The organism is Flaviramulus basaltis (genome assembly GCF_900114265.1).
Lineage (GTDB): Bacteria > Bacteroidota > Bacteroidia > Flavobacteriales > Flavobacteriaceae > Flaviramulus > Flaviramulus basaltis.
This window is the reverse complement of sequence record NZ_FPKV01000002.1, coordinates 1,268,776-1,309,675: the sequence shown is the minus strand read 5'-3', so window position 1 is coordinate 1,309,675 and position 40,900 is coordinate 1,268,776. Positions and strand designations below refer to the sequence as shown.

Annotated in this window: 29 protein-coding genes and 1 tRNA gene (1 of these 30 cut by a window edge); 28 read left to right on the top strand and 2 right to left on the bottom strand. The window is 32.2% G+C overall.

Annotated elements, in window-relative coordinates; genetic code table 11:
• Positions 1 to 161: 161 nt before the first annotated feature.
• The gene (xerA, locus tag BT151_RS12320) at positions 162 to 1,289 is read right to left on the bottom strand and encodes a site-specific tyrosine recombinase/integron integrase (RefSeq protein WP_072402577.1); all 1,128 of its coding nucleotides are present in this window, start codon (positions 1,287 to 1,289) and stop codon (positions 162 to 164) included.
• Positions 1,290 to 1,551: 262 nt separating this feature from the next.
• On the opposite strand from xerA, the gene BT151_RS18950 reads away from it, so the two are divergent.
• From BT151_RS18950 to BT151_RS12210, 22 genes are all read left to right on the top strand, one after another.
• Entirely contained in the window at positions 1,552 to 1,761 is a 210-nt protein-coding gene (locus BT151_RS18950) for a hypothetical protein (protein WP_317041234.1), read from the top strand.
• A gap of 177 nt (positions 1,762 to 1,938) precedes the next feature.
• Positions 1,939 to 2,496: an RNA polymerase sigma factor gene (locus BT151_RS12310; protein WP_072402573.1), complete on the top strand. Its 558-nt coding sequence runs from the start codon at positions 1,939 to 1,941 to the stop codon at positions 2,494 to 2,496.
• A gap of 126 nt (positions 2,497 to 2,622) precedes the next feature.
• Positions 2,623 to 3,753, top strand: coding sequence for a FecR family protein (locus BT151_RS12305; RefSeq protein WP_072402571.1), 1,131 nt, complete (start codon positions 2,623 to 2,625; stop codon positions 3,751 to 3,753).
• A 158-nt stretch (positions 3,754 to 3,911) separates the two neighbouring features.
• Complete coding sequence (locus tag BT151_RS12300) at positions 3,912 to 7,307, top strand: SusC/RagA family TonB-linked outer membrane protein (protein ID WP_171946633.1); 3,396 nt, start codon at positions 3,912 to 3,914, stop codon at positions 7,305 to 7,307.
• An 18-nt stretch (positions 7,308 to 7,325) separates the two neighbouring features.
• Positions 7,326 to 8,831, top strand: a complete 1,506-nt coding sequence (locus BT151_RS12295; protein ID WP_084647941.1) for a RagB/SusD family nutrient uptake outer membrane protein — start codon at positions 7,326 to 7,328, stop codon at positions 8,829 to 8,831.
• A gap of 67 nt (positions 8,832 to 8,898) precedes the next feature.
• Complete coding sequence (locus BT151_RS12290) at positions 8,899 to 9,561, top strand: MORN repeat-containing protein (protein WP_072402565.1); 663 nt, start codon at positions 8,899 to 8,901, stop codon at positions 9,559 to 9,561.
• Positions 9,562 to 9,666: 105 nt separating this feature from the next.
• On the top strand, positions 9,667 to 10,866 hold the full coding sequence (locus BT151_RS12285; RefSeq protein ID WP_171946632.1) for a TlpA disulfide reductase family protein: 1,200 nt from the start codon (positions 9,667 to 9,669) through the stop codon (positions 10,864 to 10,866).
• A 20-nt stretch (positions 10,867 to 10,886) separates the two neighbouring features.
• The gene (locus tag BT151_RS12280; RefSeq protein ID WP_084647939.1) at positions 10,887 to 12,080 is read left to right on the top strand and encodes a TlpA disulfide reductase family protein; all 1,194 of its coding nucleotides are present in this window, start codon (positions 10,887 to 10,889) and stop codon (positions 12,078 to 12,080) included.
• Between the two features lie 3 nt (positions 12,081 to 12,083).
• Positions 12,084 to 13,457, top strand: coding sequence for a TlpA family protein disulfide reductase (locus BT151_RS12275; RefSeq protein ID WP_072402560.1), 1,374 nt, complete (start codon positions 12,084 to 12,086; stop codon positions 13,455 to 13,457).
• 88 nt (positions 13,458 to 13,545) lie between these two features.
• Complete coding sequence (locus tag BT151_RS12270) at positions 13,546 to 15,522, top strand: protein-disulfide reductase DsbD family protein (RefSeq protein WP_072402558.1); 1,977 nt, start codon at positions 13,546 to 13,548, stop codon at positions 15,520 to 15,522.
• A gap of 99 nt (positions 15,523 to 15,621) precedes the next feature.
• Positions 15,622 to 17,130 carry an aminotransferase class V-fold PLP-dependent enzyme gene (locus tag BT151_RS12265; RefSeq protein WP_072402556.1) on the top strand — a complete coding sequence of 503 codons (1,509 nt, stop codon included), beginning with the start codon at positions 15,622 to 15,624 and terminating at the stop codon, positions 17,128 to 17,130.
• A 162-nt stretch (positions 17,131 to 17,292) separates the two neighbouring features.
• Positions 17,293 to 17,706 carry an HYC_CC_PP family protein gene (locus BT151_RS12260; protein WP_072402554.1) on the top strand — a complete coding sequence of 138 codons (414 nt, stop codon included), beginning with the start codon at positions 17,293 to 17,295 and terminating at the stop codon, positions 17,704 to 17,706.
• Between the two features lie 108 nt (positions 17,707 to 17,814).
• On the top strand, positions 17,815 to 21,516 hold the full coding sequence (locus BT151_RS12255; RefSeq protein ID WP_072402552.1) for an efflux RND transporter permease subunit: 3,702 nt from the start codon (positions 17,815 to 17,817) through the stop codon (positions 21,514 to 21,516).
• Positions 21,513 to 22,730 carry a TolC family protein gene (locus BT151_RS12250; protein WP_072402550.1) on the top strand — a complete coding sequence of 406 codons (1,218 nt, stop codon included), beginning with the start codon at positions 21,513 to 21,515 and terminating at the stop codon, positions 22,728 to 22,730. The genes BT151_RS12255 and BT151_RS12250 overlap by 4 nt, the downstream gene beginning before the upstream one ends.
• 2 nt (positions 22,731 to 22,732) lie before the next feature.
• The gene (locus BT151_RS12245) at positions 22,733 to 25,234 is read left to right on the top strand and encodes a heavy metal translocating P-type ATPase (protein ID WP_072402548.1); all 2,502 of its coding nucleotides are present in this window, start codon (positions 22,733 to 22,735) and stop codon (positions 25,232 to 25,234) included.
• Between the two features lie 4 nt (positions 25,235 to 25,238).
• A complete protein-coding gene (locus tag BT151_RS12240) occupies positions 25,239 to 27,011 on the top strand; it encodes an efflux RND transporter periplasmic adaptor subunit (RefSeq protein ID WP_072402546.1) in 1,773 nt (590 codons plus the stop codon).
• A gap of 19 nt (positions 27,012 to 27,030) precedes the next feature.
• Positions 27,031 to 27,465: a heavy-metal-associated domain-containing protein gene (locus BT151_RS12235; protein ID WP_072402544.1), complete on the top strand. Its 435-nt coding sequence runs from the start codon at positions 27,031 to 27,033 to the stop codon at positions 27,463 to 27,465.
• Between the two features lie 116 nt (positions 27,466 to 27,581).
• Complete coding sequence (locus BT151_RS12230; protein ID WP_072402543.1) at positions 27,582 to 27,893, top strand: DUF6660 family protein; 312 nt, start codon at positions 27,582 to 27,584, stop codon at positions 27,891 to 27,893.
• A 124-nt stretch (positions 27,894 to 28,017) separates the two neighbouring features.
• Positions 28,018 to 32,352: a CusA/CzcA family heavy metal efflux RND transporter gene (locus BT151_RS12225; protein ID WP_072402541.1), complete on the top strand. Its 4,335-nt coding sequence runs from the start codon at positions 28,018 to 28,020 to the stop codon at positions 32,350 to 32,352.
• A gap of 4 nt (positions 32,353 to 32,356) precedes the next feature.
• On the top strand, positions 32,357 to 33,562 hold the full coding sequence (locus BT151_RS12220; protein ID WP_072402657.1) for an efflux RND transporter periplasmic adaptor subunit: 1,206 nt from the start codon (positions 32,357 to 32,359) through the stop codon (positions 33,560 to 33,562).
• Between the two features lie 2 nt (positions 33,563 to 33,564).
• On the top strand, positions 33,565 to 33,978 hold the full coding sequence (locus BT151_RS12215; RefSeq protein WP_072402539.1) for a Fur family transcriptional regulator: 414 nt from the start codon (positions 33,565 to 33,567) through the stop codon (positions 33,976 to 33,978).
• Positions 33,979 to 34,035: 57 nt separating this feature from the next.
• On the top strand, positions 34,036 to 35,988 hold the full coding sequence (locus BT151_RS12210) for a heavy metal translocating P-type ATPase (RefSeq protein WP_072402538.1): 1,953 nt from the start codon (positions 34,036 to 34,038) through the stop codon (positions 35,986 to 35,988).
• Positions 35,989 to 36,175: 187 nt separating this feature from the next.
• Here BT151_RS12210 and BT151_RS12205 read toward each other — a convergent pair.
• Positions 36,176 to 36,248, bottom strand: a tRNA-Phe gene (locus BT151_RS12205).
• A 181-nt stretch (positions 36,249 to 36,429) separates the two neighbouring features.
• Between BT151_RS12205 and BT151_RS12200 the strand changes: the two genes are divergently transcribed.
• From BT151_RS12200 to BT151_RS12175, 6 genes are all read left to right on the top strand, one after another.
• Positions 36,430 to 37,161, top strand: a complete 732-nt coding sequence (locus BT151_RS12200) for a type III pantothenate kinase (protein WP_072402537.1) — start codon at positions 36,430 to 36,432, stop codon at positions 37,159 to 37,161.
• Positions 37,158 to 38,471 (top strand): BamG family beta-barrel-assembly machinery protein, encoded by a 1,314-nt coding sequence (locus BT151_RS12195; protein ID WP_072402535.1) that lies wholly within the window; start codon positions 37,158 to 37,160, stop codon positions 38,469 to 38,471. Before BT151_RS12200 ends, BT151_RS12195 begins: the two co-directional genes overlap by 4 nt.
• A gap of 18 nt (positions 38,472 to 38,489) precedes the next feature.
• Complete coding sequence (locus tag BT151_RS12190) at positions 38,490 to 39,872, top strand: tetratricopeptide repeat protein (RefSeq protein ID WP_072402534.1); 1,383 nt, start codon at positions 38,490 to 38,492, stop codon at positions 39,870 to 39,872.
• Complete coding sequence (gene lptC, locus BT151_RS12185; RefSeq protein WP_072402532.1) at positions 39,872 to 40,426, top strand: LPS export ABC transporter periplasmic protein LptC; 555 nt, start codon at positions 39,872 to 39,874, stop codon at positions 40,424 to 40,426. The genes BT151_RS12190 and lptC overlap by 1 nt, the downstream gene beginning before the upstream one ends.
• A gap of 132 nt (positions 40,427 to 40,558) precedes the next feature.
• Positions 40,559 to 40,753, top strand: coding sequence for a hypothetical protein (locus BT151_RS12180; protein WP_072402530.1), 195 nt, complete (start codon positions 40,559 to 40,561; stop codon positions 40,751 to 40,753).
• Positions 40,754 to 40,900, top strand: the 5' portion of a protein-coding gene (locus BT151_RS12175) for a hemolysin family protein (RefSeq protein ID WP_072402529.1). The gene runs 1,143 nt beyond the window's last position; only the first 147 of its 1,290 coding nucleotides appear in the window; it begins with the start codon at positions 40,754 to 40,756; its stop codon lies off the right edge, out of view.

Sequence of the window (40,900 nt, the reverse complement as noted above, 5' to 3'; positions counted from 1 at the left end):
TTCATTTCTTCTGTCATCCAAGAAAGTCCACTAAAAGAATCTTTTTTCATAGTTCAAGTTTTTCGTTTTATTTCTTTCGCCAGCTTACCTACAACAATTGGATATAGACAATTGTCTATATCCTTCCAAAAGATACAATTGTTTATATCCACATTATAAAACTAAGATAGTAAATCTTTTATTTCCATAAACGATCTATTTGCAACATGTGTGTAAATTTCTGTCGTTTTGGTAGAACTATGCCCCAGTAAAAGTTGAATATGCCTAATATCCGTTCCGTTTTCAAGTAGGTGGGTGGCAAAACTATGTCTTAGCATATGAGGAGTTACTTTTTTATGTATACCAGCTTTTTTTGCAGCTTTAGAAATAATATTCAAAACACTGGTAACACTATATATTGAACCTTTTTGCCCTTCAAAAAGATATTTTTCAGGACGATATTCTTTGTAATATGTTTGCAAATCCTTTAGAATGCTTGGGCTTAAAACGGAAATACGATCTTTATTTCCTTTTGCATTCTTAATAATTACAACCATTCTTTTACTGTCTATATCGGTAACTTTAAGATTAAGAAGCTCCGATCTTCTTAGTCCAGATGAGTAAAGAAGCCCAACAATACATTTATGCTTAATGTTATTAGTGTGGTTTATGATTTTTACAATTTCTTCCTTGGATAGAACCTCTGGCAATTGTTTTACTTTTCGGGGTCTTTCAACAGAATAAAACCGATTAGGCATGCCGTGGACAATTTCATAAAAGAATTTTATGCTATTGATTGATAAGTTAACATAGGAATTTGATTTTCCTTCTTGAATAAGTTTTTGCAAATATTTTCTAACATCAATCTCATTCAAATTTATGGGGTCAATGTCATGGTAATGATTTATGAAAGATTCAAAACAAGCCACATAGTTTCTTACGGTGTTGTCGGAATACCTTTTTAATTCTAACTTTAGAAGGTATTCTTCAGGACAAGGTTTAAACCCTTCTTTTGGTTTCCTGTTTCTATAACGTTCTAAATTAAGTACGGGATTATCTTCATTTATCACTTTTTCTGTAAAGAAATAGTTGCCATTTATCCACGCAACCCCATGGAACGTTTTAAATAATAGTTCTAAATTGCTTTTATTATTTGGAACATAGAACATCCCGAATTCTTTGCTCCAAGAAACATTTGGAAGTGTATCTACGAGCGCTTGCATTACCTTGTTTGTGGTAAATTGAAGTCCAATGCATTTTTTTTGCTCAACAAGTAAATGTTTCAAGGTTATACTTTTTTGCAGTCCCATGGGTTTTTATTGACTAAATTAAAGTATATAAATGATTTAGTCGTATCTTATTCGAATAGGATACGCATAAAATTCACTTAATATTAGCATTATGATGTTTTACAAAGATTGTTTGTATTGCAATAAAGAATTAAAGGGTAGAAAAGACAAGAAATTTTGTGACCCACAATGTAAAAGTGCATACCAATATCAACAGTCACAAGAACTACCTGAACGCTTTTACAATAGGGTAGACAACCAGTTGAAATTAAACAGAAGGTTATTGAAGAATTTCAATAAGGCTGGAAAAGCAACTGTCAGGGCAGAGCAACTTATTGCCGAGGGCTTTAATCCTAATTTTTTCACGCATTACTGGAAAAATACAAAAGGCGATGTTTACCTATTTATATACGAATACGGGTTTTTGAAGAGAACAGAGAACAATAGTGAAAAGTACGTTTTGATTCAATGGCAAGATTATATGGATAAATAGTTTTATATAATTCTAAAATGTATTAAGGAGATAGGGCCAAAGAAAAGAAGCCAATGTAACTTACATAAAAAATAATTAATTTAATATTAAAAAAACACTTAAATGTTTTCTCTATATTAAATTTTAGTAAACTTCTTTTTATAGATTTGTTAAACCTTTAAATTCTCTCACTGCTTAATGAATCTTATAATTGAGGAAATAAGTAAAAAAAACCAAATAGTCTTTAAAACTTTTTTTGATAAACATTATAAAGAGCTAGTTGTTTATGCTAATGGTTATCTTTTTGACAAAGACGCTAGCGAGGATATAATTCAAGAAATTTTTATATATATATGGGAGCATGCCAATAAATTAAACATTAAAACTTCTCTAAAAGGCTATCTATATGCAATGGTTAGAAATAGATGTTTAAATTATTTAAAGTCAATAAAGATTACCGATAATTTCGAACTTTTAGATTTTAATATCAATTTAATTACAGAGCACGTTTTTAATTCCACATCAGAAGAGGATAAAACCATAGTATATCATCAAATATTAAAAATTGTAGATACGCTTCCAGAAAAAATGCAACAAGTAGTAAAACTTAAATTTTTACATAATTATAAATACTCTGAGATAGCAAGCGAGCTAGGAATATCTATAAATACAGTTAAAACACAGCTAAAAAGAGCTAAATCAAGAATTACAGAATTAGTAACAACTTTGCTGATTTTACTTCAAATAAACCAGTAACACAATTATTTTGTTGATTAATTGTCACGATTTTTTAATTTTTATTAAAAAATAAATATTTTTTTGTCACCCATTATTATCATTTCACTGTCTTAATTTTAAAGTATAGTAAAATAAGACAACTAAATGGAGTTCAAATTAATTATTAAAAAGCTTAATAATACACTTTCAGAAGAAGAAGCCACTATTTTTTCTGAATGGTACAATGAGTCCAACCTGCATAAAAATTATTTTAATAAGGTTAAGGAAAATTATCATAACGATTCTTTCTTAATCGATATTGAAAAAGGTTGGAAATCAATTGAAAAGCAAATAAAACCAGTTTCTGTTAAGAAAACAGGCTATTTAAAGTATGCTGTTGCAGCATCTATTATTTTATTAGTTTCTATAACATTCTTATTTAATAAGAATAAGATTGAAGAAATTAATAATCCCATTATTGTAAATAGTACTATTGAAATTGGGACAGATAAAGCAACACTTACCTTAGAAGATGGTACAACCATAGCTTTAGAACAAGGAAAGCATTTTATTTCTGATAATTTAGAAAGTGATGGTGAGGAGTTAATTTATAAATCACCAAACAGTAACAAAAAAGTTGAAATAGCATACAATTATTTAACCATACCTAGAGGAGGACAATATCATATAAAATTATCTGATGGTACAGAAGTTTGGTTAAATTCTGAATCTCAAATAAAATATCCTATAACTTTTATACAAGGAGAAACCAGACAAGTAGAATTAGTTTATGGTGAAGCTTATTTTGATGTTTCACCAAGTACAAATCATAATGGTTCAAAATTTAAAGTGCTTACAGGACCACAGGAAATAGAAGTTTTAGGAACTGAGTTTAATATTAGTGCCTATAAAGATGAAGACGCTATTTATACCGCATTAGTAGAAGGAAAGGTAGCAGTCGTAAATGGAAATGCTCATACTATTTTAAGTCCAGAGCAACAGTCAATAATTAATAAAAATATATCTGGAATAAATGTGGTTAAGGCAGATGTTTATTCAGTTACATCTTGGAGAAAAGGTATTTTTAGTTTTGACAATATGCCCTTAGAAAAAATAATGAAAGTATTATCGAGATGGTACGATGTTGATGTTGTTTTTGCCGATTCTGAAATTAAAGATATAAACTTTAATGGTGTATTAAGAAAAAATCAAAATATAGAAGAAATTTTAAATGCAATTAAAAATGTAAATAATATCGCCTATGTAATAAACAATAACACTGTAGTTTTTAAATAGTAAAAGAAAAGGGAATTGAGGCTCGAATATCTCACCAAACAAACCTCTTTTTCCCCTTAAACATTAATTAATCAAATATTAACTAACACAACAAATTTATGGAAATTAAATTAACCAATGTTTTTTCCCTAAAAAGAAAAAACGTGCTAAACATTATTATGAGAACATTTATATTCTTGTTTTGCTCAACCGTTTTTAGCTTTACTTCGGGAGAGATTTTTTCTCAAAATGTAAAAGTTCAAATTGATTCTGATAAAACAATAACAATCGATGAGGTCTTTAGTATTATTAAACAACAGACAGATTACAATTTTATTTATAAGTCTGACATGTTTAAAGACTATCCAAAAATAAATGTAAAAAAGGGGATTATTCGTGCTAATAAATTACTTGAGAAAAGCCTTTCAAATGGTGATTTTAAAGTAAATATATCTACTGATAATACTATAATAATTAGTCAAAATATTTATCTTGAAAATGCACAAGAAATTGATATTACAGGTCAAGTTGTTGATGCAAATGGTATGCCATTACCCGGAGTTACAGTATATGTAACCAATAGAAAGCCAGATGGAAAAAGTATTAATAAAGATTTTTTAATAAGAGGAACAGCTACAGATATTAATGGAGATTTTTCTATTAAAGCAGAAGTTGGATATTATCTTGTGGCAACAGGTTTGGGTTATGATTTTTATACTGAACTAATATCAGAAAACAAAACGGTATTTAACATAATACTTAAAGAAAAGTTTAGTGCTTTAGAAGAGGTTATGGTTGTAGGATACGGTACAACAAAAAAGAAAGATCTTACAGGTTCTGTGGGTTCAGTAAAAGCTTCAGAAATAGAACAAATAAAAACCCAAACTATAGATCAGGCTTTAGTAGGTAAAATACCAGGTGTATATGTTAGTGCTTTGAGTGGTGCTCCAGGAGCAGGAGCTATTGTCCACATTAGAGGTTTAAGCGCTTTACGTGGTGACAACCAACCATTATATGTAGTAGATGGTGTGCCAATAACTATTAATCCTATTTTTGACTCAACTGGTTTAGGGACTTTTGGGGAGCGTGAAAATCCTTTATTGGCCATTAACCCTAATGATGTTGAACGCGTGGATGTATTAAAGGATGCTTCTGCTGCAGCTATTTATGGATCAAGGGCAGCTAATGGTGTTATTATTATTACTACCAAACGTGGAAAAAGAAACCAAAAACCAAGATTTAATTTTTCTTGGAATTCAACCTTCCAAAATCCTACCAATACTTGGGATGTTTTAAATGTTGATCAATATAAAGCATTTACTACAGAAAGTGCACAGGCAAGAATTGATGCTGGCTCAGGTACCGCAAGAGATACAGAAATCGTGAACGGGACATTTTTTGGTAATGCCGATACCGATTGGCAAGATGAGATTACCAATAACAACGCATTATGGAATAATTATCGTTTCAATGTAACAGGTGGGACAGATAATGTAAATTATTTAGTGTCTGCAAATGTTACCGATCAAGAAGGTATTATGTTAGGTAGTAAATTAAAACGCTATAATTTCTCTACCAATATTGATGCAGATGTAACTGAGTATTTAAAATTAGGAGCTTCTATCAATTATAACCATTCAGTAAATAAAAGTTCAGCAGTACAAGGCTTACTACAAGGTTTTTTTAGACCCGATTTAGGTGTTTTTGAAGATAATGGAGAATATACTACAGAACCTGCGCCTTTTGGACCAAATCCAAGAGTTAGAAACCCAGTAGGAGGAAATGCCTTAGTAAAAAATAAAACCATTAGTCAGAATTTATTTGGTTCAGTATATGGGGAAATAAATATTATCAAAGGCTTGAAATTTAAATCTATGTTGAGTGTTGCTACCAATAACGATAAAACAACAAATTTCAATCCATCGTTCTCTTTTGGTGCATCAACAAATCCAAATGATGGATCTCCAGAAGCTAATTTAAATCTTCAATCAAATGTAGGTTACAGCACCTCATTTAGCAATACTTTGAGTTATAATGCAGATTTCGATGGTGGTCATCGTATAGATGCAGTTGCTGGGGTATCTTGGGATCAATCAAAACTAGATTTAGAAGCGCAAGGATATGCTGGATTCCCTGATGACTTTATTTTAACTGATATTGGGTCGTCTAATCGTACAACATCACCCGAAAGTGAATCCGTAGAGAGTGCATTAAATTCACTATTTGGGCGTGTTAATTACAACTATAAAGATCGTTATTTAGCAACTGTTACAGCAAGACGTGATGGGTCTACTAAGTTTGGTAGCAATAATCAATACGGGTTTTTTCCTTCGGGTGCCCTAGCGTGGAATATGCATAACGAAGACTTTTTTAATAGTAATTTAATAAGTCAATTAAAATTAAGAGCCTCTTTAGGTCGAGTGGGGTCAGATAACTTAGCCTCTTTTTCATACTTGGCGTATCTTTCTTCTTTATCTAATGGTGCCTCTATATATGCAGGTGTTAACGGCATTGCTATTAATGGTTTGCCTAATGCAGATATTAAATGGGAAGAAACAGACCAATTAGATCTTGGTCTAGAATTTGGAATGTTTAATAATAGATTGAATGGTGAGATTGTATATTTTGAAAAGAACACTAATGGAATTATATTATTTACACCATTGCCTTCAGAAACAGGCTTTCAAAGCTATAACTCAAATGTAGCAGATGTAAGTAACAAAGGTTGGGAAATTACAATTGGAGGCGATGTTCTTCGAAGCGAAAACTTTAACTGGAACTCTTCATTTAATATTTCTTTTGTTAAAAATAATGTAGATAACCTTTACGATGGTACAGTACTTGGCACTGGTAATGTGTCTTCGATTCAAGAAGGACAACCTATTGGTGTTATTAATGGTTACGATGTGGTTAGCATAGCACAAAACCAAGGAGAAATAGATGTCTTAAATGCAGCAGCACCAGACGGAAATTATTATTCTAGTTTAAACCAACCAGGAGATTACATATTTAGGGATATAAATGGAGATGGTGAAATTACTATAGATGATAGAACTCCTTTAGGAGATATAAACCCAGACTATTTTGGCGGTTGGAACAATACTATGACTTATAAAAACTGGGATTTTTCCTTTAATTTTCAGTTTGTGCAAGGTAATGAAAAGGAAGTGTCTGTTGCACAATTTTTGCAAAATGCAGATCCTGAAACCAATACAACTACAATAATATATGATGCTTGGTCTCCAGAGAATCCTAACGCAAAGTATGGGCGTTTAGGTATGACAGGAGAAGCAGCAGCGGTTTCAAAATATGTTGGCGATGGCTCGTATATACGTTTGCGATCTACAGCTTTAGGTTTTAACTTTCCATCAGATTGGTTAGGCAAAACAGGAATAACTAATGCCAAATTAAGTTTAACGGCAAATAATTTGTTTACCATAACCAATTATATAGGGCTAGATCCAGAGTCTGTAAGCCAACCTCGAGGAGGAACCACTGTTGATTTAGCGCGTGACGAAGCGTATGCATATCCATTAGCTAAAACATTTACTATTGGATTAAACGTAACTTTTTAATATAAAAAATTGTATAAAATGAAAACAATAAATAAAATTTACTACGTCGCGTTTTTCACTTTAATGTGTTTAACCTCGTGCGAACTAACAAGAGATTTAGACGAATTTGATCCTTTATACTCTTTACCAGCCGAAACCGCAATTTCAGATGAATCATCAGCCGAAATCGCTCTAGCTGGAATGTATTCCATTTTACATCAAAACGATGCAGAAGGCAATCCAAATCATTCTATTTTACCTAGTACCTTAAGTGGTGTTAATGCAGGAGGTTATTTTGTGTTTTTATCTGCGGAAGATAATGCCATGATAGCAAACAACCCACCACCAGATGGGCCAGCGTTAACAAGAATTTACACTGGGCAATATGTATTAGTAAATAGAGCTAATTGGATTATAAATGGTGTTGAGAAGTTAACCGATGATGATTTTATAAATAATAATCGCCGTTTGGAAATTATTGGTGAAGCGAAAGCTATGCGTGCATTAGGGCATTTCCATTTGTTACGTTTATTTGGGGAGTTTTATGATACAAGTTCATCATATGGTGTTAACGTTCGTTTAGAACCTGCAACAGATGATGTAGCGCAACCAAGAGTTTCTGTTCAAGAAACTTATGATGTTATTTTAAATGATTTGGATGATGCCATTGCTTCAGCTCCATATCTGAGAGCAAAATATTTTGCCAACAAAATTTTTGTTAAAGGTTTAAAAGCAAAAGTGTTATTATATATGGGTGATTATGCACAAGCAGCTACTGTTGCAAAAGATGTGATTGATAATTCTGGACCTAATTTTGCTCTAACAGATACCTTTGAAGAATTATTTGATCATTCTGGTGTTGCAACATTAAGTAATACAGAGGCACTTTTTGATGTGTATTCTGACGCTAATCAAAGTGAGGGATTAGGACTTGGTAATTTTTGGTCTATTTTCACATCTGTATCCAATTGGTTTTACGATTTGCCAAATACAGGAACAATGACAGTTAATGGTCAAGTTATTAATTACGATACAGCGAGAATCCCTTTTATGCAAACAGGAGCTTATGCTATTCCTGGACTAGGTAATGGAAATATGAAATTTTTACAACGTTCTGGCCTGCAATTTGAAACTCAATATTGGTTGCGCATGGCAGAGGTGTATTTAATATATGCTGAAGCAGATGCACGTAGTGCTAATGGTGTTTCTACAGATGCTCTTGAAGCATTAAATGCCATAAGAATCAGAGCTGGAGCTACCACCACTGGAAATGATGGTTTTGAAACGTATCCTGCTTCTATAACTTTAGATCAATTTTTACAAGCTGTACGCATAGAGAAATTAGTAGAATTAGCATCAGAGCAAGGTGAAGATTGGTTCGATCTTATTCGCTATGATTATGCTGATGGCTTTGGAACGGGCTTTCAAGTATCCGATCAAAAACCTACAGCAATCAATTCAGAAAAATTTATCATGCCAATCCCTGTAGCTTCTATAGAAGCTGGTGGAGGTGTTATAATACAAAATCCTGGTTACCCTAATTAATAGCTAGAGCCCTTTACTATATACTAAAGGGCTTTTAATTTTTTTTCTTCATTATAAATTCACAATTATGAAAAAATATCTATTTGTAAGTGTATTGCTATTAAGTGTTTCATTACTTTTTGCACAAGACTGTAAAGTATTACTTAAAACAATTAATCAATCTTATAAAGGAGATTGCAAAAAAGGAAAGGCTAATGGTGAAGGTACTGCAAAAGGAACAGATACTTATGTTGGGACTTTTAAAAAGGGATTACCACATGGAACAGGGACTTATAGTTGGAGTAATGGAGATATTTACAATGGTTCATGGGAAAAAGGGAAAAAGAATGGAAAAGGTAATTTAATTAAACCAGATGCAACTGTGATAAGTGGATATTGGAAAAATGATGATTATATAGGTTTATATGAAGACCCATTTAAGAAATTAGATAAATCATTAAATGTTTCGTCTTATACTATAAAAAGTAATGAAGGTAAGAACAATGTGGTTCGTTTCTATATTAAAGAAGACCAGAAACAGATAAGAAATCCAGATGCTAATGTAGTAGTGCATCATGGTAATTATACAACTGTTACTAATACTAGTAATTATGTAGAATTACAAAATGTAAATTTCCCGTTTAAGGCCAAAGTCTATTTTGGTACAAACTTTATAGAGTTTGAAATATTTAATGCTGGTATGTGGGATGTGAGAACAGATATCACCAGAATTAAGGGATTAGGTAATTAAAATGACTTCTTTTAATTTTTAAGTTTTTTTAATAAATAATAACATATTTAAAATAACAACTAAAGATCTAAATCTTTTAAAGTAAATAAACTAATGTACAAAATCATGAAACAATTAATAGTAATTGCTCTAGTCTTATTCATTGTAAGTTGCGAGCAAACAGAAAAACCATTAGAAGCCAATAAATTCCGATTAAACGGAACCGTTATTAATATGGATAATGGCAATTTGTTTTTAATCAGTTATGACGATGCAAGAAATATTAAAACTGACACTTTAAAGATTGTTGATGGTGCTTTTTCTTTTGAAAGCGATATCACTACAGTGCTTTTAAATGGTATGATTGGTAAAAGTACCGATATTCGAAATCAAGAACCTAGATTTCAACTCTTTTTAGAACCCACCATTATGGAGGTTAATCTAGATGCTAATAATATAACAAAAGGTAAGCTAATAGGCTCAAAAACCCAAGAAGATAGTGATCGATTAAAAGTCCTTCAAATGGAAGCTGCTAAAAAATATCAAAGTATTTTAGATGATTTTCAAGCTAATATAGATAAAATTAGAGCATCCAAAACACCTAAAGAAAAAGATTCACTTAAATACATTGATAATGATTTTCGTACTCAACTAGAACCTTATTATACTGAATTAGGAAACATCTCAATACAATTTATAAATGACAATCCTTCTTCATATATCAGTTTGCAGAATATGAGATTTCAACTTCAAAAAATGAAATATGATGAAGCCACGGCTATGTTTTCTAAATTCCCAGAAGAATTGCAATATTCAGACATGGGAAAAGAAATTAAAAAATCAATTGAAGAAATGAAATTAGGAATTCCAGGTGCCATGGCTGGCGATTTTAATACCACTGACATCAATGGGAAACCTATAACTCTAGCCGACTTTAAAGGACAATATTTACTAATAGATTTTTGGGCTTCTTGGTGTGTACCTTGTAGAAAGGGAAATCCGCATTTATTAAAATTGTATGCACAATATAAATCAAAAGGTTTGGAGATTTTAGGTATATCGGATGACGATCGAGATCATGATGCTTGGCGAAAAGCAGTTGAAACAGATAAAATTGGTGTATGGCGACACGTGTTAAGAGGTCTAAAGATTGATGTGTCTGGAGGTGGATATAAACTATTAGATGATGGCATTAGCGGTGGTTATAATATCTCAACATTACCAACAAAAATATTAGTAGGGCCGGATGGTGTTATTGTGGGACGTTTCGGCGGTGGTGGCGCAGCAGATGAAGACATGGATAAAATGTTAGCCGAAATTTTTTAGTTTAATAAAAAAAATAAAAAATGAAACAAATCGTATTATTAATCTTTTGTAGTGTTTTGGTAATGGGCTGTGCAAAAGAAAAAACTGTAGATGGTTACCAGATTTCTGGTACTCTAAAAGGAATTGACAGTGGTTGGGCAAAAATTATTAAACGCAATATGATTGACCGTCAAAAAATGGAAGTTATTGATAGTGTTGCAATAACCAAGAGCAGCTTTTACTTTGAAGGAAAAACTGAAGCTCAGGATATGGCAACATTAAATATCAACGATAACTATAATGTTGATTTTTTTCTAGAAAACACACTTATTAAAGTTGTAATAGATATAGCAGCAGACAAACAAAATAAAAGACCTACTCCAATAATTTTGGGTTCTACCATGTATGACCAAGTTTTAAAACAGGGAGCAATACGTGATAGTATTTTTAATAATCCAAAATTTGATCGTTTAAAGGAGATTTCGGAGAGCTATCAAGCTGCAAGAGCAGGCAATGACACCTTAAAGATGGAAGAATATAAAACAATTATGTATTCTCCAGACTTTCAGAATTTAAGTAAAGAGCGTACTAATGAAATGAGAAAAGCCATTTTCAATTTTGTTGAGCAAAACCCTAGTTCTCCAGTGTCACCAAATATAATGGGGTTTCAGTACACAGAAGGTAGAATGACAAAAGATGAGCTTAAAAAATACTATGACATATATGAGGGTGATGCGAAAAAAACGGCATTCTTTCAATTTTTCAATAAAATTCATGATGAGGTATTTAACAAATTTTCGGTTGGAGCAGTAGTGCCAGATTTTACATTAACAACCGTTGATGGAAAAGGGTTAACGCTATCAAAAGTAGAAGGAAAATATATTTTAATTGACTTTTGGGCGTCTTGGTGTGTACCATGTAGAGCGTCGTTTCCTCATTTAAAAGAATTATACAAACAATATAAAGATAAAGGCTTTGAAGTTGTTGCCATTGGTACAGCAGATCAAGAAGATAAGTGGCGTAAAGCCATTGAAGAAGATAAAACGCCTTGGTTGCATGTGTATGATGCCAATACAAAAAGCAAAAACATGTACGGCCCTGTAGCCCAAAAATACAACGTTCCACATTTACCAACAACATTTTTGATTGATAATAAAGGCGTTATCATATTAAGACAGCCACAAAAAGAAGATTTAGATAAAAAATTAGACGAATTAATTAATCATAACAATTAAAAAATGAAATATATATTAAAAATATTAGCACTTAGTTTTTTAGCTTTTATTTCTTGCAAGAATGAATTGGTTGATTACGCACTAATTTCAGGGCATATAACTAATAAAACGGAAGACTTTAAAATTCTTTCTTTAGATAGAAAAGTATCCCAAACCTTAAATATTAAAGAGGATGGCACCTTTTTAGATACCTTAAGATTAAACAAGGGTACGTATGTGCTTTATGATGGTACAAGCAGAGCATCTATTTATATAGAAAATGGGAGTCATATTATAATTAATGCAGATGCAAGTAACTTTACAAAGTCTTTGGCATTTTCTGGTCAGGGGTATGATGAGAGTGAATATCTTCTTGAAAAAGGAAAGATAGAAACGGATTTAATAGGTGAGAAAAAGACATTTTATTTACTTGATGAATTAGCTTTTAAAACCAAAGCAAAGGAAATTGAGACAACTTTAATTAATGTACTTGATGCTTTTGTTGATATTCCTGAAGATTTCAAAACTGCAGAGAAGAAAGATTTAAATTACTCTTATTTAAGCAAATTAAACAGCTATGAACCATCTCATGCTTATTATGCAGAAAAAACAGAATTTAAATCATCTAAAGAGTTTTTAGCTGATTTAAACACCTTTGTTTTTGATAATAGAGAAGACTATCTTTTGTCGCCAGAATATAAAAAAATGGTTAACTCTCATTATATGAATAAAGTTGGAGAGATGATTCAAAAAGATTCTATTTCAGCCGACATGGCTATATTAGAAGTTTCTAAAAGGATTCCTAACGAAATCATAAGAAATAATTTTCTTTTCGATAATTCTAAAATATTCATAACCATCTCTAATGATGTCGAAAAATTCTATAACACATTTCTAGAAATTTCCACAAATAAAGAACATATAGAAGAGTTGGCAAAAACATATAAAATGTTAAGTTTAGTAGCAAACGGACAACATTCACCTAAATTTGTAAATTATGAAAATCATGCAGGTGGTAGCACGTCTCTAGATGATTTAAAAGGTAAATATGTATATATTGATGTTTGGGCAACATGGTGTGGTCCTTGTAAATATGAAATTCCTTTTTTAAAGAAAATTGAAAAGCAGTTTCACGATAAAAACATTGTTTTTGTCAGTCTTTCAGTCGATAAAAAGAAGGATTATGAAAAATGGAAAAAAATGGTGATTGATAAAGAACTTACAGGGATACAATTATTAGCTGATAAAGATTTTGAATCAGATTTTATAAAAGATTATATGGTTAAAGGAATACCAAAATTTATTTTATTAGACCCTGATGGCAAAATTGTAAGATCTAGTGCTCCAAGACCATCAAGTAAAGATTTAATTGATTTGTTTAACGAATTGAATATTTAGAAAAAACATAAGCAACGTCACCCATTTTTAATATTTTTGAGTCATACTTATAATAAAACTAAACATAAAATATTTAAAATCTAATAGAATGAAGAACTTACTGATTTGCTTTTGTATTGCTTTTTTATCCTTTTCAGGATTAAAAGCACAGATTCATAATCCAGTGAAATGGTCAACATCGGTTGAAAAAATTTCAGATACAGAATTTTATTTAATTGCATCAGCAACAATAGGTAGTGGTTGGCATTTATATTCACAAAGTGTACCAGAAGGCGGCCCCATACCTACAACCTTTTCATTTGAAGAAGATGCTTCTTACGAACTATTAGATAAAACAATAGAAGAAGAAGGGCATACTATAGACGATCCAATTTTTGAGATGCGGATTAAGTATTTTGAAAATGAAGCTGAATTTAAGCAACGTATAAAAGTTTTAAATAAAGAACTCTTAGTTGTTAAAGGAGAAGTAGAGTTTATGGTTTGTGATGACGAGAAATGTTTACCTCCATCTTATACGGATTTAAATTTTACTTTAAAAAATAAAAAACCTGAAGCAACTACAATTATAGCTACTTCAGATTTAGACAAAACAACCATTAAAGAAACTAAAGAAAATAGTGAAAAAGAAGAGAGAAAAGGACTTATAGGTATTTTTATAATTGCTTTTTTATCAGGCTTTGCTGCATTATTAACACCATGTGTGTTCCCTATGATTCCTATGACGGTTAGTTTTTTCACCAAACAAAGTAAAAATAAAGCTGCAGGTATTAAAAATGCTATTATATATGGATTAGCCATTATTGTAATTTACGTGTTATTAGGAACTGCTGTAACAGGTATATTTGGAGCTGATGCCTTAAATGCATTAGCAACCAATGTTTGGTTTAATATTATATTCTTTATATTATTAGTTGTTTTTGCAGTGTCTTTTTTAGGCGCATTCGAAATTATGTTACCTAACAAATGGGCTAATAAAGTAGACAGACAAGCAGATAGAGGCGGGTTAATTGGTATCTTTTTTATGGCGCTGGCATTAGCAATAGTATCCTTTTCATGTACAGGTCCTATTGTAGGTACACTATTAGTGGAGGCTGCATCCAAAGGAGGCATTGCTCCTATTGTTGGTATGCTAGGTTTTTCATTAGCAATTGCGCTTCCATTTGCGCTTTTTGCAGCTTTCCCAGGTTGGTTAAATTCATTACCAAAATCTGGAGGTTGGTTAAATACCGTGAAGGTTGTTCTAGGATTTTTAGAATTAGCTTTAGCATTTAAATTTTTATCACAAGCCGATTTAGTATTACAAGCTCATATGTTGGAGCGTGAAGTCTTTTTAGCTATTTGGATAGCTGTTTTTGGAGCTTTAGCATTTTATCTTTTCGGAAAAATTCAACTTCCTCATGATTCACCATTACCACATATTTCGGTTGGGCGTTTAAGTATGGGGTTAATCGTACTTTCATTTACAATTTATATGATTCCAGGGCTTTGGGGTGCACCTTTAAATTTAATTAGTGCTTTTCCACCACCATTAGAATATAGTGAATCTCCTTATGGAGTTGGTTTTACGAAATCTGGTGGCGGTAGCACAACAGATCATGCCGACTTGCCTGAAGGCGCTCATTTATTAGCACCGCATGATATTGTGGCTTTTAATGATTATGATAAAGGTTTGGCTTATGCTAAAAAAATAGGGAAACCTGTTATGATAGATTTTACAGGTTGGGCGTGTGTTAACTGTAGAAAAATGGAACAAAATGTTTGGCCAAAAGAGAATATTTTAAAAATATTAAAAAATGATGTTGTTCTTATTTCTTTGTATGTAGATGATAAGCGGAAATTAGAAGAGGACGAAATTGTAGATTCCAAATTGCGTCCTGGTAAAAAATTAAAATATATTGGTCAAAAGTGGAGTGAACTTCAAACTGTAAAATATAAGGCCAACACACAACCTTTTTATGTACTTATGGATCATGATGAAGAAAACTTGCTAGAGCCTGTTGCTTATACCCCTGATGCTGATGAGTTTCATAAATGGTTGCAAGAAGGTGTTTCAAATTTTGAATAAATTAAAATATAAATAATTTTTTTGATTGGTGAATATTAGAATCACTTTGGTGTGATTGATTAAGGTGGTTCTCTTTTATCTCTTTTTTAAAATAAAATAATGACATATAATTCAATATTAGCTTCTAAAATAAATTCCAAGAAATCTCTTGAAGAGTATTTCAAACCCTTTAGAGAAAATATAGTTGGTGTAAATGAGTTTTTTGAATCTCCTTATGGTAGAAAAAAAATTATTTATGCAGATTGGACAGCTAGTGGTAGATTGTATAGACCAATTGAAGAAAAATTGTTAAACGAAATTGGTCCTTATGTAGCGAATACCCATACCGAAACATCTATTACAGGGTCCGCAATGACTTTGGCTTATCATGATGCAAGAAATATTATTAAAAAGCATGTAAATGCCTCAAAAGATGACGTGTTAATTACTGTTGGTACAGGAATGACAGGTGCTATTAATAAGTTTCAGCGAATTTTAGGGATAAAAGTTAACGAGAATTTAAAAGATCACACACAAGTTCCAGAAGATTTAAGGCCTATTATTTTTGTGTCTCACATGGAACACCATTCTAACCAAACATCATGGTTAGAGACTATTGCTAGGGTTGAGGTTATTCCATCAAATGAAAAAGGATTGCCATGTGTTATAGCATTAGAAAAACTTATAGAGCAATATAGCGATTGTTCAATAAAAATTGCAGCAATAACAGGATGTTCTAACGTTACAGGTATTCGAACAAATTATTACGAAGTAGCAAAAATAATGCATCAGAATAACGGCTTATGTTTTGTTGATTTTGCTTGTTCAGCACCTTATGTTAGCATTGATATGCATCCAGAAAATGAAGAAGAATATTTAGATGCTATCACTTTCTCTCCTCATAAGTTTTTAGGAGGACCAGGATCTTCTGGTGTTTTAATTTTTAATAAAAAATTATATAAAAATTTGGTTCCAGATAATCCAGGAGGAGGTACTGTTTCATATACTAATCCATGGGGTAATCATGATTATATCGATGATATAGAAACTCGAGAAGATGGTGGAACACCAGGTTTTTTACAAGCTATAAAAATTGCGCTTTCTATTCAGCTTAAAGAGAAAATGGGCGTGCAAAATATTTTAGATAGAGAACACGAATTAAATGCTATAATTTTTAAAAAACTAAGCACTATAAATAATTTAAAAATCTTAGCTCCTGAGCATTCGGAAAGATTGGGAGTTTTTTCATTTTATATAGAGAGTGCTCATTATAATTTAATTGTAAAACTTTTAAACGATAAATTTGGAGTTCAAACCAGAGGTGGTTGCTCTTGTGCGGGAACTTATGGTCATTATTTGCTAAATGTAGATGAACCCACTTCAAAATCTATTGAAAAAAAGATATTAGAAGGGTGTTTAATAGAACGTCCGGGTTGGATACGTATGTCTATTCATCCTACAATGACGAATGAAGAAGTCAGTTATATTTGTGATGCTATTAAAGAGGTTGCTACTAATCATCAAGAATGGCAATTAGATTATGAATATAATGCCATTAAAAACGAATTCATTCATAAAGGTAATCATAGCGTTGAAAAAGAGATAACCAAATATTGGTTTAAGTGGTGATATAAAGGTTAAGTCTCAGTATGTTGTTGAAAGTAACTCTTTTTATTATGTTCATTTATTTAAATAATATCTGGTTTTTTAATTAAGAAGTATACTTTTAGATTCTAAACTTCTGTTAAACAAATAACAACACTTGTTAAAATTTTATACCTTTGCATTATCATGAAGCAAGTATTCCATAAAACAGTATCAACATTAATGGCTTTTGTAGTTTTATTTTCTACGATGTCATTTACTGTTAATATGCACTATTGTGGTGATGCTTTAATAGAAACTGCTGTATTTCATAAAGCTAAAGGATGTGGAATGGAAATGCAGAAACCTTCAACTGAAGGCTGTGCTATTACTAAAAAGAATTGTTGTAACGACAAACAATTAGTAGTTGATGGTCAAGATGAGTTACAACTGCAAGTTGATAAGATTACTTTTGATCAACATTTATTCATAGCATCATTTGTATATACTTACATTAATCTTTTTGAAGGTTTAGATGCCAAAGTAACTTCTTACGAAGAATATAAACCACCACTCGTCATAAGGCAAATCTTCAAGCTTGACGAGACTTACTTAATTTGATTTTTAAACAATAGACTGTTTTATCCAGTGGATGTATTCCATTAGGGTAATTTCTTGTATTCGGTGTTTTCTCAACATCTATGTCTAACTGTTTAATCATCAAAACTAATGCTAAATAAAAGCATAAAATTTTTAATAGAAAACAAACTCGTTGCAGTTTTAATGCTCATTCTTTTTATAGGGTGGGGAACAGTAAATGCACCTTTTAATTGGGATACAGGTTTTTTGCCAAGCAATCCCGTTGCAGTAGATGCTATTCCTGATATTGGTGAAAACCAACAAATCGTTTTTACCAAATGGGATGGTCGTTCTCCGCAAGATATTGAAGATCAAATTACCTACCCTTTAACTACTTCTCTTTTGGGAATTCCTGGTGTAAAAACCATTCGAAGTTCATCTATGTTTGGCTTTTCAAGTATTTATATCATTTTTGAAGAAGATGTCGAGTTTTACTGGAGTAGAAGTCGCATTCTTGAAAAATTAAACTCATTACCAAACGGATTATTACCAAACGATGTGAATCCTGCTTTAGGTCCAGATGCTACAGGATTAGGACAAATATATTGGTACACTCTAGAGGGGCGAGATGAAAACGGAAACGTAACTGGAGGTTGGGATTTACACGAACTACGAAGCATTCAAGATTACTATGTAAAATATGCATTATCGTCTGCAAGTGGCGTATCGGAAGTAGCTTCTATTGGAGGTTATGTTCAGGAATATCAAGTGGATGTGAATCCGGAATTAATACGTCAATACAACATCAGTTTACAGCAAGTTGTAAAAGCAGTAAAAGAAAGTAATAAAGATATTGGGGCACAGACTTTAGAAATTAATCAAGCCGAATATTTAGTACGTGGTCTAGGTTATGTGAAATCTGTAGAAGATATTGAAAATGCAGTCGTTAATTCTGAAGATTACACTTCAATTAAAATTAAAGACATTGGAAAAGTATCCTTAGGTCCAGCAACACGTCGTGGAATTTTAGACAAAGAAGGAGCTGAAGTTGTTGGAGGTGTTATAGTTGCTCGTTATGGTGCAAATCCAATGGAAGTGATTAATAATGTGAAAGGAAAAATTAACGAGCTTAGTGCTGGTTTGCCTTCAAAAATATTGGCAGATGGAAGAACATCGCAAGTAACCATCGTTCCTTTTTACGATAGAACAGAATTGATTCAAGAAACATTAGGAACGCTAAACGAAGCCTTAACATTAGAGATTTTGATTACCATTTTGGTCATCATCGTCATGGTATTTAATTTGCGTGCTTCTATATTAATTTCAGGTTTATTACCAGTAGCCGTTTTAATGGTATTTGTGGCTATGAAATTCTTTGGTGTGGATGCTAATATTGTGGCTTTATCAGGAATTGCCATTGCGATTGGAACCATGGTAGATGTTGGTGTTATTCTTTCAGAAAACATCATTAGGCACATGGATGAAGATAATGGAGGTCTACCTATAAACACCGTTGTTTACAATGCTACCGCAGAAGTTTCTGGCGCTATTGTTACCGCAGTAATGACAACCATTATCAGTTTTATTCCTGTTTTTACAATGATTGGTGCCGAAGGAAAATTATTTAGACCATTGGCTTTTACAAAAACATTTGCACTAATTGCTGCATTGGTAATCGCACTGTTTTTAATTCCGCCATTTGCTGCCGCTATTTTTAAGAAAGCGAATCTTAGAAAAACAACAAGTTCTATTTTAAATGGAGTGTTGATCCTTCTTGGCCTTATAACAATAATTTATGGGTATTGGATTGGAATTTTATTGATTGGTTTTGGAGTAGTTGCATTTTTAAAGCAAAAAAATACACTTTCAGAAAAGAATGCAAATCGTATTAATATTGGCATTTCTGTATTGGCAATTGTATTTCTTTTAGCGGAATATTGGAGACCTTTGGGAGTTGATAAAAGTATCCTGTTGAATCTTCTTTTTGTAGCAATTATTTGCTTTGGATTATTAGGCGCTTTTATGGTATTCCAAAATTATTATAAACGTATTTTAAATTGGGCATTACATAACAGATTATTGTTTTTAGCCATTCCTACTACACTCGTTATTTTTGGTTTTTATATTTTAAAAAATACAGGAAAAGAGTTTATGCCTTCTTTAAATGAAGGCTCATTTTTACTAATGCCTACTTCTATGCCGCATGCTGGTGTAGAAGAAAACAAGCGTGTATTACAGCAGTTAGATATGGCTGTGGCTAATATTCCAGAAATTGAAACCGTAGTTGGTAAAGCCGGTAGAACAGAGTCGGCTTTAGATCCTGCTCCTTTATCGATGTATGAAAATATGATTCAGTACAAACCAGAATATATGCTGAATAAAAAAGGGAAACGTCAACGCTATAAAGTAAATAATGACGGTGCTTTCGTATTGAAAAACGGAATGTCATTGAGAGCGGAACAACGTGAAGCATGGCAATCTTTCAATGCGAAAGAACAATTAATTGAAGACAACAATGGAGAATTCTATCGCAACTGGCGACCAGAAATAAATTCACCAAATGATATTTGGAAGGAAATAGTGCGAGTTACCAAGTTACCTGGTGTTACATCAGCACCTAAGCTACAACCTATTGAAACCCGATTGGTGATGCTACAAACAGGAATGCGTGCTCCAATGGGAATTAAAGTAAAAGGACAAGATTTAAAAGAAATTGAAGCCTTTGGAGTACAATTAGAAGGTGTTTTGAAACAAACCGAAGGAGTAAAACAAGAAGCAGTTTTTGCCGATAGAATTGTAGGGAAACCGTATTTACTAATTGATATCGATAGAGAGAAAATTGCCAGATATGGTATTTCAATCGATGATGTTCAAAATGTATTAAAAGTAGCCGTTGGTGGAATGGTTTTAACACAAACTGTAGAAGGAAGAGAACGTTATGGTATTCGTGTACGTTACCCAAGAGAGTTGCGTAGCAATCCGGATGATTTAAAAAGTATTTATATTCCTGTGGAAAAAGGGAATCCTGTTCCATTGAGTGAATTGGCAACGATTCGTTACGAACAAGGTCCGCAAGTCATCAAAAGTGAAGATACTTTTTTAGTAGGATATGTATTGTTTGATAAATTAGATGGTTTTGCAGAAGTAAATGTAGTAGAAAATGCACAAGCACTCATTCAGCAAAAAATAGACTCAGGAGAATTAGTAGTTCCTAAAGGAATTAATTATCAATTTACAGGAACCTATGAAAATCAATTGCGAGCAGAAAAAACCTTATCGGTTGTCGTACCATTAGCATTGCTTATTATTTTTTTGATTCTGTACTTTCAATTTCGTTCGGTAACAACATCGTTAATGATTTTTACAGGAATTACAGTTGCTTTTGCAGGTGGATTCATCATGATGTGGCTGTATGGTCAAGATTGGTTTTTAAATTTTAGTTTGTTTGGAGAGAATTTAAGAGAACTCTTTAATATGAAAACGATCAATTTAAGTGTGGCAGTTTGGGTAGGTTTTATTGCTCTATTTGGAATTGCTACGGATGATGGTGTCGTGATGGCAACCTATTTGAATCAAACTTTTGAGAAAGAGAAACCGTCCGATAAAAAAAGAATTCGTTTTGCAACGTTAGAAGCTGCAGGAAAACGAATACGCCCTTGTTTAATGACAACGGTTACAACTGTATTGGCTTTATTACCTGTTTTAACATCGACAGGTAGAGGAAGTGATATTATGATTCCGATGGCAATTCCCATTTTTGGTGGTATGATTATCGACATTACCTCCTATTTTATTGTACCAGTATTATATAGCTGGCGAGAAGAGTTTCAACTAAAAAGAGTAAACAAATGAAAAGAATAATTTTTATACTCATAGGCTTATTAACTGTTAGTTTTTCTAGTGCACAAGAATTAGAAACACTTATTGAAGAAGCATTACTTAACAATCCAGAAATTCAAAAGTTTGAATTGCAATACAACATTGCTTCCGAAAAAGTGAATGAAGTTAACACATTGCCAAATACAGAAATTGGTGTTGGATATTTTGTAAGTGAACCAGAAACGCGAACAGGAGCGCAACGTTTTAAAGTATCAGCGAAACAAATGCTACCTTGGTTTGGCAATATAACTGCAAGAGAAAACTATATTTCTTCTTTAGCAGACGCTAAATATGAAGACATAGTAATTGCCAAAAGAAAGTTACTAGCTTCCGTATGTCAATCGTATTACAATTTGTATGCGAATAGAGCAAAACAAGCAGTTTTAACTGAGAATATTAAATTATTGGATACGTATGAAACATTAGCTTTAACCTCGGTTGAAGTAGGAAAAGCATCTGCAGTAGATGTGTTACGCTTACAAATGCGTCAAAATGAATTAAGTCAATTAAAACAAGTTTTAGAGCAACAGTATTTAGCGGAACAAACGAACTTAAATAAACTCCTAAATCGCGATAAAAATGTAGTAGTAGATATAATGAATGAAATGAATATTCCTTTGGAAGAAGTTGAAATCACTTCTGAAAATTTATCGCTTCATCCAGAACTTCTTAAGTATGACAAACTATATCAATCAGTCGAAAAATCAGAATTGTTAAACCAAAAAGAAAGCAGCCCAATGGTTGGTTTTGGATTGGATTATATCAATGTGGAAAAGCGTCCAGATATGAATTTTAACGATAATGGAAAAGATATAATTATGCCAATGGTTTCGCTTTCTATTCCAATATTTAATAGAAAATACAAATCGCAAACGAAACAAAATGAGTTGCAACAGCAAGAAATAACAGCCCAAAAGCAACAACGATTAAATACGCTGGAAACATTATTAGATAAAGCAATAAATGACAAGATTTCTGCAAGAATAAGTTATACAACTCAAGCCAAAAACTTGAAGCAAGCAAAAGATGCAGAAGAGATTTTGATTAAAAGTTATGAAACAGGAACAATTGATTTTAATGATGTATTAGATATTCAGGAATTACAACTAAAGTTTCAAATAAATCAAATCGAATCGGTGAAAACCTATTATTTGCAAAACACAATTATTAACTATTTAACAAAGTAATAATGAAACACACATATCACATACACGGAATGACCTGCAATGGTTGTCGAAGTCACGTGGAAGAAACACTTTCAAAAGTGGAAGGTGTTTTAAAAGCTTCTGTTGATTTAGAAACAGCAGAAGCAACCATCGAAATGGAAAGCCATATCCCTATGGAAACCTTTCAAGAAGCCTTAAAAAAGGATGGAGGAAGCTATAGCATTCATAAATCGGGAGAACATCACCAACATTCAGAAGCTAAAAAAGAAGAAAAACCAAAAGGCAAAGGAACTGGAACTTTTTACTGCCCAATGCATTGCGAAGGTGATAAAACTTATGATAAAGCTGGAGATTGTCCTGTTTGTGGAATGGATTTAGTTGAAGAACAAAATCTTTCAACGTCCTCATCAGAGCAATGGACGTGCCCTATGCACCCAGAAGTAGCAAAAGACGAAGCAGGAGCTTGTCCCATTTGCGGAATGGATTTAATACCAATGCAGCCAGATATTTCCGCAGAAGAGAAAACCTATAAAAAGCTATTAAAAAAGTTTTGGATAGCATTGGCTTTTACACTTCCTATTTTCTTAATCGCAATGAGTGAAATGCTTTCTAACAATCCATTATACGATGTCATGGAACAAAAAAAATGGAACTGGATTCAGTTTGGATTATCTATTCCAGTAGTGTTTTATGCAACTTGGATGTTTTTTGAACGTGCATTTAAAAGCATAAAAACTTGGAACCTTAATATGTTCACGCTTATAGGAATTGGCTCTAGTGTGGCTTGGTTATTTAGTGTTTTTGGGATGTTCTTCCCTGATGTCTTTCCAGAACAATTCAAAACCGAATCTGGAGCGGTTCACGTTTATTTTGAAGCAGCAACCGTTATTTTAACGCTTGTTTTAATGGGGCAATTGTTAGAAGCACGAGCACATAGCAAAACTAATGCCGCAGTAAAAGAACTTTTAAAATTAGCACCAAGCAAAGCCATAAAAATAGTAGATGGACAAGAGGTTGAAGTAAGCATCGATAAAATAGAATTGAATGATATTCTAAAAGTAAAACCTGGTGATAAAATTCCTGTGGATGGTGTCATCACGGATGGAGATACCACAATTGATGAATCTATGATTACTGGGGAACCTATTCCTGTAAACAAAGAAAAAGGCGACAACGTAAGTAGTGGAACCATAAATGGCAATCAAAGTTTTTTAATGAAAGCCGAAAAGATAGGGAGCGATACTTTATTGTCTCAAATTATTCACATGGTGAATGATGCAAGTCGAAGTCGCGCACCCATTCAAAATTTAGCAGATAAAGTATCAGGATATTTTGTGCCTGTTGTGGTTATAATTTCTGTAATAACCTTTGTTGTTTGGGCTATTTGGGGTCCAGAACCAGTGTATGTGTATGCATTTGTAAATGCCATCGCGGTGTTGATAATTGCTTGTCCGTGTGCATTAGGATTGGCAACACCAATGTCTGTAATGGTTGGTGTGGGTAAAGGCGCTCAAAATGGTGTATTGATTAAAAATGCGGAAGCTCTCGAAAAAATGGATAAAGTAGATACGCTAATTATTGATAAAACAGGAACCATTACCGAAGGAAAACCAACCGTAGATAAAATTGGTGCTTTTAAAGATGATTTAAGTGAAAGCGAAGTGCTGGAATATATTGTGTCGTTAAACAGTAACAGTGAACATCCATTGGCTGAAGCAACTTTAAAATATGGGAAAGAACAAAATGCTAAAATTTTAAAATCAGAAGACTTTAGTGCCGTTACAGGTAAAGGAGTGGAAGCTATAATTGAAGGTGAAAAAGTAGCCTTAGGAAATCCTAAAATGATGGATTATGCCAAAGCAGAAATTACTCCTGAAATGGAGGAAGAAGCCAAAACCTACCAAAAGCAAGGAAAAACAGTGTCTTATTTAGCAGTAGGAAACACAGTTGTTGGCTATGTGGTTATTGCTGATAAAATTAAGGAAACTAGTGCGAAAGCTATTAAAGAACTTCAAGGAAAAGGAATTGCTGTGATTATGCTGACAGGCGATAATCACGACACCGCACAAGCAGTTGCTAGCGAGTTAAATTTAGAAGCTTTTAAAGCAAGCATGCTTCCCGAAGACAAACTAAAAGAGGTAGAAAAACTACAAAAGCAAGGAAAAGTAGTTGCTATGGCAGGTGATGGTATTAATGATGCACCAGCATTGGCCAAAAGTGATGTTGGTATCGCCATGGGAACCGGAACAGATGTAGCTATTGAAAGTGCAATGATAACTTTGGTAAAAGGGGATTTACACGGTATTGTAAAAGCCAGAAATTTAGGAGATTCGGTAATGAAGAACATTAAACAAAACTTGTTTTTTGCTCTCATCTATAACACATTAGGAATTCCTATAGCGGCAGGTGTATTGTTCCCGTTTTTTGGAATTTTACTCTCTCCAATGATTGCTGCATTAGCCATGAGTTTTAGTTCGGTTTCAGTTATTGCAAATGCATTACGATTAAGAAATATTAAAATATAGTATAATGAAAAAGTATATAATTTATATAGGAATATTAGTTGTCGGGTTGCTTTTAGGATGGATGATTTTTGGAGGTTCATCAAATAAAAATACAGAGTATAATCACAGCGAGGTTTCTGAAACTAAACAAATGTGGACCTGTGCTATGCATCCGCAGATTATGCAACCAGAAGCTGGCGATTGTCCTATTTGTGGTATGGATTTAATTCCTGCAGAAGTAGGTGCAGAAGGTTTAGCGGTAGATCAATTTAAACTATCAAAAAACGCAATGGCTTTGGCAAATATTCAAACCACTGTTGTAGGTAATAGTAATATTGAAGGTAATGCCATAAAACTTTCAGGAAAAATTGTAGAGAATGAAGAAGCTAATGCAGTACAAGTAAGTTATTTTTCTGGAAGAATTGAGCGATTGAATGTTAGTTTTACAGGGGAAGAAGTTCGAAAAGGACAATTATTAGCAACTATTTATTCCCCAGAATTATATGCTGCACAACAAGAGTTAATTACAGCAAGTTCATTAAAGGAATCTCAACCTGCATTGTACAAGGCAGTTCGTAATAAATTGAAATTATGGAAATTGTCTGAAAATCAAATTAGTCAAATTGAAAAATCAGGTCGTGTTCAAGAAAACTTTCCTGTTTACGCTACGGTTTCAGGAACAGTTTCTGAAAAGCTGGTAGAACAAGGTGACTATATTAAACAGGGCCAGCCACTATTAAAAATTGCAAATTTAAATACAGTTTGGGCAAATTTTGATGTTTACGAAAATCAAATCAGCTTATTTAAAAAAGGGCAAGAAGTTTCTATAACTACAAATTCTAACCCAAATGCGGTTTTTAAGTCGAAAGTAGATTTTATTGACCCCGTTTTAAATGCTAGAAAACGTACTGTAAACTTAAGAGTTGTTTTAAATAATAAAGACGATATGTTTAAACCGGGAATGTTTGTTGAAGGTTTAATAACTGGAGTTAATTCAAGTAAGGAGGACATCTTAAACATTCCTTCATCTGCTGTTTTATGGACAGGAAAGCGCTCTGTGGTGTATCTTAAAGCAAATCAAAATGAGCCTGTTTTTGAAATGCGTCAAATTACATTAGGAAATAAAAATGGTGATACTTACCAAGTATTAGAAGGCTTAAAAAATGGAGATGAAATTGTAACAAACGGAACTTTTACTGTTGATGCTGCTGCACAATTACAAGGAAAAAAATCGATGATGAATAAAGAAGGTGGTAAAATGATGACAGGGCATGAAGGGCATTTGGGTATGGGAGAAATGACTTCAACAGACAATAAGAGTCATTCCAATATTAATGAAAGAGTTAAAGTATCAAAGGACTTTCAAAATCAGTTAAAGGCAGTTTTTTATGATTATATCAAGTTGAAAGATGAATTAGTAAAAGATGATTCTAAAAATGTAAAGGAAACATCAAAAAAACTATTAGATAATTTAAATAAAGTCGATATGAAACTTTTAAATAACAATGATGTTCATTCGCATTGGATGTCATTAGAAAAAGCGATAAAGACTTCTGCAAATTCAATCTCAAACACATTAAATATTCTAGAACAAAGAAATTATTTCAAACAACTTTCTACATATCTAACAAATGCTATAGAAATATTTGGTGTTAATGAAAAGGTGTATCAACAGTTTTGTCCTATGGCAGATAGCAATAAAGGAGCCTATTGGTTAAGTAAAGAAGAAAAAGTGGTCAATCCATATTTTGGTGGTGCGATGTTAACCTGTGGAGAAATAAAACAAGTAATAGAATAATAATTAAATTTTTAAAACAATGAAAAGAGTAATTTTAAGTGTAGCTGTAATGGCAAGTTTAGTTTTCACGAGCTGTAAAAACGAAACGAAACAAGAAAAAGAAACAACAACTACAGAGCTTTCTAAAGAAATTGCAATGGCAGATATAACTTTTGGAGTTAGAGGTAATTGCGGAATGTGTAAAAACACAATTGAAAAAGCCGCAAATGGTGTTGAGGGTGTTGCAAATGCTAATTGGGATGTAGATAAAAAGAAAATTGATGTCTCTTTTGATGAAGCTAAAACAGATGTAATAGCAATTCATAAAGCGATTGCAGCATCAGGTTATGATACTGAAAAAGTAGCAGCAAACGATGAGGCTTATAAGGGTTTACCAGGTTGTTGCCAATACGATCATGAAATGCCAATGAATCAATCAGGTGAGAATAAAGAAGAAGATCATTCTAATCATTAATAATAAGTAAAATAAGTAAAGAAGAGCCCTATTTAAAGGGTTCTTCTTTTATAAAAATCTCACACCTAATTTTATTTGCAACACCATTGCACGAAATAATTTATATATTTGCTTCAATGAAATTTTTAGCCTTCATATTATCAATATATATATTCGCACTTAATTTAGCGCCTTGCCAAGATTATAGTGACTTTAATGATGAGGTTAAAATTGAGATTTCACAATCTTTAAGTGATGATCATCAGCATCTAGGTTCAGATTTATGTTCACCTTTTTGTATTTGCCAATGTTGCCATATTAGTGCTACACATTTTAAAAGCGTAAATGTAAAGTTTAATAAATCTGATATTTCTACTCAAGATTTTTTCTACATAAACGGTTCAGAAAGAAAATTTACTACTTCAATTTTACAGCCACCAAGGGCATAATTCAGTTTTCTAAAGGATAGCTATATCCATTTTTCAACCTTATCAAAGGTTCTTTCATTTCGAGTAATTCTAATTTTTTTATCAGAATTGTATCGAGAAGTTTAACTGAATTAATACATTTTCTATGATTAATAAAATTATTGATTTTTCAATCAATAACAAATTCATTATTGGTTTGCTTACGCTTACCATTATTGGAGCAGGTATTTGGAGTATGACCCAAGTGCCAATCGATGCTGTTCCAGATATTACCAATAACCAAGTGCAAGTTATCACACAAGCGCCCAATTTAGGAACAGAGGATATTGAGCAAATAATAACCTATCCTGTTGAAGTTGCAATGAGTAACCTTCCCAATGTTCAAGAAATCCGTTCCATTTCTCGTTTTGGTCTATCTGTTGTTACTATTGTTTTTGATGATGATATGGGAACTTATTTGCCTCGTCAATTGGTGGCAGAAAAGCTCAACGACATAAAAACGCAAATCCCTAATGGTTTTGGAGAACCTACAATGGGACCAATTTCGTCTGGTTTAGGAGAAATATATCAATATACGCTTAAAGTGAAACCAGAATACAAAAATAAGTATTCGGTCACAGATTTGCGTACCATGCAAGATTGGATTGTGCAGCGTCAAATGGCTATGGTGGAAGGAGTTGTTGAGGTGAATGCTATTGGCGGAAAAATCAAACAATATGAAGTCGCTGTAGATCCAAACGATTTAAAAGCGATAGGATTAACCATTACAGATGTATTTGAGGCACTTGAAGCTAACAATCAAAATACAGGTGGTGCATATATTGAAAAAAATCATCAAGCCAATTTTATTCGTGGTGAAGGATTGGTAAGAAGTTTAGATGATATTAAGAAAATTGCAGTCAAAAACACTAATAACATTCCAATTACTATTGGGGATATTGCTACCGTTCAATTTGGTTCTGCAATTCGTTATGGCGCTTTAACACAAGATGGTGAAGGCGAAGTTGTAGGAGGTTTGGTTATGATGCTTAAAGGTGCTAATTCAAACGATGTTATAGAGAATGTTAAGCAAAGAATGACTCAAATTGAAAAATCTTTACCAGAAGGTGTCATTATTGAACCTTTATTAGACCGAAGCAAATTAATAGCAGAAACAACTTTTACGGTAGCTACAAATCTTATTGAAGGTGCATTAATTGTCATTTTCGTTCTTATTTTTCTTTTGGGAAATTGGCGAGGTGGTTTAATAGTGGCTTCAACCATTCCATTATCCTTATTATTTGCCTTTATACTTATGAATGTATTTGATGTTTGGGCTAATCTAATGAGCTTAGGAGCTATAGATTTTGGAATTATTGTAGATGGAGCAGTAATTATTGTAGAAAGTACTGTTTTTCTCATCGCCTCTCAAGTATTAAAAAAGAACAAATTATCTTCAAAAGAACGAGATTATGTGGCATCAAATGCTTCCAAAAAAATGATGAATGCTGCGTTTTTCGGGCAGCTTATTATTTTAATTGTTTTTCTTCCAATTTTGGCATTACAAGGCATTGAAGGGAAAATGTTTAAGCCTATGGCGTTAACCTTTATTTTTGCTATGATTGGTGCCATGGTGCTGTGTCTTACTTATGTACCTATGATGTCTGCATTAATTCTAAGAGCGCCAAAATCATCAAAAAAATCTTATGGAGATAAATTTGTGCATTGGGTAGAACGTAAATATCAGCCTTTATTGGTTAAAGCGTTGGAAAAGAGTAAGCTAATAATTGGTATTTCTGTTTTTTTATTCGGAATTACAGTCTTTGTGTTCACAAGAATGGGTGGCGAATTTATTCCACAACTTGATGAAGGTGATATTGCATTTCACGCTATTTTAAAACCGGGAAGTTCACTTACAGAAACTATCGAAACGACGACCAAAATTGAACAAATTGTAAAAGCAAAGTTTCCTGAAGTAGAAAAAATTGTAAGCCGCATAGGTGTTGCCGAAATTCCAACAGATCCAATGCCAATGGATCTTGCTGATGTTTTTGTAATTCTTAAGCCAAAAAGTGAATGGACTTCGGTAGCATCTAAAGACGAACTCATCGAAAAAATGAAAGAAGCGGTTGAAATAATTCCTGGTGTTAATTATGAATTTACGCAGCCTATTGAAATGCGTTTCAATGAATTGCTCGAAGGTGTTAGAGAGGACATTGCAATAAAACTATATGGAGAAGATATTAACGTGTTATCTCAAAAAGCAGCTGAAATAACTAAAATTATTGCAGGTACAGATGGTATTGGTGATATGAAAGCTGAGGCAACAACAGGGTTGCCACAAATGACAATTACCTACAACAGAAGTAAGTTAGCTCAATATGGTTTACAAATAAATACATTGAATCAAATTGTTCAATCGGCTTTTGCTGGTGGAACAGCAGGTACTATTTTTGAAGGTGAAAAAAGATTTGATCTTGTAGTAAGATTAAGTTCCGACAATCGAAATGATATAACAGATGTTCAAAATTTATTTATCAATTTACCTTCAGGTATTCAGATTCCGCTTCGTGAAATTGCAGATGTCACCTATAAAGCTGGTCCGATGCAAATAAGCAGAGATAATACCAACAGAAGAACATATGTAGGAATAAATGTTAGAGGACGAGACGTGAAATCTTTGGTAACCGAGATAAAATCAAAGTTAGATGCTAAATTGGAATTGCCATCCGGCTATTTTATTCGTTACGGTGGTGCATTTGAGAATTTAGAGCGTGCTAGTAATCGATTGCAAACCGTTGTGCCAATAGCGTTAGTACTCATTTTTATACTTATTTATTTTGCATTAAAATCGGTATCACAAACTTTAATGATTTATATAGCTATTCCAATGGCAACCATTGGAGGTGTAATAGCATTATGGTTAAGAGATATGCCATTTAGTATTTCGGCAGGTGTAGGTTTTATCGTGTTGTTTGGTGTTGCGGTTTTAAATGGACTCGTAATGATTAGTGGATTAAACGAGTTGAAAGAAGAAGGCGTTACCAACCTTAAAGATAGAATTATTGAAGGTACAAAGCGACGAATTAGACCTATTATGCTAACGGCTTTTACAGATGTTTTAGGGTTTTTGCCCATGGCAGTTTCAGCATCTGCTGGTGCAGAAGTGCAACGCCCTTTGGCTACTGTTGTTATAGGTGGTTTATTAACTTCTACGCTATTAACCTTGTTTGTTTTGCCGATATTATATCATTGGGTTGAAACGAAATCTTTAAAATTTAGTATGAATAAAAAAGCGATTGCTTTTACTGCTATTATAGGGTTTGTATTTCTGTTCTCCATAAATACAAATGCGCAACAAAAGAGTGATTCTATTTCGGTAATAACAATGCAAGAAGCAGTTAAATTATCAAAAGAAAATTATCCACTATTAAAACAAAAGCAATTAGAAATCACTAAACAACAGCAGTTAAAAAGTACAGTTTACGATTTAGGTACAACTCAAATTTTTACAGGTGGTGAAGAACTTAGTAATGGAAATGGTATTTATACCACCATTGGTGTTGGTCAATCTAATATTGATGTATTTGGAGTTTCGGCAAAAAAGCGATTGCAAGAACAACGTATTCAATTTGCTCAAAAAGCATTTCAACTCTCAGAATTAGATTTAGAACTAGAGGTTAAAAAAGCTTGGTTAAGAGCCTTTCAAAGTAAAAAGAATTATAATTTATATAAAGAATTAGATTCCATTTACACCAATTTTGAAAAAGCAGTAGCCTTGAATTATGAAGTAGAAGCCATTTCAAAATTAGAATATTCTGCAGCTAGAAACCAAGCCTTACAGATTCAAAATAAATTGATGCAAGCGAAGAGTGACTATCACATTGACTTACAGCAATTAAATTTATGGTTAGTTTCTGATACATTTTATACGGTTCCAAATGATATTGAAATTATTGAAGAAATAAATAGTGATAATTTTAATTTAGAAGCACATCCTTTATTTGATTTAGCACAACTACAAGTAACAGAAGCAGAAGCAACATATAATGCTGCTAAGGCCGATAATTTACCCAAGTTTAACCTGCAAGGTGGCTTACAAAAAGTAAATGGTAATTCCGGTTTTTATACCTATCAAGCGGGAATTTCAATTCCGTTTTTATCAGGAATAAATAAAGCAAAGGTTAAAACTGCAAAAATCGATTCCGAAATTGCAGAAGTAACTATTCAATTTAAGAAAAAGGAAGTTCAGTCTAAATTCAATCAGGCAAAGGAAAATTATCAAAAATGGAAAAACTCGTGGCTATTCTATAAAAATGAAGTTTTACAACTTGTTAAAGAACAAAAAGCAGGTGCTTTGTTTGCTTATAAAGAGGGGGAAATAGACTATGCAGGATTTACACAACTTATAAAAGAAGCTATTCAATCGGAATTAGAGGCACAAAAAGCATTAATAAATTATTTAGAAAATGCCTTTCAACTACAATATTTTAATCAATAAGAAAATGAAAAACACACGATATATAACCTTTACACTACTAATCTTTTTACTTGTAGTTACAGCTTGTGGTAATAAGGAAAAACATAAAGTTGAAGATGGACATTCGCATGATGATGTTATAAAGTCAGAAAATAATGATAATCATGATAAGGTAGAAGAAGTAATGATTTCAAAACAACAATTTGAAACATTAAAAATGAAAATAGATGCCATTACAGAGCGAAACATGAGTGGTTATGTAGAAGCCAACGGGACTTTAGAAGTGCCACCACAAAACGAAGCAGCTATTACTTCTGTTGTTGGAGCGAATGTAGTGTCTATAAAAGTAATTGAAGGCGATAAGGTTAATAAAGGACAAGTTGTTGCATACCTTTCACATCCTACTATTATAAAAATGCAGACAGATTATTTAAATGCCTATAGCAACAGTAATTTTATGAAGAAAAATTACGAACGACAACAAAAATTATATGATGCTGGCGTAGGATCTGGCGCAAATTTTCAAAAGGCAGAAGCAGAATATGAGGCATCTAAAGCAATGGTTAATGGATTGGAAGCACAATTACGACTATTAAGTGTCAATACAGCATCGGTGCGTAAAGGTATAATTGCTCAAAGCATCTCATTACGGAGTCCAATAGAAGGTTTTGTTCAAAAAGTGGAAGTAAAAACAGGGCAATATGTAGACCCACAAACCGAACTTTTTGAAATTGTAAACACGCATCATGTTCACGCAGATTTAATGGTATTTGAAAAAGACGTTTATAAAGTAAAAAAAGGGCAGAAAGTAGTTTTTAATGTGCAATCTATACCAGGTGAAGAACTTTCCGCAGAAATCTATTCAGTAAGTAAAACTTTTGAAGAAAATCCTAAAGCAGTTCATGTCCATGCCGAAATTGAAAACAAGACGGGTAATTTAATTCCGGGCATGTATATTAAGGGCAAAATTCAAACAGAAAACGCTCAAACAACAGCTTTACCAGAAAGTGCCATCATAAAAGAAGGTGATAAATTTTACGTTTTTACAGCAGAAAGAGAAAATGAAGATTGGAGTTTTAAGCCTATAGAAGTGCTTTTAGGAGCAAAAGATGACAATTGGATAGCTGTTCAATTTTTTGAAGAATTGGATAAAAACACAAAGTTTGCTTATAATAATGCCTACTATCTTAATGCCGAAATGCAAAAAGGAGAAACGGAACACGCACATTAATAATGGAAAACATAGAACAATTTTTAGAGTCAAAAAGTATACGTGTTACGGCAATGCGTTTATTAATTTATAAGTTTCTTGCAGAGAAACAAGTCGCCGTTACATTAAGCGATATTGAAAATGCTTTTGAAAAAGCAGACCGAACCACATTATACAGAACAATTAAAACTTTTGAAGAAAAAGATATTGTGCATCAAATAGATGATGGTACAGGAATTACCAAATATGCATTATGTGAAAAAGGGTGTAATTGCGAAATTGAAACAGATTTACACTTGCATTTTCATTGCAACAATTGTAACGAAACAGTTTGTCTCACAGATCATAAAATTCCTCAAATTAAAGTTCCAGAGGGGTTTATTTCAGAAAATGTGAATTTGGTAGTTAAAGGTATTTGCGATAAATGTAGTAGTTAATAATGCACTTCCTTTGCACTAATTATAATAGCATCTTTGGAAGAAATACATTTTAAGATGAAAAAAAAGAAACTGAATTTAAGAGATATTAAACAGCATTCTGAAACAGAACATAACCACGATGATGGTCATAATCATGGCGAAAATCAAAGTGGATTTAAAGTCTATGTACCAGCAATTATAAGTTTTGTAATGCTGATAATAGGAATAGCTTTGGATTATTTTAATGTAACCTTTTTCAAAAATTGGTTGCGTTTAGGGTGGTATATTATAGCTTATTTCCCAGTAGGACTTCCTGTTTTAAAAGAAGGTTGGAGAAGCATTAAAAAAGGGGATGTTTTTACAGAGTTCTTTTTAATGTCTTTAGCAACTATTGGGGCGTTTGCGATTGGTGAATTTCCAGAAGGCGTTGCAGTCATGCTATTTTACGCAGTAGGCGAACTCTTTCAAAATGCAGCAGTAAATAGAGCAAAGGGGAATATTAAGGCGTTATTAGATGTTCGTCCTAAAGAAGCGAATGTATTTCGGAATGGTGATATAGAAAGTGTGTCACCAGAAACAGTTGCTATTGGTGAGAAAATTCAAATTAAAGTTGGTGAAAAAATCTCATTAGATGGTGTTTTAATTTCCGAAAAAGGATCACTCAATACAGCTGCTTTAACAGGCGAAAGTAAACCAGATACAATTACTAAAGGTACAAGTGTTTTTGCAGGTAGTATTAATTTAGAAAATGTAATTGAAGTTGAAGTTACAAAAGAATTTAAAGACAGTTCTATTGCAAGAATATTGGATTTAGTTCAAAATGCCACAGCAAGAAAGTCAAAAACAGAATTATTCATTAGAAAATTTGCACGTATTTATACACCAATTGTCGTCTTTTTGGCAATTGGAGTTACTTTTTTGCCTTATTTATTTGTTAGTGATTATGTGTTTAGAGATTGGTTGTATCGTGCCTTAATCTTCTTGGTTATATCGTGTCCTTGCGCTTTGGTAATATCTATTCCGTTAGGTTATTTCGGAGGATTGGGAGCAGCATCAAAAAACGGAATTTTATTTAAAGGAGCTTCATTTTTAGATGCAATGACCAAAATAAACACTTTGGTAATGGATAAAACAGGTACGGTTACAAAAGGTATTTTCAAAATTAAACAAATAAAAGCAGTCAATTGGGATGAAAAAGAGTTTATGAAGTATCTCATAGCTATTGAAGAACAATCTACACATCCCATTGCTAAAGCAATCTTAGAGTATAAGGCTGAAGGCACAGATTATGAGGCGTCGGAAGTATCCGAAATTGCTGGAAAAGGATTAAAAGGTATTGTAAATAATAAAACAGTTTTAGTCGGCAATAAAGCCTTAATGACTGCTAATAATATAAAGGCATTAGAGGAAACAGAAACTATTGTAGAATCCATTGTATTGGTCGCTATAGATGATGCGTTTGCAGGTTATGTTGTTATTGCAGATGAATTAAAAGACGATGCAAAAGAAACGATTATAGCATTACATAATATAGGTATTAAAAATATTATGATGCTCTCTGGCGATAAGGATTCTATTACTCAAAAAGTGGCTTCGGAATTAAATATTAAAAAAGCCAAAGGTGGTTTATTGCCAGAAGATAAATTAAATGAAGTTGAAAAATTAAAGCAAAATCCTGATAATAAGATTGCTTTTATAGGCGATGGTATTAATGATGCTCCCGTTTTAGCAGCTAGTGATGTTGGTATCGCAATGGGTGGTTTAGGAAGTGATGTCGCTATTGAAACAGCAGATGTTATTATTCAAACAGACCAACCTTCAAAAATGGTAAAAGCAATAAAAATTAGTCGTTCCACCCGAAAAATTGTTTGGCAAAATATCATATTAGCATTCGGTGTAAAAGTCATAGTTCTAATATTAGGAGCAGGTGGTTTGGCTACGATGTGGGAAGCGGTGTTTGCAGATGTAGGAGTAGCATTGTTAGCAATTTTGAATGCTGTTAGATTACAACGAATTAGTTGGAATTAAAAAAGATCATTAAAATTATGTTTACTCACTTAAAAAGGGTTTCTAATTTAAGTGTCCTTTTTATTTTCAATCATAAGTTATGATGATGTTGAAATAAAAAAAGTGAATTTATATTTAGAAATCGTGTCTAATGCTGTTTCTTAAATAAAAAAAATCCCGTAAACATTAAAGTTTCGGGATTTTTTCGTGGTACCTCCAGGAATCGAACCAGGGACACAAGGATTTTCAGTCCTTTGCTCTACCAACTGAGCTAAGGTACCTCGCCAAAGCGGTTGCAAATATATATTCATTTTTACTATTTGCCAAAATAAAATTGTAAAAAAATAATCTTTGTTTGTCTTTTATTTTTAAAGTACTAATTTAAGGGATATTAATAAAGTATGTTAAATAGGATATATATTCTTTATGGTTTTATAAATTTACGGTCGCTAGTAAAATAATATGAATTTAATTATAGATGTTGGTAACTCGTTTGTGAAGTTAGCCATTTTTAAAGGAGATAAACTCAAAAGCAAAGAGGTTATTGAAACTAAGCATATTTTAGAAGGTATAAAAATGCTAAAAAACAAATATCCTTCTATTAAAAAAGCGATTATATCTTCTGTTGGAATATTAAAAAAAACAGATATTAACACAATAGGTAAGTCTTTTGATTTGCTAATATTAGATTCAGAAACTAAATTACCTTTTAAAAATTTATATAAAACTCCAAAAACTTTAGGTGTAGATAGGATAGCATTAGTATCAGCATCTGTTGAAAAGTTTCCTGATACTAATGTACTTGTAATAGATGCGGGGAGTTGTATTACTTATGATTTTGTGACTTCTAAAAATGAATACTTAGGAGGTGCTATATCTCCTGGTTTACAAATGAGATATAAGGCTTTAAATACTTTTACGGCAAACCTACCGTTGTTAGAATCAGAAAATCCAGATAATATAATAGGAAAATCAACAAAAGAATCTATACATTCTGGCGTTGTATTTGGTATTTTAAATGAAATTGAAGGAGTAATTCAAAAATATAAGTTAAAATATCCTGATTTAACAGTTATTTTAACAGGTGGGGATACTAAATTCTTGTCAAAACAATTAAAAAGTAGCATATTTGCGAACTCAAATTTCCTTTTAGAGGGATTAAATTTTATTTTACAAATTAACACAAACGAATGATTAAAAAACTTGTATTAGTTTTTATTGCAGTATTTGCAATTCACAGTTATGGTCAAGAGGGAACAGCTTCGCCATATTCTTTTTATGGTATTGGAAATCTTAAATTTAAAGGTACTGTAGAGAATAGAAGTATGGGAGGTTTAAGTATTTATACAGATAGTATTCATGTTAATTTACGTAATCCAGCATCTTATGCAGGAGATAATGTAAGTATTTTTCCTTTTAATGGAGAAAGCAGGCCAGTTAAATTTACAGTTGGAGGAAGTTATACTAGCACAGATTTAAAAACGGATTCTGGTGTAGATAAATCTTCTTCAACAACTTTTAATTATATAGCCATATCAATTCCTATGGGTAAGTTTGGTTTTGGTTTTGGTTTATTGCCACATACTTCGGTTGGTTATAAATTAGAGTCTTTAAATGATGAAGATAAAATTGAAAATAAATTTAAAGGAGAAGGAGGCGTTAATAAAGCATTTTTAGGTGTAGGATATCAAATTGCTGAAGGTTTAACTGTAGGAGTAGATTTTCAATATAATTTTGGAAATATTCAAAACAGCGTTGTTGAGTATCAATATGATAATGGTGCGCCTATTCAATATCAATCTCGCGAAAATAATAGATCAGATTTAAGTGGATTAAATCTTAATTTAGGATTGTCGTACAAAAGGTTGTTAAATGAAAAATTAGAGTTAGTTACTGGTGTTACTTATGCTCCAGAAAGCCTTTTGCATTCAAAAAATCAACAATCATTTTCAACAATATCAATAAATCCAAGTACTGGAAATGAATTTGAAATAAGCAAAATTGAAGTGGATTTAGAAGCTTTAGGTCTTTTAGAAACCGATTTGATTTTACCATCACGTTTCTCAGCAGGATTTGGTGTAGGGGTTCCTAGAAAATGGTTTGTTGGAGCCGAATATTTATTTCGTAATACTAGTAATTTAAGAAACACAACATTAGGTTCGAGCAATCCTACTACTTATGAGGATGCGTCAACTATATCATTAGGAGGTTTTTTTATTCCTCAGTATAATTCTTTTTCAAGTTACTTTAAACGAGTTGTTTATAGAACAGGTTTACGTTTTGAAAATACAGGATTAAATATAAATGATGAAGCAATAAAAGAGTTTGGCATATCTTTTGGAGTAGGATTACCAGTTGGAAGTTATTTCTCTAATGCGAATTTAGGTTTCGAAATAGGAAAACGAGGAACTACAAGCAATAATTTAATACAAGAGAATTTTATTAATTTCCAATTAAGTTTATCTTTGAACGACAGATGGTTTCAAAAAAGAAAGTATGACTAACAGCATAAAATTATTATCATGAAGAAAAAAATTACATTATTATTAGCAGTATTATTTATTGGATTAAATTTTGGCTTTGCACAGCAAGATGAAGAGTGCATGACAAAACTTTCAATATTTCATGAATATGTTAAAGCAAAAAACTTTGATGCAGCTTATGAGCCTTGGATGGACGTAAGAAATAAATGCCCAAAATTTAATAATGCAATATATGTAGATGGGGAGAAAATTTTAGAATATAAAATAGACAAATCTACAGGAGCTGAAAAAGTAGCTTTTATTAATGATTTAATAAAACTTTGGGAAGAAAGAGGTGTGCATTTTGAAAGCAAAACTCCAAAAGGAGAATATGCGGCACAAGCTTGTCAATTAATGTATGATAATAGAACAGAGCTTAATAAAACGGATGAAGAATTATATGCGTGTTTTGATGCAGCATATAAATTAGATAAGGATACGTTTACAAACCCAAAAAGTTTATATACTTATTTTTCTTTAATGGTTGATTTGTATGATGCAAAGAAAAAAACTGCTGCAGAATTATTTAATAAATATGATGATGTTGCAGAGAAAGTAGAAGTAGAAGTTGAAAATTATTCAGAAAAGCTTAATAAATTAATAGAAAAAGATTCTACTGGAGCATCTCTAACAAAAAGAGATAAAAGCATTCAAAGGTCTAGTGAAAGTTATTTAAAAGCTTATGATCAAATTTCTGATGGTATAGATAAAAAATTAGGAGATAGAGCAAATTGTGATAACTTAATTCCACTTTATCAAAAAGACTTTGAGGAAAACAAAACTAACGCTCTATGGTTACAGAGAGCTGCTGGTAAAATGTCTGAAAAAGAATGTACAGACGATCCATTATTCTTTAAGTTAGTAAATGCATACCACGAGTTAAGTCCGTCGGCTAATTCAGCTTACTACTTAGGTATCTTGAAAGACAAAGAAGGGAAATCTAGTGAAGCTATTGACTTTTACAAACAAGCAATTTCTTTAGAAACAGATAACTTTAAAAAGTCTAAATTAAACAATAGAATTGGTTTAAAGCTAAAAGCAAGAGGTAGTTATGGTCAAGCAAGAGGTTTCTTTAGAGAGGCTTTAAAACTTAATCCATCTAATGGTCGTCCATACTTATCTATAGCAGCAATGTATGCAGCTAGTGCTAATAGTTGTGGAGATACTAATTTTAATAAGAGAGCAGTTTATTGGTTAGCTGCAGATGAAGCTAGAAAAGCTGCCCGTGTTGATCCAACACAAAGTAGTAATGCTTCGAAGTCTGTCGCCAATTATTTAGCTAAAGTGCCTACTAAATCAGAGATTTTTAGTTCTGGAAGAGGAGGAGAAGTAATTAGAATTGGATGTTGGATTGGAGCATCAGTTACAGTGCCAAAAATTTAATGACAAAAAGAGTAACATATTATATACTAAACATAGTCACAGTAATTACTGTGACTATGTTTTTTTCATGCAACGACAGTTTTAAGCAGGTTCAAAAAATCGGTATTTCTGAAAATGAACCTATTGGTATAGAATATAAAACAAATTTAAAATATACAGATTCAGGTAAAGTAATCGCTAATTTGTTAAGTAATAAATACTTAGATTACTCAAATAGAGATTTTCCTTTTTATGAATTTACAGATGGAGCTACACTTTATATATATGATAAAGAAAACAGAAAAAGCACTGTTGTAGCAGATTACGCTATCGTTTATAACGAAACGAATTTAATTGACATGCAAAATAATGTTGTTATAACAACACATGACAACAGGGTTTTAAAAACAGACCAATTGTTTTATGACCAAAGTAAAGAATGGTTGTACACAAACAAACCAGTTTCATTTAAAACAGAAGAAGATCTTATAAATGGTAATGGTTTTGATTCTAATTCTGAATTCACAAATGCCGAAGTGCTAGAGGTAACAGGTATAATTACACTAGAAGATTAAATAAAAGTCATTGCGAGGAGCTTTTTCTAAGTGGCAATCTGTTTAATTATAATTTCTTCAAAAACAAAAATGTAAACAGAAATCCTTCTCAATTTTAAGTATCTTTACACCCAGAAAAAATAAATTTCAAAAATGAAATATTCTAAGATTTTTCAATATGCTTATTTAGTATTTGCTATTTTATTTGCATACGATGCTATTACTAAGTATTTAAATATGGGAGAGATTTCGTATCCTTCAATATTGCTAGCAGCATTAGCTGTATTCATGTTTTTCTTTAGGAAAAAGTTTAGTAAAAAATTTGAAAATAGAGATAATTCAAACTAAATGAGCATTTATGTTATCATAATAATTGTATCATTAATTCTTTCAGCCTTTTTCTCGGGTATGGAGATTGCTTATGTGTCTTCAAATAAAATTCATATAGAAATTGAGAAAAAACAAGATGGCATACTTGCCAAAGCATTAAGTAAA

What these genes read in the sequence shown, in the direction of transcription:
- xerA (WP_072402577.1), bottom strand. Translation starts at nt 1,289, where the DNA reads ATGGGACTGCAAAAAAGTATAACCTTGAAACATTTACTTGTTGAGCAA.
- BT151_RS12310 (WP_072402573.1), top strand. Translation starts at nt 1,939, where the DNA reads ATGAATCTTATAATTGAGGAAATAAGTAAAAAAAACCAAATAGTCTTT.
- BT151_RS12305 (WP_072402571.1), top strand. Translation starts at nt 2,623, where the DNA reads ATGGAGTTCAAATTAATTATTAAAAAGCTTAATAATACACTTTCAGAA.
- BT151_RS12300 (WP_171946633.1), top strand. Translation starts at nt 3,912, where the DNA reads ATGAGAACATTTATATTCTTGTTTTGCTCAACCGTTTTTAGCTTTACT.
- BT151_RS12295 (WP_084647941.1), top strand. Translation starts at nt 7,326, where the DNA reads ATGAAAACAATAAATAAAATTTACTACGTCGCGTTTTTCACTTTAATG.
- BT151_RS12290 (WP_072402565.1), top strand. Translation starts at nt 8,899, where the DNA reads ATGAAAAAATATCTATTTGTAAGTGTATTGCTATTAAGTGTTTCATTA.
- BT151_RS12285 (WP_171946632.1), top strand. Translation starts at nt 9,667, where the DNA reads ATGAAACAATTAATAGTAATTGCTCTAGTCTTATTCATTGTAAGTTGC.
- BT151_RS12280 (WP_084647939.1), top strand. Translation starts at nt 10,887, where the DNA reads ATGAAACAAATCGTATTATTAATCTTTTGTAGTGTTTTGGTAATGGGC.
- BT151_RS12275 (WP_072402560.1), top strand. Translation starts at nt 12,084, where the DNA reads ATGAAATATATATTAAAAATATTAGCACTTAGTTTTTTAGCTTTTATT.
- BT151_RS12270 (WP_072402558.1), top strand. Translation starts at nt 13,546, where the DNA reads ATGAAGAACTTACTGATTTGCTTTTGTATTGCTTTTTTATCCTTTTCA.
- BT151_RS12265 (WP_072402556.1), top strand. Translation starts at nt 15,622, where the DNA reads ATGACATATAATTCAATATTAGCTTCTAAAATAAATTCCAAGAAATCT.
- BT151_RS12260 (WP_072402554.1), top strand. Translation starts at nt 17,293, where the DNA reads ATGAAGCAAGTATTCCATAAAACAGTATCAACATTAATGGCTTTTGTA.
- BT151_RS12255 (WP_072402552.1), top strand. Translation starts at nt 17,815, where the DNA reads ATGCTAAATAAAAGCATAAAATTTTTAATAGAAAACAAACTCGTTGCA.
- BT151_RS12250 (WP_072402550.1), top strand. Translation starts at nt 21,513, where the DNA reads ATGAAAAGAATAATTTTTATACTCATAGGCTTATTAACTGTTAGTTTT.
- BT151_RS12245 (WP_072402548.1), top strand. Translation starts at nt 22,733, where the DNA reads ATGAAACACACATATCACATACACGGAATGACCTGCAATGGTTGTCGA.
- BT151_RS12240 (WP_072402546.1), top strand. Translation starts at nt 25,239, where the DNA reads ATGAAAAAGTATATAATTTATATAGGAATATTAGTTGTCGGGTTGCTT.
- BT151_RS12235 (WP_072402544.1), top strand. Translation starts at nt 27,031, where the DNA reads ATGAAAAGAGTAATTTTAAGTGTAGCTGTAATGGCAAGTTTAGTTTTC.
- BT151_RS12230 (WP_072402543.1), top strand. Translation starts at nt 27,582, where the DNA reads ATGAAATTTTTAGCCTTCATATTATCAATATATATATTCGCACTTAAT.
- BT151_RS12225 (WP_072402541.1), top strand. Translation starts at nt 28,018, where the DNA reads ATGATTAATAAAATTATTGATTTTTCAATCAATAACAAATTCATTATT.
- BT151_RS12220 (WP_072402657.1), top strand. Translation starts at nt 32,357, where the DNA reads ATGAAAAACACACGATATATAACCTTTACACTACTAATCTTTTTACTT.
- BT151_RS12215 (WP_072402539.1), top strand. Translation starts at nt 33,565, where the DNA reads ATGGAAAACATAGAACAATTTTTAGAGTCAAAAAGTATACGTGTTACG.
- BT151_RS12210 (WP_072402538.1), top strand. Translation starts at nt 34,036, where the DNA reads ATGAAAAAAAAGAAACTGAATTTAAGAGATATTAAACAGCATTCTGAA.
- BT151_RS12200 (WP_072402537.1), top strand. Translation starts at nt 36,430, where the DNA reads ATGAATTTAATTATAGATGTTGGTAACTCGTTTGTGAAGTTAGCCATT.
- BT151_RS12195 (WP_072402535.1), top strand. Translation starts at nt 37,158, where the DNA reads ATGATTAAAAAACTTGTATTAGTTTTTATTGCAGTATTTGCAATTCAC.
- BT151_RS12190 (WP_072402534.1), top strand. Translation starts at nt 38,490, where the DNA reads ATGAAGAAAAAAATTACATTATTATTAGCAGTATTATTTATTGGATTA.
- lptC (WP_072402532.1), top strand. Translation starts at nt 39,872, where the DNA reads ATGACAAAAAGAGTAACATATTATATACTAAACATAGTCACAGTAATT.
- BT151_RS12180 (WP_072402530.1), top strand. Translation starts at nt 40,559, where the DNA reads ATGAAATATTCTAAGATTTTTCAATATGCTTATTTAGTATTTGCTATT.